This window comes from Loktanella sp. R86503 (genome assembly GCF_042466455.1).
Lineage (GTDB): Bacteria > Pseudomonadota > Alphaproteobacteria > Rhodobacterales > Rhodobacteraceae > Loktanella.
Window position 1 is genome coordinate 406,683 of sequence record NZ_JAXHCI010000002.1, and the last position, 56,305, is coordinate 462,987.

General features: G+C 58.6%; 54 protein-coding genes (1 of these 54 running past the window's edge). 31 read left to right on the forward strand and 23 right to left on the reverse strand.

The genetic code is table 11. The features are described 5' to 3' along the window. Positions 1-27 precede the first annotated feature (27 nt). The 6 genes from SJY10_RS02980 (at position 28) to SJY10_RS03005 (ending at position 5,801) form a co-directional block, all read left to right on the forward strand. Positions 28-483, forward strand: a complete 456-nt coding sequence (locus tag SJY10_RS02980; protein WP_386679557.1) for a c-type cytochrome — start codon at positions 28-30, stop codon at positions 481-483. 148 nt (positions 484-631) lie between these two features. Beyond that, on the forward strand, positions 632-1,114 hold the full coding sequence (locus tag SJY10_RS02985) for a TspO/MBR family protein (RefSeq protein ID WP_386679558.1): 483 nt from the start codon (positions 632-634) through the stop codon (positions 1,112-1,114). A 42-nt stretch (positions 1,115-1,156) separates the two neighbouring features. Further along, positions 1,157-2,956 carry an adenine deaminase gene (gene ade / locus SJY10_RS02990; RefSeq protein ID WP_386679559.1) on the forward strand — a complete coding sequence of 600 codons (1,800 nt, stop codon included), beginning with the start codon at positions 1,157-1,159 and terminating at the stop codon, positions 2,954-2,956. Then, on the forward strand, positions 2,953-4,428 hold the full coding sequence (locus SJY10_RS02995; protein ID WP_386679560.1) for an AMP nucleosidase: 1,476 nt from the start codon (positions 2,953-2,955) through the stop codon (positions 4,426-4,428). The genes ade and SJY10_RS02995 overlap by 4 nt, the downstream gene beginning before the upstream one ends. 135 nt (positions 4,429-4,563) lie before the next feature. Then, complete coding sequence (locus SJY10_RS03000; RefSeq protein ID WP_090186270.1) at positions 4,564-4,854, forward strand: HU family DNA-binding protein; 291 nt, start codon at positions 4,564-4,566, stop codon at positions 4,852-4,854. 65 nt (positions 4,855-4,919) lie between these two features. Beyond that, on the forward strand, positions 4,920-5,801 hold the full coding sequence (locus tag SJY10_RS03005; protein WP_386679561.1) for a DMT family transporter: 882 nt from the start codon (positions 4,920-4,922) through the stop codon (positions 5,799-5,801). A gap of 178 nt (positions 5,802-5,979) precedes the next feature. Here SJY10_RS03005 and SJY10_RS03010 read toward each other — a convergent pair whose 3' ends face one another. After that, the gene (locus SJY10_RS03010) at positions 5,980-6,357 is read right to left on the reverse strand and encodes an ArsR/SmtB family transcription factor (RefSeq protein WP_386679562.1); all 378 of its coding nucleotides are present in this window, start codon (positions 6,355-6,357) and stop codon (positions 5,980-5,982) included. A gap of 207 nt (positions 6,358-6,564) precedes the next feature. Here SJY10_RS03010 and SJY10_RS03015 point away from each other — a divergent pair, with 207 nt between their 5' ends. The 5 genes from SJY10_RS03015 (at position 6,565) to SJY10_RS03035 (ending at position 9,202) form a co-directional block, all read left to right on the forward strand. Further along, positions 6,565-6,921: an AtpZ/AtpI family protein gene (locus tag SJY10_RS03015; protein WP_386679563.1), complete on the forward strand. Its 357-nt coding sequence runs from the start codon at positions 6,565-6,567 to the stop codon at positions 6,919-6,921. Between the two features lie 49 nt (positions 6,922-6,970). Beyond that, positions 6,971-7,732, forward strand: coding sequence for a F0F1 ATP synthase subunit A (locus SJY10_RS03020; RefSeq protein ID WP_386684471.1), 762 nt, complete (start codon positions 6,971-6,973; stop codon positions 7,730-7,732). 66 nt (positions 7,733-7,798) lie between these two features. After that, entirely contained in the window at positions 7,799-8,035 is a 237-nt protein-coding gene (locus tag SJY10_RS03025; protein WP_090186282.1) for a F0F1 ATP synthase subunit C, read from the forward strand. A gap of 84 nt (positions 8,036-8,119) precedes the next feature. After that, positions 8,120-8,641 carry a F0F1 ATP synthase subunit B' gene (locus SJY10_RS03030; RefSeq protein ID WP_386679564.1) on the forward strand — a complete coding sequence of 174 codons (522 nt, stop codon included), beginning with the start codon at positions 8,120-8,122 and terminating at the stop codon, positions 8,639-8,641. Positions 8,642-8,644: 3 nt separating this feature from the next. Beyond that, positions 8,645-9,202 (forward strand): F0F1 ATP synthase subunit B, encoded by a 558-nt coding sequence (locus SJY10_RS03035; protein ID WP_386679565.1) that lies wholly within the window; start codon positions 8,645-8,647, stop codon positions 9,200-9,202. Positions 9,203-9,259: 57 nt separating this feature from the next. Here SJY10_RS03035 and SJY10_RS03040 read toward each other — a convergent pair whose 3' ends face one another. The 3 genes from SJY10_RS03040 to SJY10_RS03050 all read right to left on the reverse strand — a co-directional run bounded on the left by SJY10_RS03040 (position 9,260) and on the right by SJY10_RS03050 (position 11,748). Further along, on the reverse strand, positions 9,260-10,033 hold the full coding sequence (locus SJY10_RS03040) for a FadR/GntR family transcriptional regulator (protein WP_386679566.1): 774 nt from the start codon (positions 10,031-10,033) through the stop codon (positions 9,260-9,262). A gap of 110 nt (positions 10,034-10,143) precedes the next feature. After that, entirely contained in the window at positions 10,144-10,800 is a 657-nt protein-coding gene (locus SJY10_RS03045; RefSeq protein ID WP_386679567.1) for an OmpA family protein, read from the reverse strand. A 93-nt stretch (positions 10,801-10,893) separates the two neighbouring features. Beyond that, positions 10,894-11,748 (reverse strand): methylated-DNA--[protein]-cysteine S-methyltransferase, encoded by an 855-nt coding sequence (locus SJY10_RS03050; RefSeq protein WP_386679568.1) that lies wholly within the window; start codon positions 11,746-11,748, stop codon positions 10,894-10,896. A 79-nt stretch (positions 11,749-11,827) separates the two neighbouring features. Here SJY10_RS03050 and nth point away from each other — a divergent pair, with 79 nt between their 5' ends. Further along, a complete protein-coding gene (gene nth / locus SJY10_RS03055) occupies positions 11,828-12,472 on the forward strand; it encodes an endonuclease III (RefSeq protein ID WP_386679569.1) in 645 nt (214 codons plus the stop codon). On the opposite strand, the gene SJY10_RS03060 is transcribed toward nth, so the two are convergent. Then, positions 12,451-13,164 (reverse strand): hypothetical protein, encoded by a 714-nt coding sequence (locus SJY10_RS03060; protein WP_386679570.1) that lies wholly within the window; start codon positions 13,162-13,164, stop codon positions 12,451-12,453. The two genes, nth and SJY10_RS03060, sit on opposite strands and share 22 nt — an antisense overlap. 328 nt (positions 13,165-13,492) lie before the next feature. Then, positions 13,493-14,311 carry a sulfotransferase family protein gene (locus tag SJY10_RS03065; protein WP_386679571.1) on the reverse strand — a complete coding sequence of 273 codons (819 nt, stop codon included), beginning with the start codon at positions 14,309-14,311 and terminating at the stop codon, positions 13,493-13,495. Between the two features lie 154 nt (positions 14,312-14,465). Between SJY10_RS03065 and SJY10_RS03070 the strand changes: the two genes are divergently transcribed. Beyond that, complete coding sequence (locus SJY10_RS03070; RefSeq protein WP_386679572.1) at positions 14,466-16,043, forward strand: DUF5928 domain-containing protein; 1,578 nt, start codon at positions 14,466-14,468, stop codon at positions 16,041-16,043. A gap of 8 nt (positions 16,044-16,051) precedes the next feature. Then, positions 16,052-16,414 (forward strand): HIT domain-containing protein, encoded by a 363-nt coding sequence (locus SJY10_RS03075; protein WP_386679573.1) that lies wholly within the window; start codon positions 16,052-16,054, stop codon positions 16,412-16,414. 16 nt (positions 16,415-16,430) lie between these two features. Here the strand turns inward: SJY10_RS03075 and SJY10_RS03080 are convergent, their stop codons facing one another. After that, positions 16,431-17,363, reverse strand: coding sequence for an ABC transporter ATP-binding protein (locus SJY10_RS03080; RefSeq protein WP_386679574.1), 933 nt, complete (start codon positions 17,361-17,363; stop codon positions 16,431-16,433). A 108-nt stretch (positions 17,364-17,471) separates the two neighbouring features. Here SJY10_RS03080 and SJY10_RS03085 point away from each other — a divergent pair, with 108 nt between their 5' ends. The 4 genes from SJY10_RS03085 to SJY10_RS03100 all read left to right on the forward strand — a co-directional run bounded on the left by SJY10_RS03085 (position 17,472) and on the right by SJY10_RS03100 (position 22,656). After that, positions 17,472-17,654: a zinc-finger domain-containing protein gene (locus SJY10_RS03085; RefSeq protein ID WP_090186315.1), complete on the forward strand. Its 183-nt coding sequence runs from the start codon at positions 17,472-17,474 to the stop codon at positions 17,652-17,654. 48 nt (positions 17,655-17,702) lie between these two features. Next, positions 17,703-20,513 carry a DNA polymerase I gene (gene polA / locus SJY10_RS03090; RefSeq protein ID WP_386679575.1) on the forward strand — a complete coding sequence of 937 codons (2,811 nt, stop codon included), beginning with the start codon at positions 17,703-17,705 and terminating at the stop codon, positions 20,511-20,513. A 100-nt stretch (positions 20,514-20,613) separates the two neighbouring features. Further along, positions 20,614-22,095 (forward strand): Na+/H+ antiporter NhaC, encoded by a 1,482-nt coding sequence (nhaC, locus tag SJY10_RS03095; RefSeq protein WP_386679576.1) that lies wholly within the window; start codon positions 20,614-20,616, stop codon positions 22,093-22,095. Between the two features lie 78 nt (positions 22,096-22,173). Then, positions 22,174-22,656 (forward strand): pyridoxamine 5'-phosphate oxidase family protein, encoded by a 483-nt coding sequence (locus SJY10_RS03100; RefSeq protein WP_386679577.1) that lies wholly within the window; start codon positions 22,174-22,176, stop codon positions 22,654-22,656. 68 nt (positions 22,657-22,724) lie between these two features. On the opposite strand, the gene SJY10_RS03105 is transcribed toward SJY10_RS03100, so the two are convergent. The 5 genes from SJY10_RS03105 to SJY10_RS03125 form a co-directional block, all read right to left on the reverse strand. Continuing rightward, positions 22,725-23,192, reverse strand: a complete 468-nt coding sequence (locus SJY10_RS03105) for an Hsp20 family protein (protein WP_386679578.1) — start codon at positions 23,190-23,192, stop codon at positions 22,725-22,727. Between the two features lie 134 nt (positions 23,193-23,326). Beyond that, positions 23,327-24,139, reverse strand: a complete 813-nt coding sequence (locus tag SJY10_RS03110; RefSeq protein WP_386679579.1) for a trypsin-like serine peptidase — start codon at positions 24,137-24,139, stop codon at positions 23,327-23,329. Positions 24,140-24,194: 55 nt separating this feature from the next. Beyond that, positions 24,195-25,598, reverse strand: a complete 1,404-nt coding sequence (gene glcF, locus SJY10_RS03115) for a glycolate oxidase subunit GlcF (RefSeq protein ID WP_386679580.1) — start codon at positions 25,596-25,598, stop codon at positions 24,195-24,197. Beyond that, positions 25,598-26,680 carry an FAD-binding protein gene (locus SJY10_RS03120; protein ID WP_386679581.1) on the reverse strand — a complete coding sequence of 361 codons (1,083 nt, stop codon included), beginning with the start codon at positions 26,678-26,680 and terminating at the stop codon, positions 25,598-25,600. Before SJY10_RS03120 ends, glcF begins: the two co-directional genes overlap by 1 nt. Before the next feature lie 60 nt (positions 26,681-26,740). Then, positions 26,741-28,174: an FAD-linked oxidase C-terminal domain-containing protein gene (locus tag SJY10_RS03125; protein ID WP_386679582.1), complete on the reverse strand. Its 1,434-nt coding sequence runs from the start codon at positions 28,172-28,174 to the stop codon at positions 26,741-26,743. A gap of 82 nt (positions 28,175-28,256) precedes the next feature. Here SJY10_RS03125 and SJY10_RS03130 point away from each other — a divergent pair, with 82 nt between their 5' ends. Continuing rightward, on the forward strand, positions 28,257-28,955 hold the full coding sequence (locus SJY10_RS03130) for a DUF599 domain-containing protein (protein ID WP_386679583.1): 699 nt from the start codon (positions 28,257-28,259) through the stop codon (positions 28,953-28,955). Next, positions 28,952-29,299 carry a hypothetical protein gene (locus tag SJY10_RS03135; protein WP_386679584.1) on the forward strand — a complete coding sequence of 116 codons (348 nt, stop codon included), beginning with the start codon at positions 28,952-28,954 and terminating at the stop codon, positions 29,297-29,299. The genes SJY10_RS03130 and SJY10_RS03135 overlap by 4 nt, the downstream gene beginning before the upstream one ends. On the opposite strand, the gene SJY10_RS03140 is transcribed toward SJY10_RS03135, so the two are convergent. The 4 genes from SJY10_RS03140 to SJY10_RS03155 form a co-directional block, all read right to left on the reverse strand. After that, positions 29,296-31,377, reverse strand: a complete 2,082-nt coding sequence (locus SJY10_RS03140; protein ID WP_386679585.1) for a hypothetical protein — start codon at positions 31,375-31,377, stop codon at positions 29,296-29,298. The two genes, SJY10_RS03135 and SJY10_RS03140, sit on opposite strands and share 4 nt — an antisense overlap. Positions 31,378-31,456: 79 nt before the next feature. After that, complete coding sequence (locus tag SJY10_RS03145) at positions 31,457-34,225, reverse strand: DUF4159 domain-containing protein (RefSeq protein WP_386679586.1); 2,769 nt, start codon at positions 34,223-34,225, stop codon at positions 31,457-31,459. 130 nt (positions 34,226-34,355) lie between these two features. Continuing rightward, positions 34,356-35,228 (reverse strand): DUF58 domain-containing protein, encoded by an 873-nt coding sequence (locus tag SJY10_RS03150; RefSeq protein WP_386679587.1) that lies wholly within the window; start codon positions 35,226-35,228, stop codon positions 34,356-34,358. Further along, a complete protein-coding gene (locus SJY10_RS03155; RefSeq protein ID WP_386679588.1) occupies positions 35,225-36,229 on the reverse strand; it encodes an AAA family ATPase in 1,005 nt (334 codons plus the stop codon). The genes SJY10_RS03150 and SJY10_RS03155 overlap by 4 nt, the downstream gene beginning before the upstream one ends. A 58-nt stretch (positions 36,230-36,287) precedes the next feature. Here SJY10_RS03155 and SJY10_RS03160 point away from each other — a divergent pair, with 58 nt between their 5' ends. Further along, positions 36,288-36,881 carry a DUF1285 domain-containing protein gene (locus SJY10_RS03160; protein WP_386679589.1) on the forward strand — a complete coding sequence of 198 codons (594 nt, stop codon included), beginning with the start codon at positions 36,288-36,290 and terminating at the stop codon, positions 36,879-36,881. On the opposite strand, the gene SJY10_RS03165 is transcribed toward SJY10_RS03160, so the two are convergent. Further along, a complete protein-coding gene (locus SJY10_RS03165; RefSeq protein ID WP_386679590.1) occupies positions 36,878-37,972 on the reverse strand; it encodes a sensor histidine kinase in 1,095 nt (364 codons plus the stop codon). The two genes, SJY10_RS03160 and SJY10_RS03165, sit on opposite strands and share 4 nt — an antisense overlap. Positions 37,973-38,129: 157 nt before the next feature. Continuing rightward, positions 38,130-39,608 (reverse strand): NAD-dependent succinate-semialdehyde dehydrogenase, encoded by a 1,479-nt coding sequence (locus SJY10_RS03170; RefSeq protein WP_386679591.1) that lies wholly within the window; start codon positions 39,606-39,608, stop codon positions 38,130-38,132. Positions 39,609-39,677: 69 nt separating this feature from the next. Between SJY10_RS03170 and SJY10_RS03175 the strand changes: the two genes are divergently transcribed. Beyond that, complete coding sequence (locus SJY10_RS03175) at positions 39,678-40,457, forward strand: alpha/beta hydrolase (protein ID WP_386679592.1); 780 nt, start codon at positions 39,678-39,680, stop codon at positions 40,455-40,457. 2 nt (positions 40,458-40,459) lie between these two features. Here SJY10_RS03175 and SJY10_RS03180 read toward each other — a convergent pair whose 3' ends face one another. Continuing rightward, positions 40,460-40,930, reverse strand: a complete 471-nt coding sequence (locus tag SJY10_RS03180; protein ID WP_386679593.1) for a hypothetical protein — start codon at positions 40,928-40,930, stop codon at positions 40,460-40,462. Between the two features lie 262 nt (positions 40,931-41,192). Between SJY10_RS03180 and SJY10_RS03185 the strand changes: the two genes are divergently transcribed. From SJY10_RS03185 to SJY10_RS03220, 8 genes are all read left to right on the forward strand, one after another. Further along, positions 41,193-42,026 carry a L,D-transpeptidase gene (locus SJY10_RS03185; RefSeq protein WP_386679594.1) on the forward strand — a complete coding sequence of 278 codons (834 nt, stop codon included), beginning with the start codon at positions 41,193-41,195 and terminating at the stop codon, positions 42,024-42,026. Positions 42,027-42,129: 103 nt separating this feature from the next. Next, a complete protein-coding gene (locus SJY10_RS03190; protein ID WP_386679595.1) occupies positions 42,130-43,209 on the forward strand; it encodes a hypothetical protein in 1,080 nt (359 codons plus the stop codon). 18 nt (positions 43,210-43,227) lie between these two features. Further along, positions 43,228-44,349 (forward strand): hypothetical protein, encoded by a 1,122-nt coding sequence (locus SJY10_RS03195; protein ID WP_386679596.1) that lies wholly within the window; start codon positions 43,228-43,230, stop codon positions 44,347-44,349. Positions 44,350-44,412: 63 nt separating this feature from the next. Continuing rightward, positions 44,413-46,350 carry an ATP-binding protein gene (locus tag SJY10_RS03200; protein WP_386679597.1) on the forward strand — a complete coding sequence of 646 codons (1,938 nt, stop codon included), beginning with the start codon at positions 44,413-44,415 and terminating at the stop codon, positions 46,348-46,350. Then, positions 46,347-46,679, forward strand: a complete 333-nt coding sequence (locus SJY10_RS03205) for a hypothetical protein (protein ID WP_386679598.1) — start codon at positions 46,347-46,349, stop codon at positions 46,677-46,679. Before SJY10_RS03200 ends, SJY10_RS03205 begins: the two co-directional genes overlap by 4 nt. A gap of 10 nt (positions 46,680-46,689) precedes the next feature. Next, entirely contained in the window at positions 46,690-48,009 is a 1,320-nt protein-coding gene (locus tag SJY10_RS03210) for a DUF6638 family protein (RefSeq protein ID WP_386679599.1), read from the forward strand. Positions 48,010-48,018: 9 nt separating this feature from the next. After that, positions 48,019-48,288, forward strand: a complete 270-nt coding sequence (locus SJY10_RS03215; RefSeq protein ID WP_386679600.1) for a hypothetical protein — start codon at positions 48,019-48,021, stop codon at positions 48,286-48,288. Positions 48,289-48,309: 21 nt separating this feature from the next. Then, positions 48,310-48,996 (forward strand): DUF1523 family protein, encoded by a 687-nt coding sequence (locus SJY10_RS03220; protein ID WP_386679601.1) that lies wholly within the window; start codon positions 48,310-48,312, stop codon positions 48,994-48,996. A gap of 102 nt (positions 48,997-49,098) precedes the next feature. Here the strand turns inward: SJY10_RS03220 and SJY10_RS03225 are convergent, their stop codons facing one another. From SJY10_RS03225 to SJY10_RS03240, 4 genes are all read right to left on the reverse strand, one after another. Further along, positions 49,099-51,405: an aldehyde dehydrogenase family protein gene (locus SJY10_RS03225; protein WP_386679602.1), complete on the reverse strand. Its 2,307-nt coding sequence runs from the start codon at positions 51,403-51,405 to the stop codon at positions 49,099-49,101. A gap of 48 nt (positions 51,406-51,453) precedes the next feature. Continuing rightward, positions 51,454-52,452, reverse strand: a complete 999-nt coding sequence (gene deoC / locus SJY10_RS03230) for a deoxyribose-phosphate aldolase (protein WP_386679603.1) — start codon at positions 52,450-52,452, stop codon at positions 51,454-51,456. Positions 52,453-52,472: 20 nt separating this feature from the next. After that, positions 52,473-53,312 (reverse strand): helix-turn-helix domain-containing protein, encoded by an 840-nt coding sequence (locus tag SJY10_RS03235; protein ID WP_386679604.1) that lies wholly within the window; start codon positions 53,310-53,312, stop codon positions 52,473-52,475. Positions 53,313-53,414: 102 nt separating this feature from the next. Beyond that, positions 53,415-55,034, reverse strand: coding sequence for an alpha-glucosidase (locus SJY10_RS03240; RefSeq protein WP_386684474.1), 1,620 nt, complete (start codon positions 55,032-55,034; stop codon positions 53,415-53,417). 282 nt (positions 55,035-55,316) lie between these two features. Here SJY10_RS03240 and galE point away from each other — a divergent pair, with 282 nt between their 5' ends. Then, a protein-coding gene (galE, locus tag SJY10_RS03245) for a UDP-glucose 4-epimerase GalE (protein ID WP_386679605.1) crosses the window boundary here: on the forward strand, positions 55,317-56,305 show its 5' portion. The gene runs 31 nt beyond the window's last position; only the first 989 of its 1,020 coding nucleotides appear in the window; it begins with the start codon at positions 55,317-55,319; its stop codon lies off the right edge, out of view.

A 56,305-nucleotide genomic window follows, 5' to 3' on the forward strand; every position in this document is an offset into this window, starting at 1 on the left:
ACCAGAATTTCACTTCGAAGGAAGAAGATGATGAAACTAACAACTTTTGCCTTGGCCATGACGACCCTTGCCGCCCCGGCATTTGCTGAAAGCCATATGGCCGCCCCCACAGGTGACGTGGCAAGCGGGGAAGAGCAGTTCGGCCGCCAGTGCGTTGCATGTCACGTGGTGCAGGATCCCGAATCGGGTGAGGTGCTGGCTGGTCGCAATGCCAAGGTTGGCCCGAACCTGTTCGGTCTTGCCGGTAAGGCACCTGCCCACGTCGAAGGCTTTAACTACGGCGATGCTTTGGTCGCTTATGGTGAAACCGGCGCAGTCTGGAACGAGGAAACCTTTGTCGGTTACGTCCAGAACCCGACGGCTTTCCTGCGTGATGCGCTGGATGACAAGCGGGCCCGCAGTAAGATGGCCTATCAGGTGCGCGACGCCGGCCAGGCCGCAGACCTTTACGCTTATCTGGCCAGTTTCGGTCCGGCTGAATAACCGGCAAATTCGTTAGCGATTTACGGGGCCGCCGCGTGAAACTGCGGCGGCCTTTTTACCTTAGTCCAATGGTCTGCGTTCGCGTGTAGCTTGGCGTGGATCCGTATCAGCCCTAGGTTATGGGTGAAGCTTTAAGAAAGGCGCTTTCATGTCCATCACCTTGTTCGCGATTTTTCTGGCCGCCACGGTCGCCGCTGGCGCAACCGGGATGCTGTTCCCGACAGGTACATGGTACAAGAGTCTGCAAAAGCCTGCCTGGACGCCGCCGAACTGGGCCTTTCCGGTCATGTGGACGACAATTTATCTGCTGATCGCCTTCGCCGGTGCCCGTGTCGCGCCGATGGATGACAATGCTGCCGCCATGGCGTTCTGGGCACTACAAATTGCACTGAATACGCTGTGGACGCCGGTGTTTTTTGGTGCGCGCCGGATCAAGGGCGCGCTGGTGATTATCGTGGCGCTGTGGCTGGCGATCCTAGGCGCGACGATCACGCACTTTCAGCTTGATCTGTGGGCTGGACTTGCCTTTGTGCCCTATCTGGTTTGGGTCAGTATCGCGACAGCGCTTAATTTGGCGATCCTGCGCCTTAACCCGGATCAGAAACCGCTGGAATTGCACAAACTACCCTAGGCCGGGGTTGAAGCGGGGCGGGCTTTGGTGTCACGTTTCGCCATGTCACATCATATTCCCACCTGGGCCGAAACGGCCCCCCGCCTTGTCGCTGTCGCCGCTGGTCGCGATGCTGCCGATCTGGTCGTGCGCAACGTCCGTCTGGTCAATGTCCAATCCCGAGAGGTTCTGGATGCATGGCAGGTTGCCGTCGCTGATGGCCGCTTTGCCTATGTTGGTCCCGACGCCAGCCATTGCATCGGTGATGCGACCGAGGTGATTGACGGCGCTGGGCGCTATCTGATCCCCGGTTTGTGCGACGGGCATATGCATATCGAAAGCGGCATGCTGACGCCCGCCGAATTTGCTGCTGCTGTGATCCCGCATGGCACAACAACTATGTTCACCGATCCGCACGAGATTGCGAATGTATTGGGGCTGAACGGTGTGCGGATGATGCATGACGAGGCACTGATGCAGCCGGTGAACATTTTCACTCAAATGCCGTCCTGCGCGCCCTCTGCCCCTGGCTTGGAAACCACAGGGTATGAAATCACGGCCGAAGACGTCGCCCAGGCGATGTCTTGGCCCGGTATTGTTGGCTTGGGCGAAATGATGAACTTTCCCGGTGTCATCAATGGCGATCCGCAAATGTTGGCGGAAATGGCAGCGACGATGAAGGCGGGCAAGACTGTTGGCGGCCACTACGCCAGTCCCGACAAGGGTATCCCGTTCCATGCCTATGTCGCTGGCGGCGCCGCCGATGACCACGAAGGCACCGCCGAATCCGACGCCATCGCCCGCGTGCGGCAAGGCATGCGCAGTATGATGCGGCTGGGGTCGGCGTGGTATGATGTCGAAAGCCAGATCACAGCGGTGACAGAACGCGGCCTAGATCCGCGAAACTTCATCCTGTGCACCGACGATTGCATGGCAGGAACGCTGGTGAATGACGGTCATATGAACCGCGTTGTGCGTCACGCCATCGCCTGCGGTTGCGATCCGGTCATCGCGCTGCAAATGGCCACGATCAATACCGCGGCGCATTTCGGGCTGGAACGCGAGCTTGGCTCTATCGCGCCGGGGCGGCGGGCTGACATGATCCTGACATCCGATCTTGTCACTTTGCCGATTGAACATGTGATCGCGCGGGGGCGGACAGTGGCCAAGGATGGCAAAATCACCGTCGATTGCCCGCATTATGACTGGCCAGCGGCGGCACGGCAGACCGTCCACTTGGGCAAGACATTGTCGGCAGCGGATTTTGCGATTGCCGCGCCGCAAGGGGCCAATGCCGTCACCGCCAAGGTGATCGGCGTGGTGGAAAACCAGGCCCCGACCAAATCGCTGCGGTTTGAACTGCCCGTTACAGAAGGCCGCGTTCAGGCGACAGGCGAAGTCTGTCAGATCGCGCTGGTTGAGCGGCACAAAGGCACCGGAGGCGTCACAAACGGCTTTGTGTCCGGCTTTGGCTATACCGGGGACATGGCTATCGCGTCGACTGTGGCGCATGACAGTCACCACATGATCGTGGTCGGCACAGATGCGGTTTGTATGGCCAAGGCCGCGAACAGGCTGGGCGAAATCGGCGGCGGAATCAACGTCTGGAAGGATGGCGTCGAAATCGCATTGGTTGAACTGCCCATCGCAGGCCTGATGTCTGATCAGCCGGCAGCACAGGTCGCTGCCGCTGCGGATGCCATGGTTGCGGCGATGGCCGATTGCGGCTGCACGCTGAACAACGCTTATATGCAACATTCCCTACTGGCGTTGGTCGTGATTCCGGAATTGCGGATCAGCGATCTGGGGCTTGTGGACGTGACAAAATTTGAACTGACATCGCTATTCGAAGGACAGCCATGACCGAAATCCGAAAGTTGCGCTGCCCTGACGTAGCCGCCCCTGAAACCTTTGCTGATGCTGCCGCTGCTGTGGCGCGCCTGTGCGAGCTTTACGAGGCTGCCACCGGGTTTTTGTCGACCCATTTCCAAGAGGTGCTGCGCAGCGGTCAATCCGACGTTAGCTATCGCGCCTACTATCCTGAAATTCGCTTAACCACGACCAGCTTTGCCCCGACGGACAGCCGCCTTTCCTTTGGTCATGTGCCGCAGCCGGGGACCTATTCGACAACTGTGACCCGGCCCGACCTGTTCCGGCACTATCTGGAACAGCAGATCGGCCTGTTGATGCAAAACCACCGCGTGCCGGTTACGATCGGCGCGTCCACAACGCCGATGCCCGTGCATTTTGCCGTCGCGAACGACGCAAGCGTCACGGTGCCACAAGAAGGGGCTGCAGACTTCCACCTGCGCGACATCTTTGATGTGCCGGACTTGTCCACGACCCATGATGACATCGTAAATGGAAATGGCTTTCTTTACCCCGATGGTGCGGCGCCATTGGCCCCCTTTACCGCACAGCGCATCGATTATTCGCTGGCGCGCCTGTCGCACTACACTGCCACCAACGCCGAGCATTTCCAGAACCACGTCCTATTCACCAACTATCAATTCTATATCGAAGAATTCGAAGCCTTCGCCCGTCTGATGCTGGCGGATCCGGACAGCGGCTATACGGCCTTTGTCGGCCCCGGTAATCAGGTCATCACTCAAGCGGATGCGCCGATGCAGGCGCCGGCCAAGTTGCCGCAAATGCCGACCTATCACCTGAAACGAAAGCATGGCGCAGGGATCACGCTGGTCAATATCGGTGTCGGCCCGTCAAACGCCAAGACAGCGACCGACCATATCGCTGTCCTGCGGCCGCACGCCTGGCTGATGGTCGGACATTGCGCAGGTCTGCGCAATTCGCAGCGGCTAGGGGATTTCGTGCTGGCCCATGCCTATTTGCGCGAAGATCATGTGCTGGACGACGACCTGCCGGTCTGGGTGCCGATCCCAGCGCTGGCTGAAATCCAGATCGCCCTTGAAGATGCGGTAGAGGCCGTGACCCAATTGGAGGGTTACGAGCTAAAGCGCATCATGCGCACCGGCACTGTTGCGACAATCGACAATCGCAATTGGGAACTGCGCGACCATTCAGGCCCTGTGCAGCGCCTGTCGCAGTCCCGCGCTGTGGGGCTGGATATGGAAAGCGCGACCATCGCGGCGAATGGTTTCCGCTTTCGCGTGCCATACGGCACATTACTTTGCGTCAGCGACAAACCCTTGCACGGAGAGCTTAAATTGCCCGGCATGGCGTCGGATTTCTATCGCAGTCAGGTCGCAAACCACTTGATGATTGGTATTAGGGCGATGGAAACGCTGCGCGAAATGCCGCTTGAACGCATCCACAGTCGCAAATTGCGTAGCTTTGAAGAGACAGCTTTCCTTTGAACCCCACAAAATAAGCGTTTTTTTGCAAAAATGCGCTTGCACGAGGCGGCAAACCGTTGTGCTGTCCCCCGACTTAAAGTTTAAACGCGACCAATCGGCCCCATAGGCGGGGTTTTTTTAAGGGAGATACGATCAATGGCAACGAAACCGATGACCAAAGCAGCACTTGTCGCAGCGCTGGCTGAGAAGACCGACATGGACAAAAAGTCCGCTGGTGCCGCTTTGGACGCCGTCGTCGCGATCATCACTGAAGAAGTGTCCGGCGGCGGTGCCGTTACGCTGCCCGGCGTTGGCAAAATCTATTGCCGCGAGCGTCCAGAGCGGATGGTGCGCAACCCCGCCACCGGCGAGCAGATGAAGAAAGATGCCGACAAGGTTGTCAAAATGACAATCGCGAAGGCTTTGAAGGACAGCGTGAACGGCTGATCTTGCTTCTGGCAGCAATTCACGAAAGGGTCGCCCTCGGGCGGCCCTTTTGCATTCGAGGTCATATGGATATCAGGTCTTTGTTCATGGGCTTCGCGTTCGCCGCGATGTGGTCGTCGGCGTTCACGTCAGCCCGGATCATTGTGCAATACGCGCCGCCGCTGACCGCGCTGTCGATGCGGTTTGCTGTTTCTGGCTTGCTTGGCTGTGCGATTGCCTGGGCGCTGGGCCAGTCCTTTCGCCTGACAAAACGGCAGTGGACAGGGGTCGTCGTTTTCGGCCTTTGCCAAAATGCCCTTTATCTAGGCCTAAACTTTATCGCGATGCAGACAGTGCAGGCCTCACTGGCGGCGATCATTGCGTCAACGATGCCGCTATTGGTGGCAATAACAGGGTGGTTGCTGTTCGGAACGCGCGTGCGGCCATTGGGTATAGCGGGGCTGGTCGCCGGTGTTGTCGGCGTGGTTCTGATCATGGGCGCGCGTTTGTCGGGCGGGACCGATGTGATGGGGCTGGCTTTGCTTATCATCGGGGTCCTTTCCCTGACCGCCGCGACTTTGGCTGTTTTGGGTGCGTCGTCGGGTGGCAATGTGTTGGCTATCGTCGGTCTGCAATTGCTGGTGGGGGCTGTCCTGACCGCTATCCCCGCCGCCATATTCGAGCCATTTGTCGTGGACTGGAATTGGACGCTGATCGCTGCATTTTTCTATACGACACTTATTCCGGGGCTTGCCGCAACATGGGTCTGGTTCTTGCTGGTTGGCAGGATTGGTGCCGTGCGTGCCAGCACGTTTCATTTCCTGAACCCCTTTCTGGGGGTCGTCATTGCTGCCGGATTCCTGGGGGAACAGATCGGCCCGCTTGACGTCATCGGCGTAATCATCATCGCTGCGGGCATTCTGGCAGTCCAGCTCAGCAAGCAGCCTACCGCTTCAGGCAAGATGTGACAGTATTTATCGCCTGTGAAACTATTGCCATAAGTTAGGGAACTTTGCTCACGGATGCGTGTTTGCCTTTAGATAATATAAGGAACACCCCATGCGCAGCATCATCTACATCATCGGCCTCGTCGTTGTCGTCCTCGCGGTCCTGAGCCTGCTGGGCCTTCGGTAAACCAGCTTTTTGTTACGAGTCCCGGCCGTCCTGATCATGTGATCGGACGGCCTTTTTCATGTCCGGATCTGTCAGATGCTGCTGGTCCAGAAAAGCTTCGAAAGCATCAAGATCGATCCCGCCAATCTGGCCGAAACCCTGCATCCAGACCGCAGCAGATCGCAATGCGTCCGGTTCCAGCTTGCACCATTTGACTCGGCCCCGCTTTTCCTGAGAGATCAGGCCAGCCACGGTCAGCACGGTCAGATGTTTGGACACCGCAGCAAGGGACATTTGAAACGGTTCCGCCACATCAGTGACAGCCATGTCGTCCTCTAGCAGCATCGCCAAGATGGCGCGGCGGGTCGGGTCGGCCAGTGCGGCGAATGTTGCATCCAAATCCTGAGTCATGGTGCCATTAGGCGGCTGATCTGGCGATCGTCAACCAATTGGTTGAATTTGAAATGAGTGAAATTTGGGGACTTTCGCGGCTTTGTTGTCAGTAAGGCGGCGGCGATAATCATTAATTTTCAATGGGTTGCTGTCAGCGACCGGAGCCTTGACTCATGGCCCTGCGCCGCTTAGACGAAGCCAAGTAATTTACGGGGCATTTACCGCGTGTCAGACAGCCCGGACCCAGCCGATCATGCCGCTCGCCTAAAGGCGCTAGAGGCGAAGTTGGCGGCCCGCCGCACTGTGGCGCAGGATAATGGCCAAGCCGACGGTCACTATCAGGGGCAGCTTGCCTGGCGCATGGTGATCGAACTTGTCTCCGGTCTCGGGATCGGTTTTGGCATTGGATACAGTCTGGACCGGTTCTTTGGGACCCTTCCGATTTTTCTGGTGCTGTTCGTTTTGTTGGGTCTGGCCGCTGGTATCAAAACCATGATGAGGTCGGCCGACGAAGTGCAAAAGAAACAACTGGCGGGCCAAGAGGGGCCGACTGCCAAGAACGAGGGTGACACACGTGGCTAGTCATACGGCAACCGAGACGACCGAAGCAGCGACCCACGGCGCCGATGCGCTGGCACATGGTGCCGACGCCGCGCACGACGCGGGCGGCCTTGTGTTCCACCCGCTGGATCAGTTCATCGTCAAGCCGCTGTTCGGCGATGGCGTTGTGCATTGGTACACCCCGACAAACGTCACGCTTTGGCTGGCACTGGCCGTTCTTGCTGTCGTTCTGCTGTTCGTTGTCGGCTCTCGTGGTCGCGCCACGATCCCGAGCCGCGTCCAGTCCGTTGGCGAGCTGTTCTACGGCTTCACCCACAAAATGGTTGAAGATGTCTGCGGCAAAGAGGGTTTGAAGTATTTCCCCTATGTCATGACCCTGTTCATCTTCATCCTGTTTGCGAACTTCCTCGGCCTGATCCCGATGTCCTTTGCGACAACCAGCCACATCGCCGTAACCGCGATCCTTGGTTTTGGCGTGTTCTTCGGTGTAACGATCCTTGGCTTCATCCTGAACGGCCCGTCCTTCCTGAAACTGTTCTGGATGTCCGAGGCACCGCTGTTCCTGCGCCCCATCATCGCCGTGATCGAGCTGATTTCCTACTTCGTGCGCCCCGTCAGCCACTCTGTGCGTCTGGCTGGTAACATCACCGCAGGTCACGCCGTGATCAAGGTGTTCGCCGCCTTCGCCGGCCTTGCAGTCGTAAGCCCGATTTCAGTCATCGCGATCACAGCAATTTACGGTCTAGAGGTCCTAGTGGCCGGTATTCAGGCCTACGTTTTTGCCATTCTGACTTGTGTGTACCTCAAGGATGCACTGCACCCGGCCCACTAAGGCCAAGGACCACAAGTAAGTCTACGAACCACCAACGCAATTCCACCATCGTAAGGAGATAAGATTATGGAAGGCGATATCGCAAGCATGGGTCAATTCCTCGGTGCCGGCCTCGCAGGCATCGGTACTGGTCTGGCCGCTCTGGGTGTTGGCAACGTTGCCGGCAACTACCTGGCTGGCGCACTGCGCAACCCTTCGGCCGCTGCTTCGCAAACTGCGACGCTGTTCATCGGCCTGGCCTTCGCAGAAGCACTGGGGATCTTCTCGTTCCTCATCGCTCTGCTGCTGATGTTCGCAGCTTAATCAGCTGAACAACATCCTTACGACTTTCCGGCGCGGGGCAACCCTCGCGTCGGATCGTTGAAACAACGGTAACCGGGGACACAGATGGCTACTACAGACGTCGCACAAGAAGTCGAAGCGGGCATGCCGCAGCTTGATTTCTCGACATTTCCGAACCAGATTTTCTGGCTTCTGATCGCGCTGGTCGTGATCTATCTGGTCCTGTCCCGGATCGCCCTGCCGCGCATCAGCGGCGTGTTGGCGGAACGGTCCGGCACCATTTCGAACGACCTTGCTGCCGCAGAAGATTTCAAACTGCGCGCAACAGAGGCGGAAGCGGTCTATGAAAAGGCCCTTGCTGACGCCCGTACAGAATCAAACCGTATCGGTGACGAGGCACGCGCCGCAGCGCAGGCTGATCTGGATGCCGCATTGGCCGAAGCCGATGCAAAGATCGCAGCCCAGACCGCCACCGCAGAAGCTAATATCGCTGAAATCCGCGCCAGCGCGACAGAGAACGTCGCGATTGTGGCAAAGGATGTAGCGCAGGCGCTTGTCGCTGCCATGGGCACCAAAGCCGATCAGGCCGCAATCGATGCGGCTGTTGCAAACCGGATGAAAGGGTAAACCATGCGTTTTCTGCTGATCCCATTCTTCGCAGTTCTGGCGTCCCCTGCCATGGCAGCGACGGGCCCCTTCTTTTCGCTGCGCAACACCGACTTTATTGTGCTGCTCGCGTTCCTGCTGTTCATTGCAATCCTTCTTTACATGAAGGTGCCATCCAAGATTGCAACGATGCTCGACGCACGCGCCGATGGCATCCGGTCGGATCTCGACGAAGCCCGCGCCCTGCGCGAAGAAGCGCAGACGCTGCTTGCTTCTTACGAGCGGAAGCAGAAAGAAGTGCAAGAGCAGGCAGACCGCATCGTCGCCAATGCCCGCACCGAGGCAGAGCGTTCTGCGCAGGTGTCCAAAGACGATATCGCGGCCTCTATTGCCCGCCGTCTGGCCAGCGCTGAAGAGCAACTGGAAAGCGCCCGCGCTGCCGCCGTCAAGGACGTGCAGAACCGCGCCGTGACTATCGCTGTTGCCGCTGCAAAAGACGTGATCGCCAGCAACATGGATGCGGCCCGCGCCAACGCGCTGATCGACGAATCCATCGCCACGGTTAAGGCAAAGATGCACTAAGCTGCATCGGATTTGACTAAATAGAAGCCCCGGGCGCGAAACGCTCCGGGGCTTTTGTCATTTCACTCGCTGGCGTTCGATATCCAGACGTTTGCGGGCAAAGCCTTCGTTCTGGATCGCGGTTTGCTGATCTTCCAGCGCGTGCTGCACGTAATCCAAATGCGCATTGATTGCCGCCTGTGCCGCAGCCGCATCGCGGCTCTGGATCGCGACATTGATGGCCCGATGCTGGCCGACCAGATCGCCACGCGTCAATCGCTGCTGGAACATGACAGCGCGGTTGTAAAACACGCCTTGCCGTAGCAAATCATACATCGACCGCATCATGTGAAGCAGGATGATGTTGTGACTTGCCTCGATGATAGCAAGGTGAAAGTCCGCATCTAACTGGGCTTCTTCAGTCGGGTCGGACTTGCGATGCGCAGCTTCCATTTTCTTAAAGATTGTATCGATGACGGCCAGATCGGTATCGGTGCCGTGCTTCACCGCGCGGACGGCGGCCAATCCTTCCATGTCGCGGCGAAAACTTATGGTGTCGAACAAGGCAATTGGATGGTCTGCAAACAGATCAATCAGGGCAGGGGCAAAGGCGCTGCCCAGCACGTCGGCCACATAGACCCCAGCCCCGGCACGCGCGGTTAGCAAACCACGCTGCTGCAGATCCGCCAGTGCCTCGCGCAGGGACGGACGCGACACTTCCATTCGTTCGCTTAATTCCCGTTCTGACGGAAGACGCTGACCTGGGCGCAAAATACCGCGCAAAATCAGATCTTCGATCTGGCGCGCGATGCCGATTGACAACTTTTCCTGAGAGACACGCTCGAACGGCATAACATTCCCCGACCTAAGGTGGTCAGGTTATATAACCAATTTGGCGATGTCACATACAAAAAGGGCCACCCCGAAGGGCGGCCCAATGTACCGTCGTAGACGTACGGTTTTTAGTTCGGTGTGATGACGATATCCACGCGGCGGTTCTGCGCGCGGCCTTCTGCAGTCAGGTTTGTTGCAACGGGCTGGTCTTCACCGCGGCCAATGGACCGGATACGTGCATTGGACACGCCATAGTTTGCCAGAACAGCAGACACCGCCTGCGCACGGCGCTGGGACAGGTCGAAGTTGAACGCCGCATCACCGACGTCATCGGTGTGACCGATCACGTTCACAGTGGAATTCGGGTACTGCTGCAGCGAATTGGCCAGCGTTGCCAGATTGCCCTGCGCGGCGCTGGAAACTGCGGTCGAATTCGTTGCAAACAGGATGTCCTGCGGCAGAGTCACAGTCAGGTTTTGTCCGTTGTTAACGATCCCGACATTGCTGCCCATCTGGTTGCGCAGTTCCTGCTCTTGCTTGTCTAGGGCATTGCCCACGGTTGCGCCAGCGGCGGCGCCCAAGGATGCCCCGATCAAGCCGTTACGCAGACGCTCGCCCTTGTTGTCACCCGTGGCGGCGCCAGCCAAGGCACCAAGGCCGGCACCGATCGCTGCACCTTGGCCAGTCATGCGGTTGTCATTCGGGCCGCCGGTGCCTGCGCAGGCGGTCGTCAAAGCCAGCGCAGCGGTTGCCAGTGTCAGGTTCAGGCGGGTCATGGTGATCATGCGAATCTCTTTCATTGATGCCCCCGGACGTTCGGGTGTTCTGATGAGCCTTATATGCAGTATCTGTCTGCGCTATCCAATAACGCGGATCTGTCAGGCAATGTTCCGCTGATGACCAACCTGATGTTCGCGCGCCGATTCCCATGCCAGTAGCGTTCGTTTGACAGGTAGTCCCCAATGATACCCGCCCAGCGCACCCGACTTACGAAGGGCGCGATGACAGGGGATCAGCAGGCTGACCGGGTTGCGCCCGACTGCAGTTCCAACAGCCCGCACAGCCTTATCACGGCCAATGCTTTTCGCAATTTCGCTGTATGTCGTCACATGACCCGAGGGGATCCGCAAAAGCGCTTCCCAGACCTGAATTTGCAAGGGGGTTCCGATCATCAATACCCGCGCTTCGCCTGTCCCCTGCAATGCCGCCATCGTCCATGCCGATATTTTGTCAGCAGCCTCGATATAGGTCGCGGCGGGCCAGCGGCTGGTCAGGTCTGCCATCGCGCTGTCTCGTCCCGATTCTGCCGCAAAGGCCAAGCCGCATAATCCCCTGTCGGTTGCCATGGACAGCACCTGGCCAAACGGACTGTCAAACCACCCCCAATAGATCGATAGCCCTTCCCCGCGGCGGGCAAACTCGCCAGGCGTCATCGCTTCCCACCTTACAAACAGATCATGAAGACGGCTGCTGCCTGACAAGCCGACATCCGCGGCCGTGTCCAACGTCGTAAAGTTGCGGCGCAACAGGTCCCGGGCGTAGTCGAGTGCAAGGAATTGTTGATAGCGTTTCGGCGATACACCGACCCAAGTGGTGAAAACGCGTTGGACGTGACTCGCGCTCATGCCTAGCGCGTGGGCAAGTTCATCCAGCGGCATTGGGGTGCCGGCGCGTTTGTCGATCAGTGCAATGGCTCGGGCCATTACGTCGTAATGATAGGGTGCATGTTCCATACGCCGAACTTACTTGTCACTGCGGCAGCACGCGACCCGGAACTTGCGCATTGGGTGCAGGACGGGGCACAAGGCAGACATGACAAAACAACTTGATTATCAGACGATCCGCGAAATCTTTTCCCGCTTCGAGGCGGCCGAGGCCGAACCGAAAGGCGAGCTTGACCACGTCAATGCCTACACCCTTGTGGTCGCGGTCGCCTTGTCTGCGCAGGCCACTGATAAAGGCGTCAACAAAGCGACACGCGATTTGTTTGCAATCGCTGACACGCCGCAAAAGATGCTGGCGCTTGGGATCGAGGGGCTAACCGACCATATCAAAACCATCGGCCTGTTTCGTCAAAAAGCGAAGAACGTCATCAAGCTTAGCCAGATCCTTGTTGATGAGTATGGCGGAGAGGTGCCAAATTCCCGTGCGGCCTTGGTTTCGTTGCCAGGCGTTGGTCGGAAAACAGCAAATGTGGTGCTAAACATGTGGTGGGGCCACCCGGCGCAGGCAGTCGACACCCACATTTTTCGTGTTGGCAACCGTACCGGTATCGCCCCCGGTAAGGATGTCGACGCCGTCGAACGCAAGATCGAGGACCACGTGCCTGCCGATTTTCAGCGGCCTGCGCATCACTGGTTAATCTTGCATGGACGTTATACCTGTGTCGCCAGAAAGCCGAAGTGCGCAGCTTGCCTGATCCGTGATCTTTGCGCCTACGACGACAAAGAGTTCTGAACGGCCGAAAGCCACATTTGATCCAAAGCGTCTATTACAGTCGGATCAAAGCGGCTCTCGTCCTTCCAGTATTTCCCACTCGGCACATAATAATTTAACCGCGCCTCTTCCTGATCCGCCCGTGCTGCGATGTCCTGACGAAAGGGAAGCGGCGCGCGCGGCAAACTACCGACGGCCGCGCGCGGAAAGACAAGCTGACTGTCAGCCGTTGACAGATTGACGCAGGCACACCCCATGCGTGCCGCCATGATCTGAAGCCGGGCTGATTTGGCTGGCAGCGACCGCAAGCTGACATCCTGTCGTAGCGGATCGGGGGTGCCCGTGCCATAAAAGTGTGTCGGCCCGGTTACCGGGTAAACCATGTCGCATCCCAAAAAGGCCATGACCGATGGTTTTAAGGCATGAAGCGCCCAATAGCCGGCGGTAAAGGCCATCGTTCCTCCTGCGTAGACAAAACCGCCGAAATCGTTTTGCGCAGGAACGTAGGCGGCAGAGGTTATGACCCGCTGAGTCGCTGAAACGGCCAGTGGTTTCCGGTCATTAGGAAAATCGTCCGGATGCACAAGATCATCCCAATCGGGCCGCACACGCCAAGCGTTATTGATGGCAACAATCCGGTCAAATCCGCCTTTGTCCCAACCCTTGCAGTCAATGACGGATGGGCCAGAGCCAAGAATAAGAATTACGACCATGTTCCAACCATTTTTATCAGCGCGTCAGGCAAGCTAGTTGCGCGGTCATGAAAGTCGAATGGCAATTGAGGTAAATCAGCCTCCGGCGGACATATTTTTATTCGGGTGAAGGGGCCGGCAAATGCGCCACCCCAGGCCTTGTCACTTGGTGCGCATCCTGGGATGGCGGCTTTCACCGTCAGCGGTCATCGGCATGTCTGCCTGTACCGCCCTCAAACCCTGGGCCAACAGCATTAATGAAATGTTGATTTCACCAGAATAAAAATATGTTGGGGGACGGAGCCGAAGGCGACGGGGGGCTAGCCCCCTTTTTTTGACAGGGGAATGATTACTCGCCCAGTTTTGCATGGACTTCGGCAAGGTCGATTTCGCCGATTGGCATCTTGTTGTCGGGATTTTCGAAGTCGTAGCGGAACAACTGAAAATCCTTCTTGTATATTTCATAGACCAAATGCATCGACAGGTCGTCGAAATAGTCGGACACCTTGTGTAGCCGCTTTGGGCCGTGACCTTCGCTTTCGTTAAAGCGGGGAATAGTTTGCAGGTCGACCTTGTGCGGGGTCTCGACGGCGGACAAGACGTCCTGCATGCCGTCATTGAAGGCTTCGGTCCACAAAATCTTGTCATAGGTCCCGCCGTTCACGATGAACGTCGAGATGTGGCCCGACATGGCTGACCAGTGGATGTCCGGCTCCATCGGACGGCGCCAACGAATGGTGTCGCGGGCAAACAGCAGAAAGCGACGGAAAGATTGAATTTGGTCGAATTCGAAGCCCGTTTCGGGATCCCCGACCTCGATACCGTATTTCTGGATTAGAAGAGGGACAAGGTTGCCGCGATAGCGGCGGCCATTGCGCTGAATCCCGCAGATTTTGTCAAAGAAGGAGGACAAAATGCGGGTGTAGGGGTTACGGACACAAGTGAATGCGTAGCTTTTGTGCGCCTTTACATTGGCGGTAATCAAAGGCTGGCTTTCATCCATCGCCCATTTGTGCATGCCGGCCTGCGCGTCGTGGATGTCGCCATCAAAGAACTTACCATGATCAGAGTAAAACATGATCTGGCCGATGGTCGAGCAGGCGCATTTCGGCACCACACGGTAAACCATGCTTTCGCTATCCGTCATCCAGGTGCCTGGAAAACCCATCGTGTCTACCCTTCCTCTTCGGCCTAAGTCGCCGAATTTCACGTCTGGTCCCGTCTTAGTAGACCGGGAAATGCAAAGAAACCCTGTATGTTCAGGCACCGGTTACGCTATGACGGCTTTGGAGTTCGGTAAACTGGAGCATAACGGCCTTTTCATGGCAAAAATCGCATTTATTCTTCTCTGCCATAAGGATCCTGATGCGATCATTCAGCAGGCGCGGCAGCTGACCGCTGCAGGTGACTGCATCGCAATCCACTTCGACGCCCGCGCTCCGAAGGAATCTTACGCACATATTCACGAAGCATTGGCGGATAATCCGAACGTTGCTTTCGCGCGTCGCCGGATCAAATGTGGCTGGGGCGAATGGAGCCTTGTGCAGGCGACGCTTTATGCTGTCGAAGCCGCAGTCGATGCCTTTCCGCGGGCAACGCATTTCTACATGGTATCCGGCGACTGCATGGCGATCAAATCGGCCAGTTATGCGCATGACTTTCTGGATCGGCACGATAAGGATTATATTGAAAGCTTCGACTTTCACGATAGCGACTGGATCAAGACCGGCTTCAAGGAAGAGCGCCTGATCTATCGGCACTGGTTCAACGAACGTACGCAAAAGCGCCGGTTTTATTGGAGCTTCTGGGCGCAGCGCAGGCTAGGCTGGACCCGCCCGGTGCCGGCAGATGTGCAGTTCATGATTGGCTCGCAATGGTGGTGCCTGCGCCGCCGCACCATTGAGGCGATTCTGGATTTCAAAAGGTCGCGTCGCGATGTCATGCGATTTTTCCGTACTACCTGGATCCCGGACGAGACGTTTTTCCAAACCTTGGTCCGGCACCTGATACCGGGCAAGGAAATCGAAACGCGCACATTGACGTTTTTGATGTTCACCGACTACGGCATGCCCGTCACCTTTTATAACGATCACTTCGATCTGTTACTAAGTCAGGACGCACTGTTCGCCCGCAAAATCAGCCCAGAGGCCAAGGAGTTGAAGGCGCGGCTTGGTATGCTTTACGCCTCTGACCGGCAAGAGTTCAAAATCTCGAACGAGGGTCGTAGTCTGTTTACCTTTTTGACCGGACGCGGCCGGGTTGGCCGGCGGTTTGCGGCGCGGTTCTGGGAATCGGAAAGCACACTTGGCCGCGAGCGGGAGCTTTTGATTATCGCCTGCAAAAAATGGCATGTCGCCAAACGCTTGCTTGGTGCGATCAAGTCGCACACTGATATCCCGACGATCGCATATCTGTTTAACGAAGAAGGCACGCAGATGCCCGATCTTGGCGGTATTCAGGGGACGCTTGGCAAACGGACGCGGCACCGCCGTGCCTTGATGCGCATGTTGTTCGATTACTATGACAGCGACCGCCTGGTCATTTGCCTCGATACGGCGAATATCGACCTGATGCAGGATTTCTTTTCAGACCGGTCCACCACCAAGCTGCTTGAAATTCAATGCGGGTTGTCGGACGACTTTTTAAGCGGTCATGCAAGGCGTGTCGGGCTGGCCGGAGAAGAGACGCCTGCCCATGCGCTGGCGCAGCTTCTGCCGACCATTCGGGCCGATGTGATTTTTGAATCAGACCGCATCAAGGATGCGGAGTTTCCCAATCATCTTCGCATTCGCGAAAGCGCGACACCTGCAGAAAACGCCCCGGCGCTTGCCGCATTTTTGCAGGTTTCAGACGAGACGGCCCGCACGCTTGCGGAAACACCTTACCTATTTGTTGATTGAGGCTGCCCATGACCTTTGACTATGACGACCAGAATATCTTTGCCAAGATTTTGCGCGGCGAAATTCCCAACAAGACCGTGTTTGAAAACGACCACGCTCTAGCCTTCGAGGATATTGCGCCGCAGGCGCCGGTGCATGTGCTGGTCATCCCCAAAGGGCCCTACATGAGCCTTGACCACTTTGCCGCTGCGGCCAGCGCAGAAGAGCAGGCAGGCTTTATGAAGGCTGTGGCAGAGGTCTGCCGGATCAGCGGTGTCGATGACGGTTTTCGCGCCATCGCCAACACCCGCGCGCATGGCGTGCAGGATGTGCCGCATTTCCACATGCATATTCTGGGCGGCAAGCGGTTGGGCCGGATGTTGTCAGAATAATTTCGCCGGGCGTGCCTTAGCGCCCGGATGTCAGGGACAAAAAGACATCTTCCAGGTCTGGCTGTTCGCTAGTGACGTCGCGGATCGTAATCCCGGCGTCACGCACAGCTTGCAGGATTTCCCCCGCAGGCGTTTTGCTGGACTGATAGGTGAACGCCAGCGTGCCGTTGTCACGCTGCTGACCGGTGATCCCGCCGGGCAGGGGGGGCAGATTGGGGTGATCCGCATCCGGCGTAATGACAAGCGTCTTTTGGTCCAGCGTGCCTAGCAGGTTGGCGGTGGTGTCGCGGACAATCATCTCTCCGTGGTTGATGATCGCGATTTCATCGCACATCGCCTCGGCCTCTTCGAGGTAGTGTGTGGTCAGGATGATCGTCATCCCTTCGTCGTTCAGCTGCCTCACATTTTGCCACAGCATGTTGCGCAGTTCGATGTCGACGCCCGCGGTGGGTTCGTCCAACACAAGGATTTGCGGGCTGTGGACCAGCGCCTTGCCCAGCAACAGGCGGCGCCGCATCCCGCCAGACAACGACCGCGCATAGGCGTCGGCCTTGTCAGACAGGCCAATCAGTTCCAGCAAAGCGTCCGTCCTGCGCTGAGCTTTGGGCACGCCATACAGGCCCGCCTGCACGTCCAGCGACCCGCGCGGCGTAAAAAAGGGATCAAGGTTGGGCTCTTGCGGCATGATGCCGATGGCGGCGCGGGACTGGCGCGGGTTTTCATCCTGATCAAAGCCCCAGATGTTTACATTGCCCGACGACTTTACCACCAGCCCCGCCAGCACGTTGATCAAAGTCGATTTGCCGGCACCATTAGGCCCCAGCAGTCCAAAGATCGATCCACGGGGAATGTTCAGATCGATGCCTTTCAGCGCCTCTTTTGCCGGGGAACGACCCGTGGCGGCATAAGTTTTCGTCAGGCCGGAAATTTCGATGGCGTTGTCGGTCATGGTCATGCCTTTTGCAGTCGTGCGGGGGCTGGCACCGGCGGCGGTGCTGGGCTAGTGTCATGTCTGATCTATGGCGGGTTTGGCCCGCGACAACAGACAGGCTTGCCAATGACACGTCCCGCCCCCGAAACCAAGATCGTTCACACCCGCAAGGTCGCCTGCGACGGCGGTGACGGTGGCCTTGGCCATCCCCGCGTCTGGCTGGCGATTCCCGAAGAGACGGGCTTTGTTGAATGCGGCTATTGCGACGCGAAATATGTGCTTGAGGGTGACGGCGCGGACGACCATTAAGACCGCCCGGGCGATCACCTTTTAACCGACCAAACGAGGAAGTTCACCATGGCCAACGCGTTTGGAAAAGGCTGTCATCTACATCTGATTGACGGCTCTGCCTTTATATTCCGCGCCTATCACGCGCTGCCGCCGCTGACGCGGGCTTCTGACGGATTGCCTGTTGGCGCGGTCAGCGGCTTTGTGAACATGTTGCAGCGCTATATTGAAAATAACGCGGGCCCTGATGCCGCGACGCATGTCGCTGTGATTTTTGATAAGGGCAGCCATACCTTTCGCAACGACATGTACGACCAGTACAAGGCGAACCGCGAGGCGATGCCAGAGGATCTGCGCCCGCAAATCCCGCTGACCCGCGACGCCACCCGTGCGTTCAACATCGCTTGCGAAGAGATCGAAGGGTTTGAGGCTGACGATATCATTGCCACCCTGTCCCACATGGCGCGGGATGCCGGCGGGCGGGTGACGATCCTGAGTTCTGACAAGGATATGATGCAGCTGGTCGGCGATGGTGTCGAAATGCTGGATCCGATGAAGAACAAGCGCATTGACCGCGAAGCTGTCATCGAAAAGTTCGGTGTTGGGCCGGAGGGCGTTGTTGACGTGCAGGCGCTGGCTGGCGATTCTGTCGACAACGTTCCCGGCGCCCCCGGCATCGGGATCAAGACTGCCGCCTTGTTGATCAACGAGTTCGGCAATCTGGAAAGCCTGTTGGACCGCGCGGAAGAGATCAAGCAGCCCAAGCGCCGTCAAACTCTGATCGACCACCGCGCCCAGATCGAGCTGTCCAAGCGTCTTGTGCAGCTGGACTGCGACATGACGTTGCCCTTTGGGCTGGATGATCTGGAAATCCGCGACCCGGAACCGGAAAAACTGCTCGCCTTTCTGGCAGAGATGGAATTCCGCACGGTGACAAAGCGGATTGCGGACCGCCTGGGGGCCGAAGCCCCGGTTATAGAGGCGACCCCTGTCGCCGACGTTGCAACCCCGGATGATGTGCCTTTCAATGCGGATGGCTATGAATGCGTCCGCACATTGGACGCGCTGCAGGTCTGGATCGACCGGATCAAGGAACGCGGCTATGTCGCGATTGATACGGAAACGACATCGTTGAACGAAATGCGCGCCGCTCTGGTGGGGATCAGCCTGTGCGTGACTGCCGGGCAGGCTTGCTATATCCCGCTGGCGCATAAGTCGGCAGCGCAGGACGATCTGTTTGGCTCTGATGCGCGGGCAGAAGGGCAGATCGACTTTGACGCCTGCCTTGCCGCGCTAAAATCGGTGCTGGAGGATGAAAGCATCCTCAAGATCGGTCAGAACATGAAGTACGACGCAAAGATTTTCGCGTTGCAGGGCATCACCGTGGCCCCGATCGACGATACGATGCTACTATCCTACGCGATGCATGCGGGTCTGCATAACCACGGCATGGACACGCTGTCGGAACGCTACCTTGGGCATACGCCGATCCCGATCAAACCGCTTCTGGGGACGGGCAAATCGGCTATTACCTTTGATCGGGTGCCAATTGATGACGCTGTGAAATATGCCGCAGAAGATGCCGACATCACGCTGCGCCTGTGGGAACTGTTAAAGCCGCAGTTGCACGTTAAGGGCGTCACCACAGTCTATGAAACGCTGGAACGGCCTTTGGTGCCGGTGCTAGCGCAGATGGAAATGGCGGGCGTCAAGGTTGATCGCGATACGCTGTCGCGCATGTCCAACGCCTTTGCCCAGAAAATGGCCGGGCTAGAAGACGAGATCCAAGAGCTTGCAGGGCGCAAGTTCAACGTAGGGTCCCCCAAGCAGTTGGGCGAAATCCTGTTTGATGAACTGAACCTGACCATGCCCGATGGCAAGAAACCCGCGACGGGCAAAACCGGTGCCTATTCCACTGGCGCGGACGTGCTGGAAGACCTGGCGACAATTCATGATCTGCCGCGCCGTATTCTGGACTGGCGCCAGTTGTCCAAACTGAAGTCGACCTATACCGACGCGTTGCAGGAACATATCAACGCGGACACAGGCCGTGTGCACACGTCCTATTCCATTGCTGGCGCGAACACCGGGCGTTTGGCGTCGACCGATCCGAACCTGCAAAACATCCCCGTCCGGTCCGAAGAAGGCCGCCGCATCCGTGAGGCGTTTATTGCCGAAGAGGGCAAGGTGCTGGTGTCGCTTGACTATTCTCAGATCGAACTGCGCATTCTGGCCCATGTCGCCGGCATCGAAGAGCTGAAGCAAGCCTTTCGCGACGGGGTCGATATTCACGCGCTGACAGCGTCGGAAATGTTTAATGTGCCATTGGCGGAAATGACATCCGAAATCCGCCGGCAGGCCAAGGCGATCAACTTTGGCGTCATTTATGGGATCAGCGGCTTCGGTCTTGCCCGCAACCTGCGTATCCCGCGTGAAGAGGCGCAAGGCTTTATCGATCGGTATTTCGAACGCTTCCCCGGTATCCGCGCCTATATGGATGACACCGTAAAATTCGCTAAGGATCATGGCTACGTCCAGACCCTGTTCGGCCGCAAGATCAACACGCCCGAAATCAACGCCAAAGGCCCGCAGGCCGGCTTTGCCAAGCGCGCCGCGATCAACGCGCCAATCCAGGGCACAGCCGCCGATGTCATTCGCCGCGCAATGATCCGTATGCCGGACGCGATTAAGGACCAGCCTGCCAAGATGCTGCTACAGGTCCATGACGAACTTTTGTTCGAGGTCGAAGACGGTGCGCAAGATCGGCTGATCCAGACAGCCCGCGATGTCATGGAAAATGCCTCTGACCCGGCGGTAAAGCTGGATGTAAAGCTGGCGGTCGAGGCCGGGCAGGGGGCGAACTGGGCTGCTGCCCACTAACGCGTAAGGCAGGAAACTGCCCCCAATCCCCGGTTTTTCGGAACTATCCCGCCGATGTGCCCGTTGTTTTCAAAACAACAGGAACAAAATCGAGGGAACAATGTCAGAGAAAAATCTGCCATCACTGGGGCTGGCTTTATTGCCGGTTGTTTTGACGCTGGGGCTATTGGCACTTCAGCTGTTTTATTTCGGTGATTTCACCCCGCATATTCCGTTGGTCATCGGCCTTGCGATTACGTCGTTGCTTGGCGTGCTTCGGGGACAGAAATGGATGGACGTGCGCGAAGGCATCTTTCACGTCATCCACGTATCCATGCCGTCGGTTGCCGTGTTGATTGTTGTCGGTATGATTATCGGCACATGGATCGCGTCCGGCACGGTGCCGACGCTGATCTATTACGGCCTTACGATCCTGAACCCGTCCATCTTTCTTGCGGCGGCAATGATATTGTGTGCTGTCGTGTCTTTGTCGCTGGGCACCAGCTGGGGCACGGTCGGGACCGTCGGCCTTGCACTCATGGGCATTGGCGCAGGCTTTGGCGTGCCGGTATATTGGACCGCAGGCGCTGTCGTATCGGGATCATTCTTTGGCGACAAGATATCTCCGCTTTCGGATACGACAAACCTTGCACCTGCTGTGACCGGCACCACGGTGTTCGATCATATCCAGAACATGCTGCCGACGACGGTGCCCGCAATGCTGATTGCCCTAGCGGTTTATCTGGTCGCAGGCTTTATGCTGATAGACGGCGAAGGGTCGTCCTTTGCCGCCATCACCGCGATTACAACAGAACTGCAAAGCCAGTTCGTGATCGGCCTCGTGCCACTTTTGCCGGCCGTGGTGGTCATTGGCTTGGCGCTGACCAAGAATCCGCCACTGCCGTCCCTGTTCGCCGGTGTGCTTGCGGGCGCTGCTGTCGCAATCTTTTGGCAGGGTTACGGGTTGCATGACGTCTTTGCCTTCGCGCAATCAGGCTACAGCATTGACACCGGGATTGCCGATATCGACAGCTTGCTGAACTCTGGTGGTATCCAGTCGATGATGTGGACGATCTCTTTGATCTTGATTGCGCTTGGTTTCGGGGGCGCGCTGGAACGCACCGGCTGCTTGGAGGCGATCATTCAGGCGATCATTTCCAAGGTCAGCAGTTTCGGTGCCGTGCAGACCTCTGCCATCGCGACGTCCTTTGCGACCAATATGGTGGCGGGTGATCCCTATATCAGCATCGCCCTGCCGGGCCGGATGTATGCACCACTGTATCGTGGAATGGGTTATTCGACACTGAACCTGTCCCGCGCCGTCGAAGAGGGCGGCACGCTGATGTCACCGCTTATTCCGTGGAACGCGGGTGGTGCTTTTGTCATCTCTGCGCTGGGGCTTGGCATCATGGACGGCAACCTCGAGAACCTGCTTTATATCCCGCTGGCCTTTGCCTGCTGGACGGCCCCCGTCATCGGTATCTTCTATGCGCTGACGGGTCTGTTTTCACCCAAAGCGACAGATGACGAACGCCGCCTGTGGGATACCTCGAACGAGGATGTCATGGATATGTCAGACCATACGCTTGGCAAGCACGCCTGATCCTTCGCAGCCTTGCCGCAGGAACAAATCGCCCCGCTGGCGGGTTCTTGCGGCAACGGACACACAAGGATTAATGCCATGACCAATGACGCCAAAGCCGATTTCTGGGACCGTGTAGAAGGCGTGCAGGCCGGAATGCTGGGCCTGACCCACGACGGCAAGCTGGTGCCGATGTCACCCAATCTGCGCAAGGCGCGCGATGGTAAGATATGGTTCATTGCTGCCAAAGGCGAAGAGCTTGTCGATAACACGTCTGCAACCCCGACAGAGGCACGCTTTGTCATCGCCGATGCCAAATCCGGCCTTTATGCCAACGTCGAAGGCACACTTGCCCATGACAATGACAAAGAGGTTCTGGACGAAATCTGGAACATGGTCGCCTCTGCCTGGTTCGAAGACGACAAGCAGGATCCCGACCTGCGCCTGCTGGCCTTTACCCCGTCGCGGGCGGCAGTCTGGTTGTCGACCACGAGCGGCGTAAAGTTTCTGTACGAAATTGCCAAAGCCAACCTGACCGACACCCAGCCCGATACCGGGTATCAGGCCGAATTGACGTTCTAAACTCGTTATATCGGACGCAAAAAGGGCGGGCCATTCGGCCCGCCCTTAATGTTTAAAGCACCGCTTAATTAGTTGACGGCTTTTGCGTCGACGATATCGGTGCGGGTGGCATTCGATTTCTCGATCGCGATCCGGCGCGGTTTCAATGCTTCGGGCACTTCGCGGACCAGATCGATATGCAGCATACCGTCGACATGGCTTGCGCCCGTCACTCGGACATGGTCGGCAAGATGGAAGCGACGTTCGAACGCACGGGTGGCAATGCCCCGATGCAGGAACTTGCGGGCACTTTCATCCTCGGACTTGCGGCCTGTCACGATCAAAGCGCGGTCATTCACTTCAATTCCAAGGTCGCTGTCGGCAAAGCCGGCGACGGCAATCGAAATGCGCCAAGCGTCATCTTCGGTCTTTTCAATATTATATGGGGGGTAGGTCGATTGGCCGACGTCAGAGGCGAGTGCGCGATCCATCAAGTCGGCAATCTGGTCAAAGCCGACAGTGGCGCGGTAAAGCGGTGTTAAATCATAGCTACGCATCGGGTCATCCTTTTCAAAGCGATAACAGTGACACCTTCCCGCAAAGGGACAGGCGTATCGTATGGACGGCCCATTGTGGCACCGTCCTGACCCATAATGTGGGAAGCGTTTTACTGTCGTTCAAGAGGTGCCTGTTAGGGCCTTACGAACTTGGCACCCGTATCATTTCGCGTACCGCTGCTGGTAAACCGCGGCTGCGGGGCCAGCGCCGGCTGTGCGATTTGCCCTTGGTTCGATCGATGCGCGATCAATACGGCGTCAATGACGGGGGCGGCCGAAACAGCAAGCGATACGGGCGTTCCGTCCGATGTGCCCATCGCTGACATGATGGCGACGATGCGGGACTGCCCGTTCTGTGTCCAGAATACAGGCGCGCCACTGGCCCCGAAATCAGCAGAGCATGACATCATCAGTACGCCGCGCGATTGATCCAGCACATGGCACACCCGTTGCAGACTTGCGGCATTGGCGCGGTCGCGGGCATACGACACGACCGCAACATCCGCCCGCACCAGCGGGGTCGGACCGATACCATAGGGCGTCAGGCTTGGCAGGCGAACCGGGCGTTCAAGTTCAAGCACGGCCAGGTCAACAGCCACGGCACCGTCCTGCGGTCTTTCGCCCTGATGTTGATAGTCCGGATGCGGCGTGACCTTGATGACAGCGCGGGTCGCCATCGCCCTGTCATCGCGCAAACCGGCAAGAAAGGTGAATTGTCTGGCCGGAATGCGGCTGCCATCATCGGCATAGACGCAATGCGCAGCCGTGATGATCATCGTCTCGGAAATCAGCGAGGCTGTGCAAAATCCACTGCCCGCGATGTCGAGGCGCCCGACCGATTGCCAGCCACGACTGCTTTCTCCTGTATCAAGGGACTGCAGGTTCGTATCCTGCGCAGCGGCGATACCTGCCCAAAGCGCCATGACCACTGTCAACAAATGCCGCATGTCTTACCTTGCAATTCGGTTCCCGCAGCTTTGGTCGCACGGGTTTCAGGCCGGATTAAGGCGCCCCGCGCAAATTGGGAACAGGATTGTCCGCGATCTGCCGCGTCAGCGCCGGCGGCTGTGGCCCTCCTGTCGCCCAATCCAGCAGCTCGACGGTGTGCACGATCGGTACGCCGGTGGCGGTGCCGATCTGCATCATGCAGCCGATATTGCCGGCGGCGATAATCTGCGGCGACAACGCCTTCAGCGTTGCCACCTTGCGCGCCTTTAATTGGCCCGAGATTTCGGGCTGCATCAGATTGTAGGTTCCGGCAGAGCCGCAACACAGGTGGCTATCGGCAGGTTCCAACACCGTGAAACCTGCGCGCTTCAGTAACTCTTTGGGCGCGGATTTGATTTGCTGGCCATGTTGCAGGGAACATGCGGCATGATAGGCGACACGCAGGCCGCTGCCTGCGGCGGCGGGCTCTGATGGCAGACGCTTCGCCTCTGTGCCGGCGATGCCGCCCTTTGCCACATTCAGGTCGATATGGGGCGATCTTGCGGGCAATAGATCCAGAATAACTTCGCTTACGTCCCTGGCGATGGCTGAAACACGCGCGGCGTCGGCAGCCAGATCGGTATTGCGGAACATATGGCCGTAGTCCTTGACCGTCGTGCCGCAGCCGGACGTATTGATGACAATGGCATCAAGCCCGCCCGCATCCATTTGGGCGGTCCAGGCACGGATGTTTCTTGCGGCTGTGGCATGGGCCTCTGCCTCCTTGCCCATGTGGTGGGTCAAGGCCCCGCAACAGCCTTGGCCGTCCGGCACCACAACCTCTGCCCCCAGGCGGTTCAGCAGGCGGATTGTGGCATCGTTAATGTCCGTATTCAGCGCGCGCTGGGCGCAGCCGGTCATCAACGCGACACGCATCGCGGGCGCAGTCACGGCAAAGGTTTGCGGGTCATCATTACGGCTGACGGGCGGGATCACCTTAGGTGCCATCTGGATCATAGCGCGCAGGCGCGGATCAGGGACCAGCCCGGCAAAAGGCCGGGCGATCTTAGCCCCTAAAAGCGCAAGCCGGAACCGCCCGGGATAGGGCAAAATGCGGGCAAGTACCCAGCGCAGCAACCGGTCGTCCACAGGGCGCCTGTAATGCGCGTTGATATAGGCACGGGCGTGGTCGACAAGATGCATGTAGTGAACACCTGACGGACAAGTTGTCATACAGGCAAGACAGGACAGGCAGCGGTCAATATGTTTGACGGTTTTCGCATCGGGCACACGCTCGTTTTCCAGCATGTCCTTGATCAGGTAAATGCGCCCCCGTGGACTGTCCAGCTCGTCCCCGAGCACCTGATAAGTGGGACATGTGGCGGTGCAAAAACCGCAGTGCACGCAGGCGCGTAGAATTTGGTTGGCCCGCGCCGTGCCGGGATCCTGCAGCTGCTGCTTGGTAAATGTCGTTTGCATCAGCCCATCACTCCGGCATTCAGAACTCCGCGCGGATCAAAGCGCTGTCGCAAACCGTGGCTTAACGCAGCAATAGCGGCCGGTTCGGGATGAAAGCGCAGTATAGCATCAGTGTTGGCCCCCCGCACCCGTTGCGCATGGCCGCTGGTGATACTGCTTCGTAAATCTCGTCCTGCATCGCACAGAACCCACAGCAATCCGCCACCCCAATCGGCCATGATCTGCACATCACCTGCGCCCCGAAGGGCCGCAACCGTTACAGGCATCGCTGATGGACGAATGGACACACGCCAGACATCGCCGGGCTGCCCGGCAAAGGCACGGACGTCGCGTACGGCGGACCAATCTACTTCTTCAGCCTTCACAGCACCAAACGGTGCCAACACCTCGGCCAACCGGTCCCTGCGGTAGGAAACGGAATCGCTGAAACCTTCCAACCGCACCATGGCCGCCCCATCCACCCATGCGGCCCCGGTCACATCATAGGGCGAGCCGAGGGCCGTTGACATGGCAGCTATCGCCTGTTCTGCGTCCAATCCGGCAATCGAAAGCGTCGCCACGGCTTGCGGCATGGGCAATACTTTCAGACTGACCTCTGACATGACACCAAGCGTACCATGCGCACCGGCCAGCAATTTAACCAAATCATAACCGGTTACGTTCTTCATCACGCGGCCGCCATTCTTGATGATATTCCCCGCACCATCGACAAACCGCACCCCCAGCAGATGATCGCGGCAAGCTCCGACCTGAATGCGGCGCGGACCACTGGCGTTTGTTGCGACCACGCCGCCAATGGTCGGCGTGCCATCGGTGCCAAGCAACGCGCGCATATCTGTCGGCTCGAAAGCCAGACGCTGGCCTTCAGCTGCTAAAACAGCTTCGACTTCCGACAGCGGTGTCCCCGCCTGCACGACCAACGTCAGCGCGCCGGGCTCGTATAGTGTGACCCCGCTTAAACCCGATGTCGTCAGCACCTCGCCGCGTGCAAACACATCGCGCGTTCCTCCGCCCCGCACCGCAATAGGATCCGCAACATTACGGATCATGTCCGCCAATTCGTCTTCGCTTGTCGGCACCATCAGCGGTCCTGCCTTCTTCTGGTCAAAAATATCCCGGGGGTTTGGGGGCTGGCCCCCAAGCTACGCCGCGCGATGGCTTTCGCTCGCATCCAGCGGAAATACCTTGGCCGGATTCAGCAGCCAGCCCGGATCGAACACATCCTTGACCGCCATCTGCGCATCCAGATCTGCGGCGTTGAACTGCACGTGCATTAAGTCACGCTTTTCAATGCCCACGCCATGCTCCCCTGTCAGACATCCGCCCACGTCGACGCAAAGCTTCAGGATCGCCGCGCCAAACGCTTCGCAGCGTTCCAGATCGCCGGGCAGGTTTGCGTTATACAGGATCAGCGGATGCATGTTGCCGTCACCGGCATGGAACACGTTGGCCACATCCAGTCCGTATTCAACAGACATTTCGCGAATTCGGTCCAGCACACGGGGCAATTCCGTCACCGGGATCGTACCATCGAGGCACATGTAGTCGTTGATCTGTCCCATCGCACCAAAGGCCGACTTGCGGCCCAGCCAAATGCGTGCGGCCTGATCGGCGTCCCGGGCTTCGCGCACTTCGACCGGGTTGTGGCGGGCAGCAATCTCTCCGATCAGTGCCAGTTGGTGGTCAATTTCGACGTCAGAGCCTTCGACCTCGATGATCAGCAGTGCCTCGCAATCAGGGTAGCCTGCCTTGGCAAAGGCTTCGCAGGCGACAATGCACGGGCGGTCCATAAACTCGATGGCAACAGGCAGCACGCCCGCCTTGATGATATCCGACACACAGGCCCCGGCCACGGCATTGCTGTCAAAGCCGATCAGGACGGGGCGCGCGCCTTCGGGTTTGCGCAAAATGCGCAGGGTCGCTTCTGTCACAATCCCAAGCTGTCCTTCGGATCCGCAGATGACACCCAGCAGGTCCAGCCCCGGCGCATCCAGATGGCCGCCCCCGATTTCGATAACGGTGCCGTCCATCATCACCATCGTCACGCCCAAAAGGTTGTTTGTCGTTACCCCATACTTCAGGCAATGCGCCCCGCCAGAGTTCATGGCGATGTTGCCTGCAATCGCGCAGGCCAGCTGGGACGACGGATCGGGCGCATAGAAGAAACCCTCTGCTTCGACTGCGCCCGTGACGGACAGGTTCGTGCGTCCGGTCTGCACGCGTATGATCCGGTCGGCATAATCGGTTTCCAGCACCGCATTCAGCCGGGCCACGCCAAGTATCACGCTATCCGCTGTTGGCATCGCGCCGCCTGCCAAAGATGTCCCCGACCCGCGGGGCACGACAGGCACGCCCATGTCATGACAGATCCGCAGGACATCCGACACTTCTTGCGTTGATGCAGGCAGGACCGCCAGCAGGGGCGGGCAACGATAGGCGGACAGGCCATCGCATTCATAGGCGCGGGTTTCGGCAACGTCGGTGATGACCGCATCCTCGGGCATGACGCTGCGCAAGCGCGCGGCAAGCTGATCCTTCAGCGCGATGACGCTGGCATTGGGCTGTGGCATCTGCATCGCAAGTCCCCCTATAATTGGTAAAATATTATAACCAATTTGCGGCGCTGGCAAGAAGTCCTTCCCATGCTAAGGATTGACGATGATAATTACCTCTCATCTTGCGGCGCTGGGCATCATTGATGTTGCGGCGCTTGGTCTGATCATTGGGCTTTGGATCGTACTTGGCTGGTTGATCGAACACCCTAGCGCCCGCCGGCCATCGGTGACCGTGCTCGTGGCGCAGCGGCGGCGCGACTGGATGAAGGTATTTGTCACCCGCGATCCCCGAATTTTCGATAGCCAGATCCTGTCTAGCCTGCGACAGGGCACATCCTTCTTCGCCTCTACAAGTCTGCTGGCGATCGGCGGCGTGCTTGCCTTGATCGGCAACACCGATCCCCTGCGCGGCGTCGCGGCAGAGGTTATGCTTGCAGAAACACCAACTCTGGTCTGGCAAATCAAACTCGGCCTTGTGACGTTGTTTCTTGTCACGGCTTTTCTGAAGTTTGTCTGGTCCAACCGTGTTTTTGGCTATTGCTCTGTCCTGATGGCTGCCGTGCCGCAGGATCCGGATGATCCTTCAGCCTATCCTCTGGCTGCCCAAGCCGGAGAGTTGAACGTCCGTGCTGCCATGAACTTCAATCGCGGTTTGCGGGCCATGTATTTCGCTTTGGGTGCACTTGCCTGGCTGATCGGGGCATGGGCGATGATCCTTGCCACGGTCATCGTAGGCTGGACAATATGGAGCCGCGAATTCGCATCTGTCCCGCGTCGCATTCTGCTCGGAGAAGATTTATGATCCGCCTTCTGATTATCGCAAGCGTGCTTGCTAATCCTGTTCTGGCCGAAAGCCCGGCGATTAGGGATGTGATTGCAACGCCGACGGGTGCCGGTTGGTACATCGACGTGACCTTGGCCCATCCTGATACGGGCTGGGATCATTATGCCGACGGTTGGCGAATTGAAGATGAAAAAGGCAATGTTCTCGCAACCCGCACCCTGTTGCATCCTCATGTGAACGAACAGCCGTTTACCCGCGGGCTGGCAGTCGAACAGGAACTTCCGGCCCGCATCGTCGTGCGGGCCAGTTGCAATGTCGATGGTTGGGCTGCCACAGCTACACCTGTCGAATTTTCGCGCTAGGTCCTGCGCCCGCGCCCCTCGCGCAGCCAGGCCCCGACCGTCAAAAGCGATGCGATCAGCAAAAACGCCCAGGCTGGCAATATTGGCGTGATGCTGACAGCCGCTGTGCGGTAGGCACCGCGCGGCGTGATGCCAAGCCAGCCGCGTCCCGCAGCAGGGCGGCCTTCGCGGACACTGCGCAGGTCGATATCGCCACTGGAAATGGCAGCGATCCCGCCGCGGGTCTCGTCAATGGACGGTTGTAATAGGTCGCCCGTTGCAATGGTCTGCTCGAACTCCTTGGGGGCTGCCGGTCCCAAGGCAATGACGCTTTCAAGGGTGCCATCAGTCAAGCGATACAGGCCGACGTCAGGTGCCGTCCAAAGAGCCTCGAAGCGGCCGGGGCTAACCTCTTCCAGTGCAAGTTCGGTTTCAGTGCCGTCGGGGCCGGTGACTGTCACGTCAGGCGTATTATCCTCCAGCGTGCGGCGAATGATCCGCATCGTCTGCCCTGTCGGTTCAACCCAAAGCGCCTCTTCCTCCAACTCGGGTTCCTTCATCATCCAATGGGCAAGCCGGCGCAGCAATTCGGCCTGAGGACCGCCACCCTCATAGCCGCGATCCCAAAGCCAGCTCTGGTCGCTGGCCAGCAGCGCGACCCGACCTTCGCCAACGCGGTCCAGTGTCAGCAGTGGCCGGTCGTCCAGTCCGGTCATCAGAACTTCTGCATTTTCTGTCACCGTTGTATCGACCAGGCGCAGCCAGCGGCCCCAGCCGGGGCCGGTCCCGTCTGCCTTGGGGGGCGACATGGCCTCCAACCCTTCGGTCACTGGATGTCGCTCGCCCAGATCACTGACCTGTGGCACGAAACCTTCTTCGAACACGCGGGCTGTCGGCGCGCCGGGCAATATCGATTCCAGCGGAGAGCGATAGATGCTTTCGGCACTGCCGTATTCAGGCCCCGACGACACCAGAACCGCGCCCCCGTTGCGCACATAGTTTGCAATGTTTTCCAGATAGAGCGCAGGCAAAATACCGCGGCGCCGGTAGCGGTCAAAGATAATCAGATCGAAATCCTCGATCTTTTCCATGAACAATTCCCGTGTCGGAAACGCGATCAACGACAGTTCTTCTACAGGGACACCGTCCTGCTTTTCCGGCGGACGCAGAATGGTAAAGTGTACCAGATCAACCGCCGCATCTGCCTTCAGCAAATTGCGCCAGGTCCGCTCGCCCGCATGGGGCTCTCCACTGACAAGCAGCACACGCAGCCGGTCGCGCACGCCGTTGATCTGCACAACGGCCGCATTGTTGCGCGGTGTCAGTTCGCCGCTCACGGCGGGGGTTTCAAATTGCAGGACGTTCATCCCGCCATGTGGCAGGTCAACCGGAAGCTCGATATCCTGACCAACGGGGATCTGAAACTGCATCGCTTCGCCGCCATCGATGCTGATGGTCAGGGGGGCAAAGGCATCGCGCTGCGGCGCTGCACCCTGATCCTCGACCCGCAATGTCAGTGTCACCGGTTCACCCAGAATGGCAAAGGCAGGAGCATTCAAGACGACAAGCCGCCGATCCCAATCATCCGGCTGTCCTGTCAGCAAAGCATGCAACGGCGCCGGCAAGGCAGGCACGCGTTCCAGATCGTGCAAACGCCCGTCTGTCAGCAAAATAACACCGGCAATCCGTCCTTGCGGCTCTTCGGCCAGAGCATCGGACAGACCCGTCATCAACTGCGTACCGCTGTCCTCCGCACCGTCACCGACCGTTACAATGCGCAACTCTGTATATTCTAGTCCGGCAACTTCGGCGCGGACATTTGCGATCGCGGCCTCGGTCTGGACCGTGCGATCACTGATCCGCTGACTGGCAGAGGCATCGACCACCAGCACGACGATATCGGACAGCGCCTCGCGATCTTCCGACTGTACAGCGGGATTCAGCAGTGCTGCCAGCAAGGCCAGCCCCGCCAACCCCCGCAGCCACCAGCCCGGCAACCGTCGCCAGACGGCCAGCCCAACCCCAAGCGCAACCAGCGCGCCGACAATGTATATCGCCAGCGGCGGCAATAACGGATCAAGCACAACAGTCCCGGTCAAAGCGCAAGTCCCCTGCTTCTTCTGGTTCTAAATATCCCCGCCGGAGGCATCCCGCCCTGGCAAAGCGCGCAACAGCAGATCATTGCCCCAACCTTTCCAGCAGGTTCGGCACATGGACCTGATCTGATTTATAATTGCCCGTCAGCACATGCATGATCAGGTTCACGCCAAAGCGATAGGCGTATTCGCGCTGAATCTCACCGGCCTGGCCGCGGCCCACGGGAAACATCTTGCTGCCCCGGGCATCGACGGCCCAGGCGCGGGCCCAGTCATTTCCGCCGATCACGACCGGCGTGACGCCATCGTTCAGATTTCGAAACGGCATTCCGTCAGCCAGTTCTGCATCCGGCGGCGCTGCTTCGACCCAGACATCGCGGCTGTCAGTGCGACCTGGGAAATCCTGAAGCAAATAGAAAGCCCGCGTCAGAACATGATCTTCGGGGATCGGTTCAAGCGGCGGAATATCAAGGGATCGCGCGATGACCTGCAGCTGCCGGCCTTGCGGACTGGCAGAGCCGAAACGCGCGGTATCAGCGTCGCGGGTGTCGAACAAAATCATGCCGCCCGATCGCAGGTAGCGGTTCAACTTGGCATAGGCGTCCCGGCTGGGCAGGGGGGCGCCGGGCACGACAGGCCAGTACAAGAAGGGAAAGAATGCTAGCTCGTCGCGTTCCAGATCAACGGCCATCGGGGCTGCAGGCTCGATCGACGTGCGCCGGAACAGCGTATCCGATAAACCGCGCAGACCTGCCTCTGATACGTCGTCAATCTGTGCATCGCCAGTTGTCACATAGCCTAGGACAACGCTGCTGGTTGCCTGAATTGCGAAATTGTCAGTGTCCTGCGCCGCGCTTGTCTTTGGCGTGAATCCAATCAACAGCACAAGCAGCATGACTGCCGTGATGTCGGCACGCGGCCCGCGCAGGCGTCCACCAACGGCAAGCGAGGCAATGACATCTAGCATCAACATAAGCAGCGCAGCAGCCAGCAGCCAGCCTTGCAAAGGCGTTTCCGCGCGTACTTCCAATCCTTCGACAGGGGTTCCAGCCGGCCATTGCGCCGTCGACAGCACGGTGTCCGGGCCCACAACATTCACTGCCATGCGGGCGTCATCATCGGCATAAAGGCCGGGAGGCAGATCAGGTCCGGCGGTCCCTTGGGCAATCACGGCACCTGCGACCCCGGCTTGCGTGCGGGCGTCGTTCATCCGCCCAAAGGCATCCATCTGCGATTGAGGAAGCCAGACAGTTCCATCCAGGTCCGCCAGTTCCGGCGTACTGACACGGGCAGAGATAGCGAGCCGTTCCAGCATCTGTACAAATAATCCTGACAAGGGCAGCGTCGACCATTCGGCGTTTGCCGTGACGTGCATCAGTACGATCTGCCCTTCCCCCACGATTTTGCGTGTGACCAGCGGCGTGCCGTCCGTAAGCTGCGCGATGGATCGATCGGCCAAAGCCGGATCGGGCTGCGCGACAACCTGAGAGGTGACCGTAACGTCCTCGGGAATTTGCAGGCCAAAGAAAGGAGAGTTTTCTTGGAAAGGTGCGAGCGATTTAGGCTCTCCCCAGCTGAGGGCACCGCCAACGCTGCGACCACCGGCACGCAGGCGGATGGGCAACAGTGGGTCTTCGCTGGTGCGGCCAACATCAGACGCCGCAAGGCGCGGGCCGGCAAAGCGCAGCAAGAGCCCGCCATTTTCGACCCATTCAAGCAGCAATTCTTCCTCGGTTCCGGCCAGGTTCGCTACATCGGCCAGGATCACGACATCCGGATTGGCCTGCAGCACATCAGCGAGAGTTCCGTCAATCAGATCGGCGGTTGGGGACAGGGCTTCGCGCAGGTAATAGAGCGGCGATAACAGGTTCAGGCCTTCAGCCTCTCCTCCGCCGGAAATCAGCGCAACTTCGCGGCGGCGCAATGCGTCGTCGGTCAAGGTCACGGCCCCGGCGGACCGGACGGCTGCGACGGCAAATCTGCTGACGCGGTTGCGCAGTTCGGGCGGCAGGGACAGGGTGACCTCTGCCGTGTTATTGCCAGCGCCAAAGGTCATGTCGACTGCGGCAAGCACACGTTCAGCGCCTGCCGGATCAAGGCCAATTGCTTGCACGGGCACGGTCAGTTCCGGGCCGCTGGGGGTGCGCACGCCGGACAGGGCAATGGTGCCATCTTCGAACCGGGCGGGGCGCAGGGCGACGGTACTGCGCGGAGTCTGGAAAATGGTCACGGTACCGCGCGCCTCTAGCGCGGTCAGCAGGGCAGCGCGGCTGTCGCGGGCAAGACCGTCTGACAACCAAAAGGTTTCGAAACTGCCGGTCAGGGTGCCCGCGAAGCCTGCAACGGCGTCTGGCTTGGGTTCCCACGCGGCAGGGGTTATGTTGGGCAGCTGCTGCGACACGGCCGCAGCCGGCTGAAAGTTCGGGCCGTCAATTGGCGGCGCGGTTAGCGTCACGATGGCAGCGGTGCGGCCTGCCCGTGCCGCTTCGTCCAGCAGGGTTGACATGCGGTCGGTCCGCGCTTCCCAGTCGCGGGCATCTGCCCATGTGCCGTCAGCGATGATCAACAAAGGTCCGGTCCCCGGCCGGGCGGGTTGCGGGTTCAGGATCGGCCCGGCAAATCCGATGATCACCGCAGCAACAGCCGCAAGGCGCAACAGCAGCAGCCACCACGGGGTGCGGTCCGACTGGCTTTCTGCATCGGCAAGACCCAGCAGCAATGCCACGCCGGGAAAACGGCGCCGGATCGGTGCAGGCGGCACAGCGCGCAGCAGGATCCACAAGACTGGCAGTGCAATAAGGCCGAGCAAAAGCCAGCCTGACGTAAAGGCGAGGGGGCCGAAGGTGAACATCAGGCGGGCCTTTTGCTAGGGGCGACGTCTTGGGGCTCTGCCGTCGCCATTGTCTCTTGGACCAATGGCGCGACAACCGCGACCCCCGTTATATTTTTGACCAGAAGAATGGTGAACCAACGGCAGCGTTTCATGCGGGCTGCGCGAGGGATTGGTAAAGCCAAAGCAGCGCCTGTGTTGCAGGGGCATCGGTATGATGGGTGCTGAATTGCCAACCGGTCGTGCGGGCCAATTGAGTCAGATGTTCCTTTCGCGCTGCCAGGCGATCAAGGTATCGATTCCGCAGATCAGCTGCCTTTAGGGTTTCGTGGCGCAAGGCACCCGTCATAGATTCAAAAATGGTGCGACCGTCGAAAGGGAACGCTTCTTCTTGTGGGTCGAGGATTTGAACCAGAGCGCCGCGGATGCCCTGATCGGCAGCGCGGGTCAGGGTATCCTGAATCCCGGTCATATCGCCCATAAAGTCCGATATAAGGATGGCGCGGGATTGCGGAGCCATGCCACGCGCATCGGGCAGGGCGTAATCGGCGGCGTCATCCTGCGCCAAAAGTGCGGCCATCTGCACAAGCTGCGCCGCGCCGCGCCGCGCAGGCAGGTCATCACCTGTCAGGCCGACGCGTTCGCCGCCGCGGACCAACAAGATTGCACATGCCAGGGCCAGTGTGCGGGCAACATCTGCCTTTTCAGGTAAATCCTCCGTCGAGGAAAAACGCATGGAGGCACCGCGATCCACCCAGAGCATGATGGATTGCGCGATCTGCCATTCCTTATCCTGAACAAAGCTGACGTCTGACCGGGCCGATCGGCGCCAGTCGATGCTGCGGGCATGATCGGTGCTTTGTGCGGGGCGGTATTGCCAAAAGGTATCGCCGATGCCTGCCCTGCGCCGGCCGTGATCACCAAGGATCACGGTGCTTGCCAACTGCTCTGCCGCGGCCAGCAGGGGCGGCAGCGTGCTGGCCTGATGTTCAGCCGCGGCGCGAAGGGCAAGGGGGTCCATCATGCGGCGCGGGTGGTCCGGGTGACGTCAGCGGCGATGGTGTCGATGATCGCGTCCAGATTTTCGCCGCGCGCGCGGGCGGCAAAGGACAGGGCCATGCGGTGTTTCAGCACCGGGCCTGCCATGATGCGCACGTCATCTGCGGTGGGGGCAAGGCGGCCTTCCAGCAAGGCCTGCGCCCGGACGCACATCATCAGCGCCTGCGCTGCACGCGGGCCGGGGCCCCAGCTGACGGCGCTGCGGATCGTGGCGGGGGCATCGGCATCCGGGCGGCAGGACCGCACCAGATCAAGGATCATTTCGACAATCGCATCGCCAACGGGCATGCGGCGCAACAGGGTTTGCGCAGCCAGTAGCTCGTTTGCGCTAAAGACAGCGGTTGCCTGATCTTCGGTCGCGCCGGTGGTGGCAATCAGGATATCACGTTCTGTCGCGCGGTCGGGATAGGGCACATCGATCTGCACCAGAAAGCGGTCAAGCTGCGCCTCTGGCAATGGATAGGTGCCTTCCTGTTCGAGCGGGTTTTGGGTTGCAAGCACGTGGAACGGGCGGCCAAGGGGCCGATGCTGGCCGGCGATGGTAACTTCGCGTTCCTGCATAGCCTGCAGCAAAGCGGACTGCGTGCGCGGCGAGGCGCGGTTGATTTCATCCGCCATCAAAAGCTGGCAAAAAATCGGACCTTCAACAAATCGGAACTGGCGCGTGCCGTCGGGAAGGCTGTCCAGCACTTCTGACCCCAGAATATCGGCGGGCATTAGGTCGGGCGTGAACTGGATGCGGTTGCCGTCCAGCCCCATCACGGTTGACAGCGTATCGACCAGACGGGTCTTGCCGAGGCCGGGCAAACCGATCAGAACGGCATGACCACCGCAGATCAGCGCGGTCAGCGTCAAATCGACGACACGGTCCTGCCCCAAAAAGCGGCTGGCAATAGAGGCACGCGCCTGTGCCAGCTTTTGGCCCAATGTTTCGATTTGAGTAACCAGATCGTCGGTGTCGGACATGACAATGCCTCCTGCAATTCTATGTCTGCCATATCAGCACTTATCTCGGTTGGCCCCAATGGCAAAAGCAACAGATGCACAAAAGAACGTGACACCCAGCGCCGAAGGGCTGGCTGCCGCCGCCCGCAACGCCCAAAGCGGCAAAGGTCTGCCGCCGGTGCATCTGTGGAACCCGCCACATTGCGGGGATATTGACATGCGCATTGCACGGGACGGGACATGGTTTTATCAAGGCACCCCCATTGGGCGGCCTGCACTGGTGCGGCTGTTTTCCACAATCCTGCGGCGCGATGGTGACGATTATGTTCTGGTCACGCCGGGGGAAAAGGTCGGGATCACGGTCGAGGACGCACCCTTTGTTGCGGTCGATTTCCAGCAACGCGGGGATGACCTGATTTTTGAAACAAATGTTGGCGATTTTGTAACTGCCGACGCGGATCACCCCATACGGGTCACACGCGATGCGGTCACCGGAGAGCCGTCACCCTATGTCATGGTGCGCAGCAGGCTGGAGGCCCTGATAGATCGCAAAAGCTTTTACCGCTTGGTGGATTTGGGACAGATCCGGACCATGGACGGTGTCGAATGGTTCGGCCTGCGGTCTGGCGGAGAGTTTTTTTCGATCATCCCGGCGGACGAGTTGCCTGATTAGACTGGCTTAAAGCTCATTTCCACGACGTAGCCGTCCGGCGTGCTGCGACGATCAACGGTGGCAGCGATCTGCTGGGCAGAGGCATCCATAATGCGCAGTCCCAGCGATATCATGGCATCGCGGGTCGCCTCGTCTTCGATCGCGCCGACCCCGTTATCGCGGCAGATCATCTTGACAGTGCCGTCTGGCGCATAGGCGAGGGAGACATGTACAGTGCCGGACTGGTCCGCCGGAAACGCATGTTTGATCGCGTTCGCAATGCATTCTGATGCAACAACTGCAAGTGCTGTGGCTTCGGTTGAGGCCAGTTCGAAGTTGGCAATATCGGACGTGATACGCACATTGTCCGGGCAGGTGGCTGCCAGATGGCCCAGGACGCCATCCATAAAGGGTTTCATGTTGACCTTTGCGATGCTGCTGGACTGATGCAGTTCGCGGTGCAGCGCAACAATTGCCGCGACACGGCGTTCGACGGCGGCAAATGCAGTCAGCGCGGCGGGATCAGTCATCTTGCTTGCGTAAAGTCGCAGCAGGGATTGGACAGTCTGCAGCGAATTCTTGACCCGGTGGTCCATCTCTCCGCGCAGGATTTCTTGATTGCGCAGGGTACGACGCAATTCAAGCTGGTTCATGACTTGCCGCGCCAAAGTCCGCAGCGTCTGTCGCTGCAGATCGGTCAACTGACGCGGTTTGTCGTCCAGTACACACAAGGTTCCGATCGCCAGGCCGTTCGGCGCGCGTAGCTGAACGCCTGCGTAAAACCGCATCCCCTTTTCGGTAATGATCAGATGGTTATCAGCTGTGCGCGGGTCCTGTGTGGTGTCTTCGATTTCCAGCAGTTCGTCCTGCAGCAGAGCGTGATCACAGATTGCTGAATCCCGCGGTGTGTCGATGTCGACGAACCCATGCTTGGCCTTGAACCACTGACGCGATTCATCAACAAGCGACACAAGCGAAACTTTGGTTTCGCAAATGCGCGAGGCAAGCGCGACCACATCGTCAAAGTCGGATTCGGCTGGCGTGTCGATAATATCGTAATCAGCAAGCGTCAGCAGGCGATCGGCTTCTTGCGGATGGGTCGGAGCTCGCATGGCTTTTATTCCAGTAAGGCAAAGTTACGGACGCCCGTATGTCGCCTGACATACGCAGTGATGCAAGACGCTAAACCTATGCTGTTATGGGATAACGTGAAAAGGCCGCCATCGCATATCGATGGCGGCCCTTGTTTCTAAAACCAGCGCAGTAAAATCAGATGTTTGTGCAGATATATTTCATTTCAAGGTAGTCATCGGTACCGTGATGGCTGCCTTCGCGGCCAAGGCCGGACTGCTTCACGCCGCCGAACGGGGCCACCTCTGTGCTGATGACGCCGGTGTTTACGCCGACGATGCCGTATTCCAACGCTTCCTGAACTTTGTAAACGCGGCTGATATCCTTGGCATAAAAGTAGGACGCCAGGCCGAAGATCGTGTCATTGGCCATGGCAATAACGTCGTCTTCATCCTCGAACATGAACAGCGGGGCGAATGGGCCAAAGGTTTCTTCGGTCGCAACCTTCATGTCCTGCGTCGCGCCAGTCACAATGGTTGGCTGAAAGAATTGACCGCCTAGCGCGTGCTCTTCCCCGCCGGAGATCAATTTGCCGCCCTTGGCCAGCGCGTCGGCAAGATGCTCTTTGACCTTTTCCTTGGCGGATGGCTCGATCAGCGGGCCAAGATCGGTTCCAACCGTCAGGCCGTCGCCGACCTTTAGCTTTTCGACCGCAATTTTCAGCTTTTGCGCAAATTCGTCATAGACGCCTTTTTGCACATAGATCCGGTTGGCACAGACGCAGGTCTGGCCGTTGTTACGGAATTTGCAGGCAATCGCGCCTTCGACGGCGGCGTCAATGTCGGCGTCGTCGAACACGATGAACGGCGCGTTGCCGCCAAGTTCCATCGAGCATTTCATGACCTGATCGGCCGCCTGTTTCAGCAGGATGCGGCCAACCTCGGTCGAGCCGGTAAAGGTCAGTTTGCGCACGATCGGGTTTTCGCAGAATTCTTTGCCGACTTCGGACGACGACGAAGACGTAACGACAGAAAACACACCTTTTGGCACGCCTGCTTCCTCGGCAAGTTTGCCCATCGCCAGCGCAGACAGCGGCGTCAGGGACGCGGGGCGCACGATAAAGCCGCAACCGACGGCCAACGCGGGCGCGACCTTGCGCGCGATCATGGCGTTGGGAAAGTTCCATGGCGTGATGGCGGCAGCAACGCCGATGGGCTGCTTGACGACCATGATGCGGGTGTTGGGCGTGTGACCGGGGATGGTTTCGCCGTAGTTGCGTTTTGCTTCTTCGCCGAACCATTCGATGAAACCGGCACCGTAAGCGACTTCTCCGCGGCTTTCCGTCAACGGTTTACCTTGTTCGGCGGTCATGATGATCGCCAGATCTTCTTGATGTTCCATCATCAGGTCGAACCACTTGCGCATCACCGCGGCGCGGGCTTTGCCCGTTTGTGCGGCCCAGCCTTTGCGTGCCTTGTCGGCAACCGCGATGGCGGCGTTGATTTCGTCGCGGCTTAGGTCGGGGACCGTCGCGATGACGTCGCCGCGGGCAGGGTTTGTTACGTCAATCGTTTTGCCGGATTTCGCGTCAACCCATTCGCCCGCCAAAAAGGCCTGCTGGCAAAGCAGGTCCGGACGCTTGAGTTGGCTGGCAAGGTCTGTCTTCTGGTCAAGCATGGCGCTCTCCGCAATTCAGGATAGGGTTACGACTGGCATATAAGCGCTGCTTGCGAAAGGGAAACTGCGATGGACTTGGATGATGCATATACGAACGGTGCCTATATTCCGGGCGGTGATAGCTATCCGGCACAATGGGCGGCCAAAGCGCGAGCGTTCCGCGCAGGTGTAACAGGGCAGTTGAACCTGCCCTATGGTGCCCGTCCAAAAGAGGTGTTCGATCTGTTCGAACCTGCCGGTGACGCAAACGGTACCGTTGTATTCGTGCATGGCGGTTACTGGCGAAGCACGGACAAGGATCTGTGGACCCATCTTGCCGCCGGACCTTTGGCGCGGGGATGGCGGGTGGCAAACGTCGATTACGACCTGTGCCCCGATGTCACGATTCCGCACATTACCCGGCAGATTGCGGCGGCTATCGATCATATTGCAGAACGCTGTCCAGGCCCGTTGCGGCTGACGGGGCATTCGGCAGGCGGGCATCTGGCGGCGCGCATGCTTGACCCACAGGTGGCGGGGCGCTGGTTAAAGCGGGTAACCGGTGTGGTGCCAATCTCTCCGCTTTCTGATCTGGAACCGTTTTTGCACACAAGCATGCACACAGATTTCGGCCTTGATACGGCGACAGCACGCGCCGAAAGCCCTGTTTACCAGCCTGTCCCCGATACGGACGTGACAATCTGGGTCGGCGGCGCAGAGCGGCCCGCATTTCTGGATCAGGCGCGCTGGCTGGCGCGGGCGTGGCAATGTCCGGTCGTGATCGACCCGGGGCGACACCACTTCGACATCATTGCCGGTCTGGAAAATGCAGGTTCCAGGCTGACACAGGATGTCATCGGCAGCAGATAAAGTCAGACCTCTACAATGATATGGCCAAGATAGGTCAGATGTTCTGTATCATCGAGGTTATAGGGCAGATCGTGGAATGCGTTTTCTGTGATGATGATAAGCGTATCGTCACCGGCAAGGCGCAGCATGATGTCGTCAGCCTCTTGTGCGGGCAAAAATTCTAAAAGCCGCGTTTGAATGTCGTTGTGAACGACTTCCACCTCGTTTTCGTCAATAAAGGCACCGTCCAGTTCTTGCGTCAGCCGGCTTGGCAGGTCACTGCCCGGCGGCGGTGCGCAAAAGGCGGCAGCTTCGCTGTGTGATGGAAAATTGGCACCAAACAGATGCAATTGAAGATGGGCGGCGTCCAGATGAACAGGGGCATGCGGCTGTTCCAGCCGGGTGCTTTCAGACGGAATCAGCTTTTTCAGGTCACGCAATCCACGACGCGCTACATAGCGCATCATTCGGTTCATAAGGGCGTTCATGTTCATGTCAGGCGGCCTTGTCTGAATTTCGTAGCTTGCTCGGTGGTCGATCCGGTTAAAGCATTACATCAGAAACTTGCGGCACCACAAAGGTTGGACCGTGTTCAAATTTGGCCCATCGCTGACCGGTCGATGCAATCTGGTTCAGATTGTGTCGCCGTATTGTAGGGGGTCGCCTGAACTTTCGGCGGTCAACTGGGTTTTACGGATTGAAACATAACGCGCTGCGGCATTGCATTGCCATTTTGCGCAAGAATGATAACTAAGTTTGACATTTTTATTTGTGGTGCTGCCCCATATGACGCTTTCCAATGCCTTGAATCGCCGGTCCTTCGGCGCTTTGCTTCTCGCCTCTTCTGCGGCGGCCTGTGCGCCGCGCGTGCCGGATTCTGCCCCCGTCGAAGTGCCGCAGGTCAACTGGCTGCCAGAATACGGCCCTTTGCGCGATGCGGGCTACGATTTGCCGGCGATCCCGCTGGAATATACGCAGGGCGTCAACCGGCGCATGGAAGGCTTATATACCGGCGAGGCACCTGCCGGTTCAATCGACGTCGATCCCTATGCGAAATTCCTTTACCATGTGAAATTCGACGGCACGGCGACGCGCTATCCTGTTGGCGTTGGCCGTCAGGGGCGCACCCTGTCCGGTTTGGCGACGATCCAGCTGAAAAAGGCCTGGCCGGGCTGGACGCCGACAGCGAATATGCTGCGCACTGAACCCGAAGTTTACGGCGCATTCCGCGGCGGCATCCCCGGCGGCCTCCGCAGCCCGTTGGGCGCGCGTGCGCTATATATCTACCGCAACGGACGCGATACCTTTTACCGGGTTCACGGAACGAATGATTTGGAAAGCATCGGTAATTCCGGCTCTGCCGGTTGCATTCGCATGTTCAATCAGGACATCATCCATTTGTTCAACAATGTATCCCTTCCCATGACGATCAATATCCGCTCCGAAGCGGAATCAATGCGCGTGGATCCGGAATTTTACAATCGCGGTCGTGAATTGCCGCCGAAAATCATCGATCCGGAAGACTTGTTGGGGCCGGAAGCCGTAGCAAACGACAAAGAGCCCGACCTGACGCAATTGGCGCTGAATTAGGTCGCGTTCCGCCCGAAAAATGCCGCAGATACGCGGGATGCGTATTGGTAAAATTGACGTGACTCCTTATCTTGGAGTCACGTTTGGCATGTGAGGGATGAAGATGGCGTCGTTTGATCAGCAAATTGAAGAAAGCCAGCAGCAGGTTGCGGCCGCGCAGGGCAAGATAGCCGCGCTTACGGGCCGGATCGAAGAGGCCCGTCAGAAGATGGCCGCTGGCACCGACGTCAGTATCGATATCGAAAACGCCACGCTGGACGATGTTCACGCCCACACCGATTTGATGAACGCGAATATCGCGGAATTGATCATGGGGCTAGACGACGTCACCGCAGGCTTTTCCCGCGATTTCGAAGAAATGCGGTCCAAGACGACCTCAGAAAAGTTGATTGGGTTCTTTTCCAAAGGTAAATCGGATTCCATGCGCGAAGAGCGTATGCGTCAGGCCAGCGTCGACGACAAATTGCAGGATTTGATCTCCAAATCCGATGTGATTACGCGCCTGCTGCAAGGTCAGCTGGAAATGCTGAACGACCAAAAGGCCCGTGTCGAAGGCAATTTGACCACCACCCTGTCCGACCGCGAAATGGCTGTCGCAGAGCTTGAACAGATTCGCCGTGAAGTGCAGGGCATGGATCCCGCAATCATTACACTGGAAAACAAGATCAGCGTCGAACAGGACGCAGGTGCGCGCACGAAGCTGGAAAGCGAGCTTGCCGCGCTGAACACCCGCTATAACGAGCTGGTTCAGGCCGAACAGGTCCAGTTGGCACAGTCCCAAACACTGGAACGTTACATTGAAAAAGGTAAGACTTGGATCGACAGCCTACAGAACCAAGCAGCAACGCAGATGGTGCTAATTAACAAACTGCAGACAGACACCAAGCAGCGCGTTGTGCTGTATGACGCCCTGTCCAAGTCGTTGAAAACAGCGCAGCAACAAGACGTTGCCCACCGCATCAACGAGATTGGCGTCAAAACGGATCAAGAGGCGCAGACCGCCATGGCCGCCATCGGTGCCGCGACCAACAGCCGGATGGCCGACATGCTAGAAGCGCACGGCGACCACATGGTCTTTGCCCGCGATGTGCTGGAACAAAAGGCTAAGGCGGACGAGCGTTTTATGCGCCGCTTTGCCAAAATCGTCGAGAAGCACGATAGCAATCGGTATGGTGCGGAATAGACAGGTCGCGGCAACAGCATGACCGAGGCAGACCTCGCCCTTGACCACTTCAAGCTGGAAGAAACGCGTGTCACCCGGCGCTATTTCGACAAGTTTGCCCGGATCACACGGCAGCTGACGCAGGTTGCGGCCACGATGCAGACCGAAGGGCGGCTGTCGAAGGCGGATATCGGGGCGCTGGCGGGATACCTTGCGGGGCTAAACCACAGCTTTACGGCCTTGGCGTACAAATACCAATTTGCCGGTCGGGCATCCCATGCGGGACAGTTGACGATAGATCGAGTCGAAAGCGGCTTTCCGGTGTATCAAGAGTTGCTAGAGATGGCGAACGACGCGCTGCAGGCGCGGCAGCATCTGGCGGGGATGCCGTCGGTCGAGGATTTAAAGTCGCAGATGATCCGCCAGATCGTTGGCGATCTGACGATCCCGACACGGCTGCAATATGCCATGTCGCAGCGGCTTTATTACGAAGAATTGGTGAAGGGTGGCCAGTTTTGGGCCCGCAACGATCCACAGACCGTTTTTCTGTCGCATCGCGGTGACCGGCGGCATTTTCTGGTGCATTGGGCTGTTTATGACAGTCAGGTGAACCTGCCGACCCTGTACCTGATGGATGTCGAGGATACGGGCCGGGTTGGCCTGCCCAAGGATGATCGCCGTTGGCCCATGGCGCAAACGCATCTGATGGCGCAGTCGATTGCCGGACTGAAACTGATGACCATCGCAACGGGGTTTGACGCAGACTTTGACGATTTGCACCCCGTGCGGTTGCGGCGCTTTCACGTGGGGCCAATGTATTCCAGCGCCTTTACCCGGCAAAACGGCCCGCTGCGCAACGTCCTGGAACAGGCCCAAAGTCCGGTCGGTGACGATTGGGCGCTGGTCTGGACCGAGGAGGATTTGCAGACCGAGCGGGTCGAGCAGGTCAAGTCGGGCTGGTTTGGCACGGTGGAACGACAAATCTTTGCCCGCGATCCCTTTGACGCAGCCGCGCAGGGCCGCGGTGTCAGCCAGATGGAACGGTCGATCATCATGCCTGCGCGGCCTTATCAAGCGCTGGCCGAACGCAGGCCCGCAGGCTTTGACGATGTGCGCAAGTTTGTTGTCAGCGATGACGGGCGCGTAAGGAGCTACCGATAGCGCTATGGGGTATGCAGGAGCCTCCGGCGGGAGTTTATTTGGCCAGATGAAACGGATGACGACATGAGCGAGACCGGCAATCGGATGGAGTTGCGCGAGGCGGATATCCGGGTTCACTACGCGGCAGCCTTGGAGCTTCTGAATCGGCTGGATCATGCGCCGCGTCTGGCGAATGCCTCTGCCCCGACCCCTGCGCAGGAACGGTCGTCTGGTATCGGGACACGGCGTGCATTTCGCAGCACGACACCGGGCCTGGTTACCCGGCGGGTGGTGGCCAGCGATGGGGTGGCCTTGCGAGACCGGATCGCGGCAGTCGCGGATGGTGATCTTGTGACGCCTGTGCAGGCGCAGGTGACGCAAGCGTTACGGCGGGGACTTGCGATTGCGATGGGTGTCGCGGATCAGTTTGCGGATCGCACCGGGCTGGCGGCGCTGAAGCGCGCGAGCCTTGAGGGCACCTTGCCCGAAGATCGCCGCGCCGGCTTTGTGCAACTTCTGGAAGCTGAAGCGATCATTTCGCTATTCGTACTGGCCTCTGCGACGGGGTTTTTGCTTGCCGATCAGGCCGGGACCGCAACGGTGGATTTGAGCGAAGTCGAAGAGGTGCTGATCGATAATGCGCCACTGGCGCTGAATGGTGTGCTGTGGGAGTTGGATCAGGATATCGCGGCGCTGGCGCAGGATGACGACACACTGGTCGCCGTCGTCATCGCTTTTTGTGATGCGCTGGCTGACAAGGTTGCGGCCCGCGCTACCACGATGCCGGGGTTGGAGGCGTTTACCCAAGCGACGTGGCATGTGGCTGCGGACGACTATACCGTTCAGGGGTTTGCCGCGCCCCATGCGCGCAAAAGCACAAAACTGACGATGAGTTTCAAGGCACCCGAGCAGGTCGTCGGCAATCACATTGCCAAGGCGCAAGCGCTGCGCCTGTCAAAGATGTTGATGGCCTATGATTTTGATCGGCGGATGAACCCGTTTGCAGAACTTGGCGGATTTATCTTTACCTTTATGGGTGACGGCAAGCCCGGAACCGGCAAGACGACATTAATTCAGATGATGGCGGGATTGGTGTCTGGGTATTGCGATACGGCAGGTTATCCGTTTCGATATCAGAATCTTAGCACCGACAATATCGACAGCTATCAGGGTAAGTCAGGGCAGAACGCTAAGGCCTTTATTACCAATATCATCGACCCTGCGGTCATCGGGTTTGGGACAATCGATGATATCGACCAATTGGCTGGCAAGCGCGGCGATCGTCAGTCCAGTGCAGGTCAGTTGGAAATTACTGCCGTGCTGATGGAAAGCTTTGCCGGGGCAAATACCGTGGTGCGTGGCAATTGCACCTTTGGCATGTTCAGCAACTATCCTGAAAATGTCGATGATGCGCTGCGTCAACGTGCAGGCGCGCGGTTTCTTGTAGACGGACCGCAGAGCCGCGAAGATTACATCGACATCCTATCGCTGCTGATGGGCAAGAACCACGACATCCCGTTAGGCGATCACGATGCTTTTGCCGCGCAGGCAATCCAGAAAGCGGTTGCGGCCAGTTACGCCAGCCACGCCCGCCCGCATGAAGAAGGTTTGTTGCGGGTGTTTGAACGTGTTCAGGCGCAGCACGGCGATCTGGATACACTGGCGAAGCTGGGAACCTATCTGAAAGCGATCCAAGAAGCGGACGAACGCTTTACCGGCCGCGCAGTCAAGAACATTACGGACGCGGTTAAGGTGCGGGCCATGGACTTTGAACTGCCGGACGACTGGATGGAACAGCCCGACCTGTTCCTGCGGCAGGACTACGACACCAAGCTTGGGATGATCCGGGAACTGCGCCAACCGATCACGACGGATATGGTTTTGCAGGAAATTAACCGCTACGCCGATAGCGAATTTCGCTATGCCGATAAGTCGGACGAAGTCGCCGTCGACAATGCAGTGCGGGACATGCAGCGCATGGACGCAGCCCGCAAACGCTATGCTGCGAGCCTTGGTACATGATCGAAGGGTTGCTTGTTCCGGCAATCGGTTTGGGCCTGCTGGGGTGGTTGGTGCCAAAGCTGTGGTCAATGGTCTTGCCAGAGGGGTTGCCGGCGCTGGCCGTGAATGCGGTGCTGTCAGCGATGGTGCTGACCGCACTGACGGGTTTGTTTTTCGTCACCCAGTATTGGGCGGCGGGCGCATCCTGGGCGCAATGGTCGAAGCTGGGCCTATTGAACAATATGGTCTACTTTACCCGGTTGGGATTGGCCGCCGCAATCATCTGGGGGCCGTTGATGGGCGTGTCGTTAATGGGGCTGCCGCGCACCTGGGTTCGGATAAAATGGTAAGAGGCGTCATATGCACCGGCTGATTGAACGCGGGCTGATGTTCGGGAACCTGTTCCGGGTCGATAGCCCGCCGTTGGTGGCGCGATATAACCGCGCATTGCAGGCGTTGACGCGCAAGCAAACGGCGCTGGCCGAGTTTCATATCGATATTTCAGGCTTTAGTCCCGAGATCGGCGCGGAACTTGGCGATCCGGCCTATCTGAACCCGCGCGGCGTGAACCGGCAGTTTATCCTGCTTAGCACCAACCAGGTCAGCGCACCGTTGCTGGACGCCACGTTTTCGCACAGCCGTACGATCCTGCGGCAGTTCATCACGGAAAACAAAGCGGCTTTGTTCACCCTGACCGCAAAGGATGCCGTGGCGGGCGAGTTGCTGAATTCTGTTCATGACGCCGATACCCCGGCGCGACTGTTTTATATTCGCCGTATTACCGTCGAGGCAGACACTACCGCCGGCACTGTTGAAGCGTCAGACAAGTTGGGCGCGATGATTGACGATTTTACAGAGCGCGCAGATGGCTGGTACGATGATGTGTTGATTGCAAAGATGATCGATCTGGCCAAGGACACGGGCGATGTGACCCGCAATCCTGTGCGCCTGAAACATATGACATTCGAGACGCCGGATTTCTGGACCGCCCTGTTTGGCGGCCTTTATGTGTTTCGCAGCGTGGATCATCCCGCCGTGATCGCCATGGGGGACGTGGATGCCTTGAGTGAATTGCCGGTATCACCGGTGATAGGCTTGCAGGCGCGCAGCGATATTGCGACGTTTTTCAAGTTGAACGATCTGGTAGAGCCGGTGGCCCAAGCCAAAAGCCCGCAGGTTGCGGATATCTTGCGCCGCAAAATGGACTTTATGGTTGCTGATATCGCATCAAAGCTGGGCGGCGACTTGGCGCAAACCTCGCCTCGGCAAATGCGGCAACTGGCACGGCAACATGCGGATGCGCTACCAGATGCTTGGCATACGCTGGCGGCGCTGGTGCGCTGGGCCGAAGATGGGGCACCCTGGCCCCGGATCACCAGTGATGACGCAGGTTATTTCTATACCCTGCGCGCGCGGCCCGGACGCCATGCCGATTTGGTGAATATGCTGCTTTCCGAACTGGCCCCGCTAGATGCACGGCAGTTGTTCATCTGTCACAAACAGGCGTTTTACGCGGCTTATGCCACCTGGCCGGACGCAAAACGTGAATTTGTGGTAGAGATGCTGTCAAAGGAATATCTGGCGGACAAGGTCGGCACCCGTGATGCCTTGTTTGGGGCGATGCCACACGTGCCGCAAACGCCGCCGCCCTTGCCCAAGCGGCGCGGCCCGTGGGGGTGATGTGAAACTATGATTACGTTTTTTAAACTCGTTTTCTTTGGTCTGGTCGGGCTTAGTGTCATCTACTTGTCCCTGTCGGTCTATTCCGCATCCTTGCGGCGCGAGCGGCTGGAAAAGGATTATGACGCCGATCCTGTGCCCGGGCAAAGCCGCGATGACTATGTCGAAACCGGCATGGCGGCCTATCGCACCAGTCTGCGGCCAAAGCTGCTTGTGCTGGTCTATGTCGTGCCTGTGGCGATCTGGGGCGGCATCGTCTATGTGATCAATACGAACTGACCCATTTCAAGAGAGACTCTGATGCGCATTTTGGCCTTCCTGTTGCGGCTTCTACCGATCCTCGCAGTTGGGGTCGTATTGCATTACGTGCTGCCACAGCATGATGTGGTCCGGATCGTAAATACCTATCAGGAACGGCAGGACCTGAACGACTGGACGCGTATTTTCTGGTCAGACCCAAGTCCGCAGTCCGCGACGCTGGTCAACCGCGATGTGCAGTTTATTCAAGCCGTGCGCAAAGAGACGTTTTTGCTGGGCTTCATCCCGCGCGATACGACAGAAGTCATGGTTTATCGCAACGAGGATACGGGCTGGGGTTGGCCATTCTATTTTAAATTCGACACAGCCAGTTTGCAGACCGAAGCAGATGATTTGCGATCGACATCCGAGAATCCAAAGTGGGCGGTCGTAACGCACTACGGCTGGCGCAATGGCTACTTGTCGGCCTTTCCGAACGCGATTGCTATCCGCCCTTTGTCCAGCCCGAACGAAATGATCATCCCGTGGTTCAACATCGCATTCTTTGTAATCGTAATTTTCCTGATCGGTATGGTGCGGGCAATGTGGTTTCAGTTCCGCGAAAGGATGATCGACCCAGCGATGGACGCTGCCGGCGATCGTCTGGATATCGCACAGGCAAACATGGACGCCCGCCGTTCAAAGATGCGGCGCTGGTTCGACAGCTGGAAGCCTAAAGACCGGCGCTGACCTATCGCAAGTCAAAGGGGGGCCAGCCCCCCGTCGCTGCGCGACTCCCCCCGGGATATTTTTGACCAGAAGAAGGCGACGCCCCTTCCTCTGGTCATTTTTCTAGGCCCCGAAGGGAATCCAGATATTTTTAACTTCTGTTGCATGGGGCAGGACCGCTTTGGTGTTGTCGTGCGTCCAGTCAAGTGCGGTGCACCAAGTCCGCTTTAAATTGCCGGCAGCGGCTGTTTCGATGCCTTTGATGAGCGCGGGATCGGCAAACGACCAGATGGCATCAATGTCCATATGCCGCGCCATGGGGTCGGCCAAGTCGCTGTGATCACCGGTCAGGATATTAACGACACCGCCTGGCAGGTCAGAGGTGTCCAACACCTGGTAAAGATCCGTGGCAACAAGTGGAAAGGGCTGCGAGGCTGCGAGGATGACGCGGTTCCCCATTGCAATCGCAGGTGCCATTGCACTGATGAGGCCCAGCAGGGGCGCGTCATCTGGGCAAAGGATGCCGATTGTGCCGACCGGCTCTTTCATGGCCAATGCGACGCCGCGGATCGGAACATCATGCACCTGACCGTCGTATTTGTCGGCCCAAGCCGCTGCACTAAACAGACGGCTAATGCTGGCCTCAACCTCTGCGGTGCCGTCGTGTCCGGTCAGCGATGTCAGGCGCGTGGCAAATTCTGTGGCGCGAGCGGACAGGTTTTCTGCCATGTAATACAGGATCTGTGCACGCAGATGCCCGCTGGATTTGGCCCAGCCCTTGGCGGCGTTGCAGGCTTCGACCGCGTTGCGCAGGTCTTTGCGGCTGGCAAGACTGGTGTGACCCAGCAGGGCACCTTGTGGTCCATAGACTGCGCGGGAGTAGCCGCTGTCAGGCCGCGCCTGTCTGCCGCCGATATACAGCTTGGCGGTTCGATCAAGGCCGTTTGCGCCGCCGTCGCCAGTATGTGCCGCAATGATACGTGCCTTGACGGGGGCTGTGACCGGCTTGGTATAGCCTGCCAGCCCTTCCCACCCGCCTTCGCGGCCAAAGCCACTTTCGCGCACGCCGCCAAAGCCTGCTGCGGCGTCCATCATATTCGTGCCGTTGACCCAAACGATCCCGGCGACCAGTTTCGGCGCAACGTCCAAAGCCAGATTGATATTTTCCGACCAGACAGAAGCCGCTAGGCCATAGCGTGTGGAATTTGCGATCTCAACCGCCTCGCCCGGGGTGCGGAAGGTTGTCGCGACCAGCACTGGGCCAAAAATCTCCTGCTGCATCAGTGGCGACGCCGAAGCGAGGCCGGTAATCAGCGTGGGCGGGAAATAGCAGCCATCAGGGGCGGTGGTCTGGAACGTGTCACCCTCTGGGTGGGCCGCCAGCATTTCGCGGATGCGCGCTTGCTGGCGCGGGTGGACGATAGCGCCGATGTCAATGCACTTGTCTAGCGGATCACCAATGCGAAGACCGCTCATGCGGGCCTTTAGCTTGGTGTAGAAGACATCTGCGATACCTTCCTGAACCAGAAGGCGAGACCCGGCGCAGCACACTTGGCCTTGATTGAACCAGATCGCATCAACAACGCCTTCAACGGCGCTGTCGATATCGGCGTCCTCGAACACGATGTATGGACCCTTGCCGCCCAGCTCCAGGCTCAGGGCCTTGCCCGTACCTGCAGTCAACTCGCGGATGCGGCGGCCGACGCCGGTCGAACCGGTAAAGGCAACCTTGTCTACGTCAGCGGTGACGATCATTTCGCCGACTTCGCCGTCACCGGTCACGATGTTCACAACGCCTGGCGGGACGCCGGCTTGATTACAAATGTCTGCAAACAGCAAAGCGGTCAGCGGCGTCCATTCGGCAGGTTTTAACACAACCGTGTTGCCCATCGCCAAGGCCGGCGCAATTTTCCACGCCAGCATAAGCAGGGGAAAATTCCACGGGATAACCTGGCCGCACACGCCTAGGGCTTGCCGATCGGGTAACTCGTCCGCCATGATCTGCGCCATACCTGCATGGTAATAAAAGTGCCGTACAGCCTGCGGCACGTCGATATCGCGGGACTCGCGGATCGGCTTACCGTTATCAAGCGTTTCCAGCACGGCAAACAGGCGCGATTGCTTTTGCAGAATACGCGCCAGCGCATACAGCACTTTTGCCCTGGTATGACCGTCCTTCGCCCAAGCTGGCTGCGCCTTGCGCGCTGCTTTGACGGCCGCATCTACATCAGCCTGTGTGCCTTGGGTCACCTGTGCCAGCAGGGTATCCGTGGCCGGATTCATCACGGCGAACAACGTGCCGGGCGGCGTCCATGTGCCGCCGATAAAGTGACCAAAGTCACCTTTGGACGCAAGCCAGGCCAGCGCCTCTTTGCTGCTTTCAGGTGCGGGGCCGTAATCCATGGTTTCGAAGATCTCCTTGACGGTCATCGCGCTACCCTTCGTCTTCATCTGGCAAAATAAACTCAAAACCCGGCTTTAGCCGATCGCGTGACGCCAGCTGGCAGAATAGCTGCCGGTGACGTGGTGTTCCAATTGCCGCTCAATATCGCCCAGAAGGGACGATGCACCAAAGCGGAACAGGTCAGGCTGTAGCCAGCGGTCACCAAGTTCGTCCTTGATCATCGACAAGTAAACCAGCGCGTCCTTGGATTTGGAAATTCCACCAGCGGGTTTGTAACCCACATAGATGCCAGTGCGATCATGGTAATCGCGGATTGCGCGGATCATGGTCAAGGTCACGGGCAAAGTCGCATTGACGGACTCTTTGCCGGTTGATGTTTTGATGAAATCCGCGCCGGCCATCATGCAAACCAGGCTGGCCTTTGCTACGTTGCGCAGGGTGCCCAACTCTCCGGTGGCCAAAATTGCCTTGACGTGGGCGTCGCCGCAGGCAGCGCGCATTTCGGCCATTTCGTCATAAAGCGCCTGCCAGTTTCCCGTCAAAACGTGACGGCGGCTGATGACGATATCAATTTCAGAGGCACCGGCGGTGACGCTTTCGCCGATTTCGGCGATGCGCAGGTGGAATGGCGACAGACCGGCGGGAAAACCGGTGGATACTGCAGCGACCGGAATGCCCGATCCGGCAAGTGCGGCGACGGCGGTTTCAACCATGTCGTGATAGACGCAGACGGCACCGGTGGTCAGGCCTGTCATATCCAGCGCTTCCAAAAGATCAGGCGCGACAGGCTGGCGGGCTTTGGCGCACAGGCGCTGCACGCGCCCGGCGCTATCGTCGCCAGAAAGTGTCGTCAGGTCGATCAGGCTGATGGCCTTGCATAGCCAGGCGGCCTGATAGTCCTTTTTCACGCTGCGGCGGCCGGGCAGGGTCGCGGCGCGGCGTTCGATGGCGGATGCATTAGCCTGCGCCGACATGACCCAGTCCATATCCAGGGACATGCCCGGATTGCGCGGCAGATGTTCTGTTGTCGTCACGGGGAAAGCTCCTGAGGCGGCGGTGGGGTCTTGTGGCATGTTTTTGACCCTTTGGTCAATTAAGTGCTGGGCTGCACGACGTCACGTTGGAACTGCTGGCGGTAATGCAGCGGGGTCATGCCATGATGGCTGCGGAACAGCTTATGGAAATGTGACAGGTTCGCAATCCCGACAGCAGCGGCAACTTCTGCCATAGGTTCGCTGTCACAGGTCAGCGTGCGGGCGGCTTGGGTCATGCGAATGTGGTTGACATATTGCGTCGGCGATTGGCCCATCCAGCGGCGCATGCTGCGCGACACATGCGGATGGCTTTGCCCCGTGGCGGCAACTAGGGCAGCCGCCCCGCCGCAGTAGATAGCGGGATCATGCGCCAGGGCGCAGGCATGGTGCAGCCAGAGGGGGGCGTCCGGTGGCAGGCGGGTTTGGGTTCTGGCCAGATCGGCAAGCAGAGGCAGCAAAAATGCCTCTGCGGCAAGGCTGTCGCAGGGACCCCGTTCAAGCAAGCCGGCGGCACGGTTCAACGTGGCCAACTGCCGGCTGTCGCGATGCGTGCGCGCCGGGGCGTGTTCCGCCTGCCAAAAGGCAAGCGGCGGCAGACGGGCATCAAGGCTTTGCACCAGATCGGGGTGAATTGCGATGGACACAGCCAGTGCCGTATCGCCGCGCCCCTGAAGGGCGTGGGGTTGACCGGGGCGCAGCAGGACTAACGCGCCTTCGGTCAACGTTTCGACGCTAAAAGGCAGGTGATGCCGCAGGGAGCCATTTTGCACCCAAAAGAGTTCAATAAAATCGTGGCTATGCAGCGCCTTGGGCCGCGCAGGCGTCAGCAGGGCGCGGGTCAGGTGGATACTGGTCCCGGGCGGCAGAACGTCACGGTGCGTAAGGGTGCGCTGTGTCATGAAATCACGCTGACATAGTTTCGCGCATTTGTGCAGATTTTGTGCCAGCAAGACGCAGCTGTTCGCGGGCAGGGCCGCGCATGCACCCCGCCCGCCGGCCCATCAGGCTGTCAGCTCTATAGTTGTGCTGTGCCCCAGAAAGGCAAAGCCATTTCCGGGCAGCGTCAATGTGCTGTCTGCCAGGGTCGCATGTTGCGGCCCGGTTAGCGTCGCCGTTCCTGTCACGGTCAGCGTTTGCGGATCCTTGGACAGGTTAAACACGCAAGTCAGGTGCTGATCCGCCGTGCTGCGGGTAAAGGCCAGTATCGGTTCGGGCAGGTCGATCCATGCCGTTTTGCCCCGCGTCATGCAGGGGTGCGATTTGCGGAAACCGATCGTTTGCCGGTAAAAATGCAGGACGCTGTCATTCTGCGCCTCTTGCAGATCAACAGAATGGGCGATCTGCGGTGCCTTGACCGGAAGCCAGGGTGTGCCAGTGGTGAACCCCGCGTTTTCCGCCGTGTGATCCCAGACCATCGGGGTGCGGCAACCGTCGCGGCCTTTGACGCCCGGCCAGTAGCGGATCGCTTGCAGGTCGGTCAGTTCCTCGAACTTCATCACGGTTTCCAGCTGGCCCAGCTCTTCGCCCTGATAGATGCCGATGGTGCCCTCAAAGCTCATCAGCATGGCGCAGGCGAGCTTTGCGATAGATTCGTCTGATACAGCGTGTTCGGCCCAGCGGGTGACATGGCGTGGCACGTCGTGGTTTGAAAAGGACCATTCCGGCTGCCCGTCGGGGGCACCTTTTTGAAAGCCTTCAATGCAGCCGCGAAAATGCTTGGGGTTGAAGTCTGGTCCGAGCATGGCAAAGCTGTATGCCATATGCAGGCGGCTGCTGCCTTTGGTATATTCGGCCATCAGATCAATGGACCGCTGGCCCATGTCGCCGACCTCGCCGACCATCATGATGCCGTCGTATTGGTCGCAAAGCGCCCGCAGCTGTTCAAGAAACGCAAGGTTTTCCGGCTGGTTCTTGTTGTGGATATTGTCCTGCATCCCGTACAGATCGGTCGCCATGACCTGACGCCCGCCCTTGGCCGGGGGGTTCGATCGCAGTTTTTTGTCGTGAAAGTAGTAGTTGACCGTATCGAGGCGGAAACCATCCAGCCCCCGGTCCAGCCAGAACTTTGCAGTATCCAGTATGGCACCCACGACGTCAGGGTTGTGGAAATTCAGGTCGGGCTGCTGCGACAAGAAATTGTGCAGATAATACTGGCCGCGCACAGCCTCGAATTCCCAGGCGGGGCCACCGAAATGGCTGTGCCAGTTCGTCGGCGGGCTGCCGTCCGGCAGCGGATCGGCCCAGACATACCAGTCCGCCTTGGGATTGGTGCGATCCGTGCGGCTTTCGATGAACCATGGATGCTGGTCAGAGGTATGGGACAAAACCTGATCTGTAATTACCCTAAGCCCCAATTCATGCGCCCGCGCCAGCATCCGGTCGAAATCATCGAGCGTGCCAAAAATCGGGTCGATGTCGGTATAATTCGACACATCGTAGCCCATATCCGCCTGCGGGCTGGTAAAGATCGGGGACAGCCAGATGCAATCCACCCCAAGGCTGGCGATATGTTCCAGCCGCTGGGTAATTCCGTTCAGATCGCCAACTCCGTCGCCAGTGCTGTCCTGAAAGGACCGCGGATAAATCTGATAGATCACCGCATCACGCCACCATTCCCGCATCATATCGCTCCGCTGCTTGTTGCTGTCAGCTTATCAGCGCGTTCTGAAAGTGTAAGGCGCAGCGCAGCGAAAAGCACCCGCGTGGGTAAAAATCTAATCCTCTTGCGCAATCCGGCGGCGGAACCTTGGATGCAATATATCGCCGTCTAAATTGCTGCGGGGCGAGGCGAAAAGGGGGGCGGTGACATCCACCGCGCCGATATCAACCAAGGCGCTGCACGGCGGGATTGATCCGGCGGAACCGCTCGCCTAAGCAGGCGCTATATTTCACGGAGGCATTTTATGCGCGTTTTGGTCACTGGTGGTGCCGGCTACATCGGCAGTCATACGCTTGTCGAACTGCTGGGGCAGGCGCACGAGGTTTGCGTTCTGGACAACTATGACAATTCCAGCCCCGTTGTGCTAGACCGAGTGCGCAAGTTGACCAACGGCACGGTAACGGCGGTCGAGGGTGATGTGCGCCATGATGCGACGCTGAACGCTGTGATGGCCGATTTTCGCCCCGATGCGGTGATCCACTTTGCCGGGCTCAAGGCCGTTGGCGACAGCATGAAAGATCCGCTTGGCTATTACGATGTCAATGTGAACGGCACCATTGCGCTGCTGCGCGCGATGGATGCGGCGGGCTGCAAGCGGATCATCTTTTCATCTTCCGCCACGGTCTATGGCGAGCCAGTCTATTTGCCGTATGACGAGGCGCACCCGCTGAACCCGACCTCTGTCTATGGTCGCACCAAGATGATTGCAGAGCAGATCCTGACCGATTGGGCTGCCGCCAAGGACGGTGCTGCGGTGTTGCTGCGCTATTTCAATCCGGTCGGTGCCCATGCTTCTGCGACCTTGGGCGAGGATCCGTCGGACGTGCCGAACAACCTGATGCCCTATATCGCACAGGTCGCCGTTGGGCAGCGGGCGCATCTGAACATCTTTGGCGATGACTACGACACACCCGATGGCACGGGGCAACGCGATTATATCCATGTCGTCGATCTGGCGCGGGCCCATGTTGCGGCTGTTGACTATGTGGCTCATCACAGTGGCGCGCGGGCGTTCAATATCGGCACGGGCCAACCCTATAGCGTAACGCAAATGGTCGAGGCTTTCCGCAAAGCCTCTGGCCATGCGATTCCCGTTGTGATTGCGCCGCGCCGTGCAGGCGATATCGCGGCCATGCAGGCAGATTCAGGCCGCGCACATGCAGAGCTTGGCTGGCACGCGCGTCATACACTTGATGACATGGCGGCCAGCACATGGGCTTGGCAGTCCGGCAA

Excerpts from the sequence above, each read along its gene's own strand:
- SJY10_RS02980 (WP_386679557.1), top strand. The coding sequence starts at position 28 with ATGATGAAACTAACAACTTTTGCCTTGGCCATGACGACCCTTGCCGCC.
- SJY10_RS02985 (WP_386679558.1), top strand. The coding sequence starts at position 632 with ATGTCCATCACCTTGTTCGCGATTTTTCTGGCCGCCACGGTCGCCGCT.
- ade (WP_386679559.1), top strand. The coding sequence starts at position 1,157 with ATGTCACATCATATTCCCACCTGGGCCGAAACGGCCCCCCGCCTTGTC.
- SJY10_RS02995 (WP_386679560.1), top strand. The coding sequence starts at position 2,953 with ATGACCGAAATCCGAAAGTTGCGCTGCCCTGACGTAGCCGCCCCTGAA.
- SJY10_RS03000 (WP_090186270.1), top strand. The coding sequence starts at position 4,564 with ATGGCAACGAAACCGATGACCAAAGCAGCACTTGTCGCAGCGCTGGCT.
- SJY10_RS03005 (WP_386679561.1), top strand. The coding sequence starts at position 4,920 with ATGGATATCAGGTCTTTGTTCATGGGCTTCGCGTTCGCCGCGATGTGG.
- SJY10_RS03010 (WP_386679562.1), bottom strand. The coding sequence starts at position 6,357 with ATGACTCAGGATTTGGATGCAACATTCGCCGCACTGGCCGACCCGACC.
- SJY10_RS03025 (WP_090186282.1), top strand. The coding sequence starts at position 7,799 with ATGGAAGGCGATATCGCAAGCATGGGTCAATTCCTCGGTGCCGGCCTC.
- SJY10_RS03030 (WP_386679564.1), top strand. The coding sequence starts at position 8,120 with ATGGCTACTACAGACGTCGCACAAGAAGTCGAAGCGGGCATGCCGCAG.
- SJY10_RS03035 (WP_386679565.1), top strand. The coding sequence starts at position 8,645 with ATGCGTTTTCTGCTGATCCCATTCTTCGCAGTTCTGGCGTCCCCTGCC.
- SJY10_RS03040 (WP_386679566.1), bottom strand. The coding sequence starts at position 10,033 with ATGCCGTTCGAGCGTGTCTCTCAGGAAAAGTTGTCAATCGGCATCGCG.
- SJY10_RS03045 (WP_386679567.1), bottom strand. The coding sequence starts at position 10,800 with ATGATCACCATGACCCGCCTGAACCTGACACTGGCAACCGCTGCGCTG.
- SJY10_RS03050 (WP_386679568.1), bottom strand. The coding sequence starts at position 11,748 with ATGGAACATGCACCCTATCATTACGACGTAATGGCCCGAGCCATTGCA.
- nth (WP_386679569.1), top strand. The coding sequence starts at position 11,828 with ATGACAAAACAACTTGATTATCAGACGATCCGCGAAATCTTTTCCCGC.
- SJY10_RS03060 (WP_386679570.1), bottom strand. The coding sequence starts at position 13,164 with ATGGTCGTAATTCTTATTCTTGGCTCTGGCCCATCCGTCATTGACTGC.
- SJY10_RS03065 (WP_386679571.1), bottom strand. The coding sequence starts at position 14,311 with ATGGGTTTTCCAGGCACCTGGATGACGGATAGCGAAAGCATGGTTTAC.
- SJY10_RS03070 (WP_386679572.1), top strand. The coding sequence starts at position 14,466 with ATGGCAAAAATCGCATTTATTCTTCTCTGCCATAAGGATCCTGATGCG.
- SJY10_RS03075 (WP_386679573.1), top strand. The coding sequence starts at position 16,052 with ATGACCTTTGACTATGACGACCAGAATATCTTTGCCAAGATTTTGCGC.
- SJY10_RS03080 (WP_386679574.1), bottom strand. The coding sequence starts at position 17,363 with ATGACCGACAACGCCATCGAAATTTCCGGCCTGACGAAAACTTATGCC.
- SJY10_RS03085 (WP_090186315.1), top strand. The coding sequence starts at position 17,472 with ATGACACGTCCCGCCCCCGAAACCAAGATCGTTCACACCCGCAAGGTC.
- polA (WP_386679575.1), top strand. The coding sequence starts at position 17,703 with ATGGCCAACGCGTTTGGAAAAGGCTGTCATCTACATCTGATTGACGGC.
- nhaC (WP_386679576.1), top strand. The coding sequence starts at position 20,614 with ATGTCAGAGAAAAATCTGCCATCACTGGGGCTGGCTTTATTGCCGGTT.
- SJY10_RS03100 (WP_386679577.1), top strand. The coding sequence starts at position 22,174 with ATGACCAATGACGCCAAAGCCGATTTCTGGGACCGTGTAGAAGGCGTG.
- SJY10_RS03105 (WP_386679578.1), bottom strand. The coding sequence starts at position 23,192 with ATGCGTAGCTATGATTTAACACCGCTTTACCGCGCCACTGTCGGCTTT.
- SJY10_RS03110 (WP_386679579.1), bottom strand. The coding sequence starts at position 24,139 with ATGCGGCATTTGTTGACAGTGGTCATGGCGCTTTGGGCAGGTATCGCC.
- glcF (WP_386679580.1), bottom strand. The coding sequence starts at position 25,598 with ATGCAAACGACATTTACCAAGCAGCAGCTGCAGGATCCCGGCACGGCG.
- SJY10_RS03120 (WP_386679581.1), bottom strand. The coding sequence starts at position 26,680 with ATGGTGCCGACAAGCGAAGACGAATTGGCGGACATGATCCGTAATGTT.
- SJY10_RS03125 (WP_386679582.1), bottom strand. The coding sequence starts at position 28,174 with ATGCAGATGCCACAGCCCAATGCCAGCGTCATCGCGCTGAAGGATCAG.
- SJY10_RS03130 (WP_386679583.1), top strand. The coding sequence starts at position 28,257 with ATGATAATTACCTCTCATCTTGCGGCGCTGGGCATCATTGATGTTGCG.
- SJY10_RS03135 (WP_386679584.1), top strand. The coding sequence starts at position 28,952 with ATGATCCGCCTTCTGATTATCGCAAGCGTGCTTGCTAATCCTGTTCTG.
- SJY10_RS03145 (WP_386679586.1), bottom strand. The coding sequence starts at position 34,225 with ATGTTCACCTTCGGCCCCCTCGCCTTTACGTCAGGCTGGCTTTTGCTC.
- SJY10_RS03150 (WP_386679587.1), bottom strand. The coding sequence starts at position 35,228 with ATGATGGACCCCCTTGCCCTTCGCGCCGCGGCTGAACATCAGGCCAGC.
- SJY10_RS03155 (WP_386679588.1), bottom strand. The coding sequence starts at position 36,229 with ATGTCCGACACCGACGATCTGGTTACTCAAATCGAAACATTGGGCCAA.
- SJY10_RS03160 (WP_386679589.1), top strand. The coding sequence starts at position 36,288 with ATGGCAAAAGCAACAGATGCACAAAAGAACGTGACACCCAGCGCCGAA.
- SJY10_RS03165 (WP_386679590.1), bottom strand. The coding sequence starts at position 37,972 with ATGCGAGCTCCGACCCATCCGCAAGAAGCCGATCGCCTGCTGACGCTT.
- SJY10_RS03170 (WP_386679591.1), bottom strand. The coding sequence starts at position 39,608 with ATGCTTGACCAGAAGACAGACCTTGCCAGCCAACTCAAGCGTCCGGAC.
- SJY10_RS03175 (WP_386679592.1), top strand. The coding sequence starts at position 39,678 with ATGGACTTGGATGATGCATATACGAACGGTGCCTATATTCCGGGCGGT.
- SJY10_RS03180 (WP_386679593.1), bottom strand. The coding sequence starts at position 40,930 with ATGAACATGAACGCCCTTATGAACCGAATGATGCGCTATGTAGCGCGT.
- SJY10_RS03190 (WP_386679595.1), top strand. The coding sequence starts at position 42,130 with ATGGCGTCGTTTGATCAGCAAATTGAAGAAAGCCAGCAGCAGGTTGCG.
- SJY10_RS03195 (WP_386679596.1), top strand. The coding sequence starts at position 43,228 with ATGACCGAGGCAGACCTCGCCCTTGACCACTTCAAGCTGGAAGAAACG.
- SJY10_RS03200 (WP_386679597.1), top strand. The coding sequence starts at position 44,413 with ATGAGCGAGACCGGCAATCGGATGGAGTTGCGCGAGGCGGATATCCGG.
- SJY10_RS03205 (WP_386679598.1), top strand. The coding sequence starts at position 46,347 with ATGATCGAAGGGTTGCTTGTTCCGGCAATCGGTTTGGGCCTGCTGGGG.
- SJY10_RS03210 (WP_386679599.1), top strand. The coding sequence starts at position 46,690 with ATGCACCGGCTGATTGAACGCGGGCTGATGTTCGGGAACCTGTTCCGG.
- SJY10_RS03215 (WP_386679600.1), top strand. The coding sequence starts at position 48,019 with ATGATTACGTTTTTTAAACTCGTTTTCTTTGGTCTGGTCGGGCTTAGT.
- SJY10_RS03220 (WP_386679601.1), top strand. The coding sequence starts at position 48,310 with ATGCGCATTTTGGCCTTCCTGTTGCGGCTTCTACCGATCCTCGCAGTT.
- SJY10_RS03225 (WP_386679602.1), bottom strand. The coding sequence starts at position 51,405 with ATGACCGTCAAGGAGATCTTCGAAACCATGGATTACGGCCCCGCACCT.
- deoC (WP_386679603.1), bottom strand. The coding sequence starts at position 52,452 with ATGCCACAAGACCCCACCGCCGCCTCAGGAGCTTTCCCCGTGACGACA.
- SJY10_RS03235 (WP_386679604.1), bottom strand. The coding sequence starts at position 53,312 with ATGACACAGCGCACCCTTACGCACCGTGACGTTCTGCCGCCCGGGACC.
- SJY10_RS03240 (WP_386684474.1), bottom strand. The coding sequence starts at position 55,034 with ATGCGGGAATGGTGGCGTGATGCGGTGATCTATCAGATTTATCCGCGG.